The organism is Streptomyces rhizosphaerihabitans (assembly GCF_025399795.1).
Classification (GTDB): Bacteria; Actinomycetota; Actinomycetes; order Streptomycetales; family Streptomycetaceae; genus Streptomyces; species Streptomyces rhizosphaerihabitans.
The window spans coordinates 57672-106386 of sequence record NZ_JAODTZ010000035.1; the positions used below are offsets into that span (position 1 = coordinate 57672).

At 71.4% G+C, this 48715-nt stretch carries 38 protein-coding genes (1 of these 38 running past the window's edge); 13 read left to right on the top strand and 25 right to left on the bottom strand.

From position 1 onward, the window contains the following. From N4G66_RS29425 to N4G66_RS29435, 3 genes are all read left to right on the top strand, one after another. Positions 1 to 95, top strand: the 3' portion of a protein-coding gene (locus N4G66_RS29425) for a ferredoxin (protein ID WP_261707318.1). The gene continues 100 nt to the left of window position 1, outside the view; 95 of the gene's 195 nt are visible here — the last part of the coding sequence; its start codon lies off the left edge, out of view; the stop codon is at positions 93 to 95. Positions 96 to 358: 263 nt separating this feature from the next. After that, positions 359 to 817 carry a nuclear transport factor 2 family protein gene (locus N4G66_RS29430; protein ID WP_261707281.1) on the top strand — a complete coding sequence of 153 codons (459 nt, stop codon included), beginning with the start codon at positions 359 to 361 and terminating at the stop codon, positions 815 to 817. A gap of 52 nt (positions 818 to 869) precedes the next feature. Continuing rightward, on the top strand, positions 870 to 1403 hold the full coding sequence (locus tag N4G66_RS29435) for a flavoprotein (protein WP_261707282.1): 534 nt from the start codon (positions 870 to 872) through the stop codon (positions 1401 to 1403). A gap of 53 nt (positions 1404 to 1456) precedes the next feature. On the opposite strand, the gene N4G66_RS29440 is transcribed toward N4G66_RS29435, so the two are convergent. The 4 genes from N4G66_RS29440 to N4G66_RS29455 all read right to left on the bottom strand — a co-directional run bounded on the left by N4G66_RS29440 (position 1457) and on the right by N4G66_RS29455 (position 6144). Further along, positions 1457 to 3163 carry an ArnT family glycosyltransferase gene (locus N4G66_RS29440; RefSeq protein ID WP_261707283.1) on the bottom strand — a complete coding sequence of 569 codons (1707 nt, stop codon included), beginning with the start codon at positions 3161 to 3163 and terminating at the stop codon, positions 1457 to 1459. A gap of 218 nt (positions 3164 to 3381) precedes the next feature. After that, a complete protein-coding gene (locus N4G66_RS29445) occupies positions 3382 to 4044 on the bottom strand; it encodes an HdeD family acid-resistance protein (protein ID WP_261707284.1) in 663 nt (220 codons plus the stop codon). Positions 4045 to 4187: 143 nt separating this feature from the next. Next, the gene (locus N4G66_RS29450; protein ID WP_261707285.1) at positions 4188 to 4391 is read right to left on the bottom strand and encodes a hypothetical protein; all 204 of its coding nucleotides are present in this window, start codon (positions 4389 to 4391) and stop codon (positions 4188 to 4190) included. Between the two features lie 127 nt (positions 4392 to 4518). After that, positions 4519 to 6144 carry an MFS transporter gene (locus tag N4G66_RS29455; RefSeq protein ID WP_261707286.1) on the bottom strand — a complete coding sequence of 542 codons (1626 nt, stop codon included), beginning with the start codon at positions 6142 to 6144 and terminating at the stop codon, positions 4519 to 4521. A gap of 257 nt (positions 6145 to 6401) precedes the next feature. On the opposite strand from N4G66_RS29455, the gene N4G66_RS29460 reads away from it, so the two are divergent. Continuing rightward, positions 6402 to 9053 carry a LuxR C-terminal-related transcriptional regulator gene (locus tag N4G66_RS29460; protein WP_261707287.1) on the top strand — a complete coding sequence of 884 codons (2652 nt, stop codon included), beginning with the start codon at positions 6402 to 6404 and terminating at the stop codon, positions 9051 to 9053. Between the two features lie 69 nt (positions 9054 to 9122). Here N4G66_RS29460 and N4G66_RS29465 read toward each other — a convergent pair whose 3' ends face one another. The 10 genes from N4G66_RS29465 to N4G66_RS29510 all read right to left on the bottom strand — a co-directional run bounded on the left by N4G66_RS29465 (position 9123) and on the right by N4G66_RS29510 (position 21269). Next, positions 9123 to 9542, bottom strand: a complete 420-nt coding sequence (locus N4G66_RS29465; RefSeq protein WP_261707288.1) for a DUF7144 family membrane protein — start codon at positions 9540 to 9542, stop codon at positions 9123 to 9125. Positions 9543 to 10102: 560 nt separating this feature from the next. Beyond that, positions 10103 to 11422 (bottom strand): alpha-glucosidase/alpha-galactosidase, encoded by a 1320-nt coding sequence (gene melA / locus N4G66_RS29470; protein ID WP_261707289.1) that lies wholly within the window; start codon positions 11420 to 11422, stop codon positions 10103 to 10105. Continuing rightward, positions 11419 to 12450: a carbohydrate kinase family protein gene (locus tag N4G66_RS29475; RefSeq protein ID WP_261707290.1), complete on the bottom strand. Its 1032-nt coding sequence runs from the start codon at positions 12448 to 12450 to the stop codon at positions 11419 to 11421. The genes melA and N4G66_RS29475 overlap by 4 nt, the downstream gene beginning before the upstream one ends. Positions 12451 to 12456: 6 nt before the next feature. Next, entirely contained in the window at positions 12457 to 13287 is an 831-nt protein-coding gene (locus tag N4G66_RS29480) for a carbohydrate ABC transporter permease (protein ID WP_261707291.1), read from the bottom strand. Then, the gene (locus N4G66_RS29485; RefSeq protein ID WP_261707292.1) at positions 13284 to 14246 is read right to left on the bottom strand and encodes a carbohydrate ABC transporter permease; all 963 of its coding nucleotides are present in this window, start codon (positions 14244 to 14246) and stop codon (positions 13284 to 13286) included. The genes N4G66_RS29480 and N4G66_RS29485 overlap by 4 nt, the downstream gene beginning before the upstream one ends. A gap of 48 nt (positions 14247 to 14294) precedes the next feature. Further along, the gene (locus N4G66_RS29490; protein ID WP_261707293.1) at positions 14295 to 15587 is read right to left on the bottom strand and encodes an ABC transporter substrate-binding protein; all 1293 of its coding nucleotides are present in this window, start codon (positions 15585 to 15587) and stop codon (positions 14295 to 14297) included. A gap of 11 nt (positions 15588 to 15598) precedes the next feature. Continuing rightward, positions 15599 to 16558 (bottom strand): endo alpha-1,4 polygalactosaminidase, encoded by a 960-nt coding sequence (locus N4G66_RS29495; RefSeq protein ID WP_261707294.1) that lies wholly within the window; start codon positions 16556 to 16558, stop codon positions 15599 to 15601. Positions 16559 to 16933: 375 nt separating this feature from the next. Then, positions 16934 to 17440: a universal stress protein gene (locus N4G66_RS29500; protein WP_261707295.1), complete on the bottom strand. Its 507-nt coding sequence runs from the start codon at positions 17438 to 17440 to the stop codon at positions 16934 to 16936. 5 nt (positions 17441 to 17445) lie between these two features. After that, positions 17446 to 18720 (bottom strand): arsenic transporter, encoded by a 1275-nt coding sequence (locus tag N4G66_RS29505; protein WP_261707296.1) that lies wholly within the window; start codon positions 18718 to 18720, stop codon positions 17446 to 17448. A gap of 173 nt (positions 18721 to 18893) precedes the next feature. Beyond that, positions 18894 to 21269, bottom strand: coding sequence for a SpoIIE family protein phosphatase (locus N4G66_RS29510; RefSeq protein ID WP_261707297.1), 2376 nt, complete (start codon positions 21267 to 21269; stop codon positions 18894 to 18896). Between the two features lie 256 nt (positions 21270 to 21525). On the opposite strand from N4G66_RS29510, the gene N4G66_RS29515 reads away from it, so the two are divergent. Further along, positions 21526 to 24621 (top strand): glycoside hydrolase family 2 TIM barrel-domain containing protein, encoded by a 3096-nt coding sequence (locus N4G66_RS29515; protein WP_261707298.1) that lies wholly within the window; start codon positions 21526 to 21528, stop codon positions 24619 to 24621. Here the strand turns inward: N4G66_RS29515 and qcrB are convergent. Both qcrB and N4G66_RS29525 read right to left on the bottom strand, forming a co-directional pair. Further along, positions 24532 to 26124 (bottom strand): cytochrome bc1 complex cytochrome b subunit, encoded by a 1593-nt coding sequence (qcrB, locus tag N4G66_RS29520; RefSeq protein ID WP_261707299.1) that lies wholly within the window; start codon positions 26122 to 26124, stop codon positions 24532 to 24534. The two genes, N4G66_RS29515 and qcrB, sit on opposite strands and share 90 nt — an antisense overlap. Further along, a complete protein-coding gene (locus tag N4G66_RS29525; protein ID WP_261707300.1) occupies positions 26121 to 27092 on the bottom strand; it encodes a sigma-70 family RNA polymerase sigma factor in 972 nt (323 codons plus the stop codon). Before N4G66_RS29525 ends, qcrB begins: the two co-directional genes overlap by 4 nt. 231 nt (positions 27093 to 27323) lie before the next feature. On the opposite strand from N4G66_RS29525, the gene N4G66_RS29530 reads away from it, so the two are divergent. Together N4G66_RS29530 and N4G66_RS29535 are read left to right on the top strand one after the other, a co-directional pair. Then, a complete protein-coding gene (locus N4G66_RS29530) occupies positions 27324 to 27896 on the top strand; it encodes a TIGR03086 family metal-binding protein (RefSeq protein ID WP_261707301.1) in 573 nt (190 codons plus the stop codon). Between the two features lie 543 nt (positions 27897 to 28439). Beyond that, positions 28440 to 30368, top strand: coding sequence for an RICIN domain-containing protein (locus N4G66_RS29535; RefSeq protein ID WP_261707302.1), 1929 nt, complete (start codon positions 28440 to 28442; stop codon positions 30366 to 30368). A 48-nt stretch (positions 30369 to 30416) separates the two neighbouring features. Here the strand turns inward: N4G66_RS29535 and N4G66_RS29540 are convergent, their stop codons facing one another. After that, positions 30417 to 31391: a 2-hydroxyacid dehydrogenase gene (locus tag N4G66_RS29540; RefSeq protein ID WP_261707303.1), complete on the bottom strand. Its 975-nt coding sequence runs from the start codon at positions 31389 to 31391 to the stop codon at positions 30417 to 30419. Beyond that, the gene (locus N4G66_RS29545) at positions 31388 to 32557 is read right to left on the bottom strand and encodes a lactate 2-monooxygenase (protein ID WP_261707304.1); all 1170 of its coding nucleotides are present in this window, start codon (positions 32555 to 32557) and stop codon (positions 31388 to 31390) included. The genes N4G66_RS29540 and N4G66_RS29545 overlap by 4 nt, the downstream gene beginning before the upstream one ends. A 113-nt stretch (positions 32558 to 32670) precedes the next feature. On the opposite strand from N4G66_RS29545, the gene N4G66_RS29550 reads away from it, so the two are divergent. Continuing rightward, the gene (locus N4G66_RS29550) at positions 32671 to 33849 is read left to right on the top strand and encodes a PucR family transcriptional regulator (protein ID WP_261707305.1); all 1179 of its coding nucleotides are present in this window, start codon (positions 32671 to 32673) and stop codon (positions 33847 to 33849) included. 147 nt (positions 33850 to 33996) lie between these two features. On the opposite strand, the gene N4G66_RS29555 is transcribed toward N4G66_RS29550, so the two are convergent. Both N4G66_RS29555 and N4G66_RS29560 read right to left on the bottom strand, forming a co-directional pair. After that, positions 33997 to 34452 carry a TIGR03668 family PPOX class F420-dependent oxidoreductase gene (locus N4G66_RS29555; RefSeq protein ID WP_261707306.1) on the bottom strand — a complete coding sequence of 152 codons (456 nt, stop codon included), beginning with the start codon at positions 34450 to 34452 and terminating at the stop codon, positions 33997 to 33999. Positions 34453 to 34608: 156 nt separating this feature from the next. After that, positions 34609 to 35160, bottom strand: a complete 552-nt coding sequence (locus N4G66_RS29560; protein ID WP_261707307.1) for a hypothetical protein — start codon at positions 35158 to 35160, stop codon at positions 34609 to 34611. Between the two features lie 342 nt (positions 35161 to 35502). Here N4G66_RS29560 and N4G66_RS29565 point away from each other — a divergent pair, with 342 nt between their 5' ends. Both N4G66_RS29565 and N4G66_RS29570 read left to right on the top strand, forming a co-directional pair. Next, the gene (locus N4G66_RS29565) at positions 35503 to 35937 is read left to right on the top strand and encodes a protease inhibitor (protein WP_261707308.1); all 435 of its coding nucleotides are present in this window, start codon (positions 35503 to 35505) and stop codon (positions 35935 to 35937) included. A 487-nt stretch (positions 35938 to 36424) separates the two neighbouring features. Next, the gene (locus N4G66_RS29570; RefSeq protein WP_261707309.1) at positions 36425 to 38032 is read left to right on the top strand and encodes a bifunctional phosphatase PAP2/diacylglycerol kinase family protein; all 1608 of its coding nucleotides are present in this window, start codon (positions 36425 to 36427) and stop codon (positions 38030 to 38032) included. 23 nt (positions 38033 to 38055) lie between these two features. On the opposite strand, the gene N4G66_RS29575 is transcribed toward N4G66_RS29570, so the two are convergent. Further along, positions 38056 to 39558 carry an MFS transporter gene (locus N4G66_RS29575; RefSeq protein WP_261707310.1) on the bottom strand — a complete coding sequence of 501 codons (1503 nt, stop codon included), beginning with the start codon at positions 39556 to 39558 and terminating at the stop codon, positions 38056 to 38058. Between the two features lie 182 nt (positions 39559 to 39740). On the opposite strand from N4G66_RS29575, the gene N4G66_RS29580 reads away from it, so the two are divergent. Both N4G66_RS29580 and N4G66_RS29585 read left to right on the top strand, forming a co-directional pair. Continuing rightward, positions 39741 to 40178 carry an ArsR/SmtB family transcription factor gene (locus N4G66_RS29580; RefSeq protein WP_261707311.1) on the top strand — a complete coding sequence of 146 codons (438 nt, stop codon included), beginning with the start codon at positions 39741 to 39743 and terminating at the stop codon, positions 40176 to 40178. Between the two features lie 6 nt (positions 40179 to 40184). Beyond that, positions 40185 to 40721 carry an SRPBCC family protein gene (locus tag N4G66_RS29585; protein ID WP_261707312.1) on the top strand — a complete coding sequence of 179 codons (537 nt, stop codon included), beginning with the start codon at positions 40185 to 40187 and terminating at the stop codon, positions 40719 to 40721. 4 nt (positions 40722 to 40725) lie between these two features. On the opposite strand, the gene N4G66_RS29590 is transcribed toward N4G66_RS29585, so the two are convergent. The 4 genes from N4G66_RS29590 to N4G66_RS29605 form a co-directional block, all read right to left on the bottom strand. Beyond that, the gene (locus N4G66_RS29590; RefSeq protein ID WP_261707313.1) at positions 40726 to 43554 is read right to left on the bottom strand and encodes an NHLP bacteriocin export ABC transporter permease/ATPase subunit; all 2829 of its coding nucleotides are present in this window, start codon (positions 43552 to 43554) and stop codon (positions 40726 to 40728) included. 1 nt (position 43555) lies between these two features. Next, the gene (locus tag N4G66_RS29595) at positions 43556 to 45778 is read right to left on the bottom strand and encodes an NHLP family bacteriocin export ABC transporter peptidase/permease/ATPase subunit (RefSeq protein WP_261707314.1); all 2223 of its coding nucleotides are present in this window, start codon (positions 45776 to 45778) and stop codon (positions 43556 to 43558) included. Continuing rightward, positions 45775 to 46584, bottom strand: a complete 810-nt coding sequence (locus tag N4G66_RS29600; protein WP_261707315.1) for an HlyD family efflux transporter periplasmic adaptor subunit — start codon at positions 46582 to 46584, stop codon at positions 45775 to 45777. Before N4G66_RS29600 ends, N4G66_RS29595 begins: the two co-directional genes overlap by 4 nt. A 91-nt stretch (positions 46585 to 46675) precedes the next feature. Further along, positions 46676 to 46891: a type A2 lantipeptide gene (locus tag N4G66_RS29605; RefSeq protein ID WP_261707316.1), complete on the bottom strand. Its 216-nt coding sequence runs from the start codon at positions 46889 to 46891 to the stop codon at positions 46676 to 46678. A gap of 692 nt (positions 46892 to 47583) precedes the next feature. On the opposite strand from N4G66_RS29605, the gene N4G66_RS29610 reads away from it, so the two are divergent. Continuing rightward, positions 47584 to 48715 (top strand): S1 family peptidase (locus N4G66_RS29610; protein ID WP_261707317.1); only part of this gene is annotated, 1132 nt, incomplete at its 3' end.

Sequence of the window (48715 nt, forward strand, 5' to 3'; positions counted from 1 at the left end):
TGCTGCCGGGCCGCGCGGACGGCGACGGCGACCCGATGCTGGGGGAGGCGGTACGGGCGTGCCCGGTCGGCGCCATCACGGTGACGCAGGCCTGAGGCACTTCTTCGGCCTCGGTGCGCATGGCGGGCGGCCGGCTCGCCGCACGCCATGCGCGCGGGCGTGCGGCGTGCGGCCCGACGGCAGCCAGGGCGTCCTCTCCGAAGCCACCGAACTCGGTGCCCGCCCCGTTCGTTGGCTGTCAGAGACGGAGAACGCCCGTCCTCCCGTGTCAGTGTCCGCAACCGCATCCAGAACCGCATCCAGATCCGTGTCCGAGTCGCATCAGTGTCCGTTTCCATCCGTGTGCCGAGGAGTCCCCATGAGCGACCGTCCGCCCCTGCCGCCCTTCACCCGCGAGACCGCCCTCCAGAAGGTCCAGGCCGCCGAGGACGCCTGGAACACCCGCGACCCGCACAAGGTCTCGCTCGCCTACTCGGAGGACTCGGTCTGGCGCAACCGGGACACCTTTGTCACGGGCCGCGCCCGGATCGTCGAGCTGCTCACGGCCAAGTGGGCCCGCGAGCACGAATACGCCCTGCGCAAGAACCTCTGGGCCTTCGACGGCAACCGCATCGCCGTCCGTTTCCAGTACGAGTCGCGGGACGCCGACGGCCAGTGGTGGCGCTCCTACGGCAACGAACTGTGGGAGTTCGACGAGCACGGTCTGATGACCCGGCGCGAAGCCTCCATCAACGACGTTCCGATCGAGGAGAAGGAACGACGGATCCTCGGCCCGCGCCCGGAGTCGGAATGCGGGGAGACCTTCCCTCTCGAGTAGGGGAGCCCTGCCCCCTTCGGTGGCGAGGCCGGATCTTCCATAGGGTTCCCCTGTGAGCGAACCCACCGAGAAGCCCTTCCTCTACGTCGTCGTGTGCGCGGCGGGCATCGCCGAGGACATCGGCACGTTGATCACCGCGGCGCAGGAGCGGGGCTGGGAGGTCGGCGTCATCGCCACGCCCCAGGGACTCGGCTTCTTCGACGCGGCGGCGGTCGAGGAGCGGACCGGCCGCCCGATCCGCTCCGCCTGGCGGGCCCCGGGGGATCCGCGCCCCTTCCCCGCACCGGACGCGGTGGCCCTCGCACCGGCCACCTTCAACACCGTCAACAAGTGGGCGTCGGGCATATCCGACACCCTCGCCCTCGGAACGCTGTGCGAGGCATACGGACTCGGCGTCCCCATCGCCGTACTGCCCTGTGTGAACGAGGCGTTGGCGGCTCACCCCGCCTACCGCGCCAGTGTCGAGAGGCTGAACGGGATGGGCGTCCGCTTCGGTGACCCGTACGCCGGGGAGGTCCAACAGGACGGCGGGCGAAAGGATTTCCAGTGGGAGCGGGTGCTGGACCTGCTCACGCCCGACGAGTGATGGCGGGTCGCGTCACACCCGACCGGTGACGGTGACGGTGACGTCGGGTCGGCTCACGGTCTGCGGAAGATGGTGATCGAGTGGCCGACCTCCTCGACCCGTCGGCTCGTGGCGATCAGAGCCTTCAGCGGGGCGTCGGCCTTGTCGATCGAGGTGTCGGACACGACGAGCAGCCCGTGCACCCGGTCCGCGGGCACCGTGCGCGGATCGGCCGCGTCGATGCCGTAGGCGGCCGGCACACCGGCGCCCTTGTACACGAACCACACCTTCTCGTGCGGGTAGTGCCCCTTCAGCCGGTCGGCCAGGCGGCCGAGATCCTGGCCCCAGTCGACGTTCGAGTCGTGCAGGCGCAGATAGGTCTTCTCCGGGCCGCCGAACGCCTCGTTCGAGTACGGCAGGTAGTACGGGTATGTCAGCAGCGAACTGACGGCGACGAACAGGACCAGCGCCGCCGTGACGATCACCGCCCGGCGCCGGCGCACGACGACGGCACAGCCCGCCGCGACCGCGAGGAACACCGGCATGAACACGGCGTAGCGCACGCCGAGATCGCGGGAGCCGGTCATCGCCGAAGCCAGCAGCAGCGCCGGAGGGACCAGGAGGTACGGGGCGGCGGGCCGCAGCCGGCGCACGGCGAGCAGCGCGACCGCGCCGGCCGTCCACAGTGCCGCCATGCCGAGCGGGGTCTTTATCAGCAGCGCGGCCGGCAGGTAGTACCAGAGGGAACCCTGGTAGAGACGGCCGAGGAGGAAGCCCTGCCAGGTCGCGTTCTCGTAGCCGAACTGGACCCGCATCCCGTCGCGGTACGGCTGGGGCACGGGCAGGTGGCCGATGAGCAGTGCGCGCAGTCCGTGCACGGCGGGCATGTCCGCGGGCGCCGTCCAGCGCAGCCGGGGATCGACGGCGAGATACGTCGCCCACACCACCGCGAGGGCCACCACGGCCATGCCCGCGGCGGCCGCCGCACCCCGTCCGAGCAGCCGGGCCTTCGCCCGCGTGTCGCTCCACGGCGCCGCGCCGGGTGCGGGGCGGCCCGCGTGCCACACGGACGCGACCGCGAGGAGCAGCAGCACCGGAACGGCCGGCAGCATGCTCATCTTCGTCGCCACCGCCGCGCCGAGCGCCACGGCGGCGAGCGGCAGGTACCGGAGCGGCCGCCGCCTGGCCCGCCACACCAGCCACACCGAAGTCAGCAGGAAACCCGAGGCCGGCACGTCGAGCGTGGCCAGCGAGCCGTACGCGATCACGTCGGGCGAGAACGCGTAGAGCGCGAGCGCCACCAGCGCGCCCACGCGGCCCGCGAGTTCACGGGCGAACGCGAGGACGACCAGACCGAACAGCAGGGTCAGGACGATCACCGGCAACCGTGCCCACAACATCAGCCGCCAGGGATCGTTGCCGGACTCGTACAGCACACGCCGCCCGAGCTCCGTCTGGTCGCCCTTGAACGCGGGGTCGAGGTGCGGGTGCGCGAACAGCAGCCCGCTGCCGATGATCAGTTTGCCCAGCGGCGGATGCTCGGGGTTGTACCGAAGGTCGTGCTGCTGGACGTAGACCGTCGCCGCGCCCACGTACACGGGTTCGTCGATCGTCGGCGTCTGCTCCACGGCCGTACTGACCATGGCGAAGGCCATCTGGACCAGCAGCAGGACCACGGCGACGACGAAAGCGGCCCGCTTGTGCCGCCGCAGCCGCTCGAAGAACCTCGGCGGCGCCACGGCGCTGTCCACCAGCACGCGGTCGTCGACCCTGCTGGCCATGAATGTCGGCATGCCCTTTGTTACGTCCGCTCCGTACGAGCCTGCTCATCGGCCGGCCCACGGATTCGGGTGCGCGTCGAGGCGCCGGCCGGATGATCCGGCCGGCGCCCAGGCAGGGGAGTCACGAGTATGCCCGGCCTTCCGCACAACTCGAGGAATCGCGGGCGGCTGTGTGCGTACGGCAGGGCGTGCCCGGCCTCCTCCGTCTCGGCCTCGCCTCAGTAAGGGGAGGCCGGGTCACGTGGCCCGGCCGAGACCGCCCTGCGCAGGGCGGCCCGCCAGGCGAAGGCCACGGCCAGTTCGACCAGTCCGATCAGCACCATCCACAGGCCGAGCAGCCGGGTCAGGGCACGGGCGGACTCGGTCGGCAACGCCAGCACGACGATGCCCGCGATGATGCCGATCGCCGCCCCGCACAGGACGAAGCCGCGGTGCGGCAGGTCCTTGCTCGCAAGGGCCGTGTACGCGGTCAGCACGCCGGACACGAGCCAGACGACGCCGACGATCAGGGACAGCGCGGCGATGGTCTGCATCGGGTTGCGCAGACACAGGACGCCGGCCAGTACATAGAGCACCGAGATCAGCAGTGCGGCGAACCGGTTGCCCTGCTCCCGGTGGCCGAAGACCGACACGAACCGGAACAGGCCGATCACGAGCAGATAGAGACCGAGGAGAACCGCCAGGATGTGCAGGGTCTCCTCGGGCCAGACCAGGACCAGGATGCCCGGGACCAGCGTCGCGACGGCCGAGCCGAGGAGCCAGGTCCAGGAGGCGCCGACTCGGTCCAGCAGCACCGTGGGGTCACCCGGGGGCCCGTAAACCGGGCCGCCGGGCCCGGGTTCCGATCCGGCGGGCGGTGCCGAACCATGCGATTCGGTCATGGTTCCTCCTCACGCGGTCGAGCGGGCCACTGCCGGACCGCCGACGGGACGGTGGGTGGATTCCCGGCCTCCAGAGTCCCGTGCGCCGGCGTCCGGCGGGTCACCCCCGACGGGTGATCCTCATGGCTGCGCCGGCCGCGTCCTCATGGCTGCTCCGGCAGTTGGCGCATCTCCACGACACGCAGCCCCAGCGACCGGCAGCGGGCCAGCAGCCCGTACAGATGTGCCTCGTCGACGACCGGGCCGAACAGGATGGTCTGGCCGGAAATCAGCACGTGATCCATCTCCGGGAACGCCTCGGAAAGCGTCTCCGACAGATGTCCCTCGACGCGGATCTCGTACTGCATGTGGGGCTCCCCCCGGCGAGCGGCCTGGGGCAGGCGGACGGCCCTTCCCTACGATCATCCGGCGCGCCGTGTCTCCCGCCCTCACCCGCAGAAGGTGAACCTGGGTCCGAGGCGCCGCCTCGCGCGTTCACGCCTGCCCGAGGGAGTCGGCCGGCGCGCCGCTGTCAGGGGACTTCTTCCGGCCCGCCCGCCCGGTCGGCAGGTGCGTCGTGACCAGGAAACTGGCCAGCGTGATGCCGCCGGCCGCGAGGATCGCCGCCTTCAGGCCGTTCAGCTGCGCCGTTGCGTAGGAGTCCGTGACAGCGGCTACTTCGGCCGGCGGCAGGCCGGCTTGTTCGGCCGCCGTATGCACCTGGTCGGTGGAGACGAAGCTGATGCCCGCCTCCAGAGCGACGCCCGTCTTTTGGCGTGCCTCCTCCGACAGGTCCGGATTGTTCGCCACCTGGGTGGTGAAGGCCTGGGCCAGGGCGCCGATGAGGATCGATCCGATGAGCGCCGTACCGAGCGCGGAGCCCAGATTCTGGGCCGTGAACTGGAGGCCGCCGACCTCGCTGCGCTCCTCCTCGCCGACGGTGGACTGCACCACGTTGCCCAGCTGCGAGGCGAGCAGACCCATGCCGACGCCCAGCAGAGCCATGGCTCCGGCGAACTGGGCGTCGTCGATGACCGGGTCGATGGTGGACAGCAGCCATGCGATCGCGCCGAGGAGGGTCAGAAGGGCCAGCCTGACCACACGGCGGGGCCCCATCACCCGTCCCAGCCGGGAGGCCAGTACGGAGGCCACCAGCATGGTGACGGACACCGGGAGCAGCCGCAGTCCCGTCTGGAACGCGTCGAAGCCCTGCACCACCTGGAGATACAGCGGGATGGCGAAGAACAGCCCCAGCAGGATGAGGTTCTGGCTGACCAGTGTCAGCAGACCGGAGCGCAGGGGCAGTTTGTGCAGCAGCGAGAGATGGATCAGGGGGTCGGTGCCGTGCTCCTCCCTGCGGCGCTCCCACTTGGCGAAGGCGGCCAGGACGAGCACGCCTGCGGCGACGACGAACAGCGTCGGAGCGAACCCGAAGATCGTGAAAGGAGGGTTGCGGGGCTGTACCCATCCCCAGGAACTGCTCTGGAGCACACCGAGCACACCCAGCCCCAGTCCGGCCGCGGACAGGGCGGCGCCCACGCCGTCCAGCTTCGGGTGGGGCTCGGTCCGGGGCGATTCGGCGATCGCCCCGCGGAAGACGAGCATCGCGATGACGACCACGACCTCACCCGCGAAGACCAGACGCCAGGTGAGGTACGTCGTCACCCAGCCGCCCAGTAGTGGTCCGACCGCGATGCCCGCGCCGGCGAGCCCGCCGATGACACCGTAGGCGACGGCCCGGTCCTTTCCGGTGTAGGCCTCCGCCACGAGGGCCGCCATGGCCGGCAGAACCATGGCGGCGCCGAGCCCTTCGATCACCGACCAGCCGAGCGTGAGTACCCACAGCGTGGGAGCCACGGCGGTCAGGGCCGACCCGACGCCGTAGACCATCAGTCCGATGATGAACATGCGCCGGCGTCCGAGGATGTCACCGAGCCGCCCGCCGGTGGCCATGAAGGCCGCCATGACCAGGGCGTAGAGCGTGATGACGGCCTGGATGGCGGTGACCTCGGTGTCGAAGTCCTCGACCAGCTGGCTGATGGACACGTTCATCACGGAGGTGTCCAGGACCATCAGGAACTGGGCCGTGCCGAGCACCATCAGAGCGCGCCAGTGCTTCACCGGTAACCACCTCATCGAGTCGGCCCGTGACGCTGGTGCGTCGAACAGTGGCGTCCGGCCCCTGCTCCGCTCCCATGAGACCCGAAGACGGCGGATCCCGCCTCACCCACCGCGGGCGACCGGAGCCTGCCTTGCGACTTTCGGCACAGCGGGTGACGATCAGTGTGCGGGGGTTACGCCGGGGAGGGAGCTGTGGACCCGGACCACATCGGATCGAACACGTCGCCGCAGCCGATGGAACGCGGAGGCAGAACCCCATGGCCGGGCTGCTGACCCCAGGTGGTGACCCCCTGCTCGCCGTCCGGTTCACCGTCCCGGACCTGACGGAGACCTTCGTGCGCAGGCCTCGTCTGGTCGGACGTCTGACCGAGGGCGTTCAGGGCCCGCTGACCCTGGTGAACGGGCCCGCGGGCGCGGGAAAGACGCTCCTGGTCGCCCACTGGATCTCCACGATGGACCGTCCGGGTGACGTGGCCTGGCTGACCGTGGAGCACGAGGACACCGGCCCCGGCATCTTCTGGACGTACGTACTGGAATCCCTGCGGCGGCACGGAGCGGCGGTTCCGGACGACATCGGCAGCCCCTCCAGCCCCGGCGACGTGGACCACTCACTGCTGACCCGGCTCGCGGCCTGGCTGAGCGAGCGCGCGGATCCGGTGATCCTGGTGCTCGACGAGTTCGACCGGGTGGGAGCCTCGGCAGAGGTCGCGGACGAGCTCCAGTTCGTCCTGCGGCACGCGGGCGGCGGTCTGCGCCTGGTGATCGTCAGCCGTACGGAGCCGCAACTGCCGCTGCACCGCTATCGTGCCGCCGGAGCGGTCGCCGAGGTCCGGGGCGCCGACCTGGCGTTCGTTCCGGGCGAGACGGCGACCCTGCTGAGCCGCCACGACATCCGGCTGTCGGACGACGGCGCGCGGTCGCTGACGGAGTGGACCGGAGGCTGGGCGGCCGGGCTGCGGCTGTGCATCCTCGCGGCGCAGCACGTGGACGATCCGGACACGTTCATCAAGAACTTCGAGGCGGGCCAGAGCACGCTCGCGGACTTCCTGCTGGCCGAGGTGCTGGAGGCGCAGTCGGACGAGACACAGGACCTGCTGCTCCGGTCGAGCATCCTCGAACAGATTCACCCGGATCTGGCCAACGCCCTGACCGGCCGGGACGACGCGGAACCCATCCTGGCCGGGCTTCAGCACGCCAACGCGTTCGTCGAGGCCATCGGCCACTCGTGGTACCGGCTGCACCCCTTGTTCGCCGAGATCCTGCGCGTCCATCTGCGCGTACGCCATCCGGGTATGGAGCCCGAGCTGCGCCGGCGGGCCGCTCGCTGGCTGAGCGACGCGGGACTGCTGGCGGAGGCTCTGCCGCATGCGGCCGGGGCCGGCGAATGGGAGCTCGCGGCGGACCGGTTCGTCGACGAACTGGCCATCGGGCAGCTGCTGACCGGGCTCGACGCCGAGCGCCTCGACGGACTCTTCGCCGCCATGCCTCCGGATGCCGCCGGTCCGGCCGCGTGCCTGGTGCGCGCCGCCCGTGAGCTCGTCCGCCACGACGTCGACCGGGGGCTCGACTTTCTGCGCCGGGCCGGGGAGAACCTGACCGACGAGGGTGCCGGAACGGCGGCTCTGCGGCTGAGCCACGCGCTGCTGAGGGTGTTCGCCGCCCGGCTGACCGGCTCGGCCGAGCGGGCGGAGGCGGCAGCCGAGGACATGAAGGCGGCGGAGCTGTTCCTCCCGGCCGAGCGACTGGAACAGCACCCGGAACTGTGGGCCCTGATGCTCACGGACCTGGGCTCGGCACAGCTGTGGGCGGGGCGGTTCGACGCCGCCCGGACCTCGCTGTCCGGCGTCGCGCAGCTGGATGACGGACCGTCCACCGCGTACCCTCGGCACGAATCGCTCAGCCGGCTCGCCCTGATCGACTTCGTGTGCGGCCGGCCGGGCCGCGCCGAGACGCACGCGCGGGCGGCGGTCGCCGAGGCGGAGCGCTCCGGTCTGCCGCCCGCCGCCCGGACGGGGGTCGCCCAGCTCGTGCTGGCGGCGGTCGCCATCGACCGTGACGATCTGGCCGCGGCGCAGACACACCTGGACCAGGCGACCGCCTCCACCACGGCCTCGCACGATCCCGTCGCGACGGCGGGCCTCGGTCTCCTGCGCTCCCGGATGCTGCTGGCCAAGGGGCATCCGAAGGAGGCGCTGCGCGTCCTGCAGGAGCTGAAGCGCCCCCCGCACGGCGTCGAGCCCTCGCCGTGGTTCAGCGACCGGGCCGCGCTGGCCATGTCCACCGCGCACCTGGCCCTCGGTGATCCGCTCGCCGCGTTGGACGTGCTCGCGGAGGAACGGGCCACCGGTCCCGAGGCCACGGCGGCCGCCGCCCGTGCCCGGCTCGCGACCGGTGACGAGCAGGCGGCACGCGCCCTGCTCGACGGACTTCCCACCGAGCTGGACGACGGGCCCGGCATCGCCGTCCGGGTGCTGCTGGCACGGGCGCAGACCGCGGACGCGCTGGGCGACGACTCCACAGCACAGCGGCTGGTGGCGCGGGCCCTGCGGCTGGCCCGGCCGGAGCATCTGAGACGGCCGTTCGTGGAGGCCGGTCCCTGGCTGCGGTCGTTCGTGCGACGCCGGCCCGTGCTGGCCCAGGGCCACGAATGGCTCCCGGTGATGGCCGCGGTGCGGGGCACCGAGCCCGCCCCGCGGCCGGATCAAGCGCCGGTGATCGAAGCCCTCAGCGATCGCGAGAAGGAGGTGCTGGAACGCCTCGCGCAGATGATGTCGAGGGACGAGATCGCCGCCGACCTGCATCTGTCGGTCAACACGGTCAAGACCCACCTCAAGAGCGTCTACCGCAAGCTCGCCGCGACCCGCCGGGGCGAGGCCGTACGGCGGGCCCGCGACCTGCACCTCCTGTGAGCCGCGGACCCGTGCCGTCCCGAGTCTCCGCCCGGTGCTACCGCGCGGTGTCATGTGGTGCCGTGCGGGCTATTCGGTGTCCGCGTCCGGCCTCGCCACACAGAGCGCCCAGATGACGAAGCCGTACAGGGCTATCAGCGTCAGGGACCAGACGGGGTAGTACGGGATGTCGAGGAAGTTGGCGATGATCAGCAGCGCCGCGATGCCCACGCCGATCACGCGTGCCCAGGTGGCCGCCGTGAACAGGCCGAGGCTCACGACCACGGCGACCGCGCCGAGCGTCAGGTGGATCCAGCCCCAGCTCGTCAGGTCGAACTTGAAGACGTAGTTCTGGCTGGTGACGAAGACGTCGTCCTGGGCGATCGCCATGACGCCCCGCAGGATGTCCAGGACGCCGGAGACGAACAGCATCACCGAGGCGAAGATCATCAAGCCGCCGGCCGCCGTCAGGGCGGTCTTGGAGTGGGTGTGATGCTGGGTGGTTGCCATGGCTGAACCTCCGTTGCGTGGGCCGCTGTCGCAGCCACTCACCACCGAGCCTGCGACAGCCGGCCCCCTCCGGCCTCACCCCCTAAGGGTGACGATGAAGGGCCCCGAGCCCTGGGTCCCGAGTCCGGAGCCCTGGGTCCCGAGTCCCGAGTCCCGGGACCCGGAGCCCCGGAGCCTGAGACCCGGGGCCTGGGTAAGAGGGGAGAGGCCGAGGGAGGGGGACGGTCGGCCCGGCACCGGCCGCTTCCGCCGTTGCCGGGATTCGCGGCTTGGCCGGACGGTGGCCCTTGCCCGTGCCGGGGTTCGTTGCCTGGCCGGAGGGCTGGCGTTGCCCGTGCCGGGGTTCGTTGTCTGGCCGGAGGGCCGCCGTTGCCGGGGTTCTGGGCTTGGCCGGACGGCCGTCGCCGCTCCTGTGACGGGGGTTCGCCGCTCGGCCGGACGGCCACCGTTCCCCATGCCGGGGGTTCGCCGCTCCGCACCCGTCGCCCCTGCCGGGCCGGGGGATCGCGGGCCCGCCGGACCGGCGCCCCGGCCGCTCCCCCGGGCCGGGAGTCGCGGGCTCAGTGGCCCAGCAGCACCCTCAGCTCGGGCTGGAGCAGATCTCCGTGGGCCCGTACGAGGTCGTCGCACAGGTCCCAGATGCGCTCGACGGGGAGCGCGGCGGCCGTCGCGGGGTCGGCCATCGCGGCGTGCCGGATGTGGCGCGGCTCGTGATCGGTGGCCGCGCGGACCACCAGGTCGTTGACGGCGACGTACGCGCTGTTCAGTGCCGCGCACTGCGGCGGCAACGCGCCGACGCGGGTCGGCTGCACCCCCAACGCGTCGGTCAGGCAAGGGACTTCGACGACACAGTCCGCCGGGAGGTTGTCGATCAGGCCGCGGTTGGGCACATTGCCGTAGATCGTGCGCGGGGTACCCGTGAGCGTGCTGTGGATGATCTGCGGGGCGTACTCCAAAGTCCCCTCGACGGGGAGGGGCGCCCCGGCGGCCAGGGCCTCGCGGGTGCGCCGGTAACTCGCCGCGTTCTCCTCGATGATCTCCAGATAGGCCCCCACCGGCAGCCTGAGCCGCTCGATCTCGCTGTCGTGGTGGAGGTACCACGGCACGTACTCCGAGGAGTGCTCGCTCGTCTCGGTGGGGTAGTGGCCGAGGCGGCGGTACATGTCCACGCGGACCCGGCGCAGCAGTCCCGGGTCCTTGGCGATGGCCTCGTCCAGGAGTGGGTAGAGGTCCTGGCCCGCGCGCTCGAAACGCAGTACCCACGCCTGGTGGTTGACCCCGGCGGCCAGATGGGTGACCTCCTCGAAGGGGACGCCGACGAGCTGGGCGAGGTCGTGCATCGTCCAGTACACCGAGTGGCACAGGCCGGTGACGCGCAGCTTCGGCGCGATCCGGCTCAGGTAGAGGACGTTCATCGCCATGGGGTTGGTGTAGTTCAACAGCAGGGCGTCCGGGCAGAGTTCGGCCATGTCGGAGGCGAGCGCGCGGAGCACCGGGAAGGTGCGCAGCGCGCGGAAGATGCCGCCGATGCCGAGCGTGTCGCCGATGGTCTGGCGCAGTCCGTAGCGGGCGGGGATGTCGAAGTCGGTGCGGGTCGCCCCGTCCATGCCGACCTGGATGATGTTGATGACGAAGTCGGCGTCCGCCAGGGCCGAGCGGCGGTCGAGATGCGCGGTGATCGTGGGCTTGGCGCCGCGTACGCCGGCGATGTACCGGGCGGCGCCCTCCGCGGTGGCGAGCCGTTCCGGGTCGATGTCGTGCAACGCGATGCGGGCGTGGGCGAGTTCGGGGAACGTGAACAGGTCGGCCAGCAGTCCCTGGGTGAAGACCACACTCCCGGCTCCGATGAAGGCGATCTTCGCGGGGGTGACGTCGTTCATGTACGGCTCCTGGTGTCGCTGGTGCGAGGGGTTTCCGAAGTGCCCGGGTATTCGGTGGTGTTCGGGGCGTTCGCGCCGGGAGGGATGCCCGGGCTGTCCGCGCGGATCGCGGCGCGGGCCTCGTCCCAGGTGGGCTGCGCCGCCGTACCGCCGTGCGCCCGCGTCGACAGCGAACCGCAGGCGGCGGCCACCGTGAGCGCGGAGCGCAGGTCCAGTCCCCGCAGGGTCGCGGCGACGAATCCGGCGTCGAAGCTGTCGCCCGCGCCGACCGTGTCCACGGGGTCGACGGACACGGCCGGGGCGCGTGACAGTTCGGCCCCCGCGCAGGCGAGGGCGCCGTTCGCGCCGTCCTTGACGACGACCGTCGGTCCCCGCCCGGCCAGGAGGGCGGCGGCAGCGGCCGGTTCGGGCTCCCCGGACAGCGCGTGCGCCTCCGCCGCGTTGGGCAGCAGGAAGTCGGTGAACTTCAGTACCGGGTCCAGGAGTTCGTGGTCCCAGCAACCCGCGGGGTCGTCATTGGTGTCGAGTGAGGTCGTCGCGCCCGTCTCCCGTGCCAGGCCGAACACCGAGGCCAGCGACCGCGCCAGACGGGGCATCAGGAAGAACGAAGCCGCGTGCACATGCCGGGAGGCCGCGATCAACTCCCGCGGCACGTCCTCGGGGCCCGTCGCCGTGAGACAGCCGGGCGCCGTGAGGATGGCCCGGTCCCCGTCCCCGGCCGTGACGACCGTCGTGAGCGGCGTGGGCAGGACCGGGTCCGTGACCAGGAAGCCGACGTCGACGCCGCGCCCGGCGAGCGCCTCGCGCACGAAGACGCCCGCGGGATCGTCCCCGACCCGGCCCGCGAAAGCGACCCGCAGCCCGAGCCGCGCGGCCCCGCACGCCATGATCGCCGCGGAGCCGCCCAGCACCAACCCGGCGTGCTCGACGAGCTGTTCGCGCTGCCCGAACTCCAGGGGGCCGCGCAGCGGGCCGACCACGACATCCGGATTGGCGTCGCCGACGACCAGGAGATCGAAGGATTTCATGGTGGCCTAACCCTTCAGGCCGCTCGAAGTGAGCGACTGGACAAAGGTCTTCTGCGCCAGCAGGAACGCGACCAGAACGGGCAGCACGGTGATCACATTGCCCGCCATCACCGCCGACCACCGCGTGTGGTGCAGTCCCTGGAACGTCGTCAGACCGAGTTGCAGCGTGTACTGGGTGTCGTGGTTGATCGCGATGAGCGGCCAGGACAGGTCGTTCCAGGTGCTCAGGAACGTCAGCACCGCGACCGTGGCCAGCGCCGGCCGGGCCAGCGGCAGCACGATCGAGAACAGCACCCGCAGCCGCGAACACCCGTCGATCCAGGCCGCCTCCTCCATCTCCCGGGGCAGCGCGAGGAAGAACTGCCGGAACAGGAAGACCGCGAACGGGGTGACGAGTGACGGCACGATCAGCGCGCCGAGCGTGTCGATGAGACCCAGTTCCTTCATCACCAGGAAGGTCGGGATCATCGTGAGCTGGAACGGGATCACCATCGTCGCCAGCATCAGTCCGAGCAGCGCCCGCGATCCGGCGAACCGCATCCGCGCGAAGGCATAGCCGCCGAGCGCCCCCAGCAGCAGATTCGACAGGACGGCCGCGGCCGCGACGATCAGTGAATTGGCGAACCAGCGGGGGAACATCGCGTTCCCGAGCACATACCGGTAGCCGCCCAGGTCGATCCCCTTGGGCCACAGCGCGGGCGGGAACCGGTTGATCTCCGCGTTGGACATCACCGAGCTGAGCGCCAGCCACACCAGCGGCAGCGCGAAGCACAGGGTCAGCGGCGCCAGCAGCAGATGCCAGCCGCTCGGCCTGCGGGAGGTCGTGGGTGAACTCATCGGACCGCTCCTTCGCTACGTTCCCGCCGGCGCCGTACGAGGTGCAGCGCCCCGCCCGCCACCAGCAGGGCGAGGGCGAGGACGTACGCCGCCGCGGCCCCGTAGCCCGCGGTGAACATCTGGAACGCCTGCTGCCAGACGAAGTAGACGACCACGCCGGTCGATCCGAGCGGTCCGCCCTTCGTCGTCACATAGATGAGGTCGAACACCTGGAGCGCCGTGATCAGTTGCCACAGCAGCAGGAACACGGTGACCGGAGTGAGGGTGGGCAGGATGATGTGGCGCAGTACCCGCCAGCGGCCCGCCCCGTCGATGCGCGCGGCCTCCACGAGTTCGGGCGGGACGTCCTGGAGCGCGGCCAGATAGACGACGACACAGAAGCCGACGCCGCTCCACAGCGAGATCAGCACCAGCAGATAGATCGCCTGGTCCGGGTCGGTGAGAAAGCCCTGCGGGGAGAGCCCGAGCTTGTGCAGCAGGGAGTTCGCGACACCGAACTCCGGGTCGAGGATGAACGAGAACAGCACGCCCTGCGCGGTCGCCGACACCACGAACGGAACGAAGACGAGCGTGCGGTAGAGGCCGATGAACCGGATACGGCGGTTCAGCGCCAGCGCGAGCGCCAGCCCGCCGAGCAGGCTGAGCGGCACGTACAGGGCGGTGTACAGCAGCGTATTGCCCACGGCCGTACGGAAGTTGGGGTCCTGGAACAGAGCCCGGTAGTTGTCGAGGCCGACCCAGCGGCCCGGGGTGACCAGATCGTCGGCACGGAACGAGAGCAGCAGCGACCAGACGACGGGCACGATGCTCAGACCGAGGATCACGACGACCGCGGGGCTGATGAACGCCCAGGCGGTGGCCGTCTCGCGACGGGTACGGCGGCGGGCGGCGCGTCGCGCGGCGGCCGGGGCCGGCGCGGCGCCGGGTGCGAGCGTGAGGGCGCGGGGAAGGGTGGACATGACGGCCTCCTTCAGCCGGAAGTCGGCTGGGAACGTCTGAAGTCGGGGTCACCGGGGGATGAGCAGGGCCGCGTCGGCCGTGTCGGCGCACCGGCGGATGGCGTGGGCGGGGGAGTCCTTGCCGAGCAGGACCGAGACGATCGCCTCGCCGAGAGCCTGGGAGATCTGAGGGTAGGCCGCGTGCACGGGCCGGACCCGGGCGGAGGTCAGTGTTTCGGTGAACACGTCGAGTCCCGTGGTCGTCGCGGAGTGCTTCCGCCACTCCGGCCGCCGGGCGGTGGCCGAACTGAGCGGGAGGCTGCCGGCCGAGATGCCCCAGCGCGCGTCCTGGGCCGGCCGGCTCATCCAGCTCACGAACTCGACGGCGGCCCGGGAACGGGCCGAACCGTTGTCGAACACGGTCCAGGTGTCCGGCCCTGAGATGGTGATCGGCCTGCCGTTGTACGTCGGCAGCGGTACGACGTCGTAGTCGATCTTCGCGGTGATGATGTCCGGCAGCTCCCAGGGCCCGGTCGCCACCATCGCCATCCGGCCGCCCAGGAAGACCTGGTACATCTGCTCGCTGCCGGGTTTCGGGTCGACGTACACGCTCCTGTCGTGGGTCAGCCGGGCGAGGGTCCCCAGGGCCTTCGTGCCCTGCTCGGCGAAGCCGATGCCCTTGCCGTCGGCGGCGACGACCTCGCCGCCGAGGTCCCAGATCATGGGCCACAGCCGCCAGACGGTGTCCTCGTCGCCCGTGCCCGGCCAGCCCGTGCCGAACACCCCGCGCCCGGAGTCGGTGAGCCTGCGCGCGGTGTCGACGAACTCGTCCCAGCTCCAGCCCGGCTTCGGGTAGGGGACCCCGGCCTGCCGGAACAGCTTCTTGTTGTAGACGACGGCCAGCGAGTCGAGCACCGCCGGGGCGGCGCGCACCTTGCCGTTGACGGTGACCGCGTCCCGTACCGGCGCCCAGAAGGAGTTCCACGGCGGGGTGCCGTGGTGCAGCGCGGTCGTCAGGTCGACGACCCGGGGGCTGCGCGCGACGCTCGCCAGGTCCGAGCCGAAGATGTAGGCGATGTCGGGGTACGAGCCGGCGGCGAGCGCGGCCGTCACCTTCTGGAGCATCGCGTCGGCCAGCACCCCGCCGCCCGAACTGTCCACGCGGATGCGCGGATGTGTGCGGTTGAACTCGTCCACCAGCGCCTCCACGGCCTTCCTGGCCGTGTCGTTCTGGCCGTGCCACAGCTCGACGGTCACTCTGCCGTCGGCACCGACGCCGTCCGAGGGGCCGCCGCAGCCGGCGAGAGCCCCCGCGGCCGCCGCGCCCAGGAGCAGCCGGCGCCGCGCGATCGCGCGTGTCATCCCGGCCCCCGTCAGCGGGTCTTGCGGACGTAGTCCGCGCTGCCGGGTGTCGAGACCATGACGTCCCGGCGCACGATGCTCAGCCGGTTGCCGAAGGCCGAACGGGCCTTGCGCAGACCGCTGTCGGTGTACTCGATGACCACCACCCGGTCGTGGAACGCCTTCGCGTACTCGCCGCACTCGTCGTACTCGCCGCACTCCTCCGCCACCGCGAAGTCGAGCCCGGTCCGCGATCTGAGCCCCGCCAGTTCGACGGTGTTCTTCTGCCCGATGGCCAGATGCCGGGCGTGCGCGTGCCGCGACAGCAGGGTGATGAACGCGGTGGCGTCGGCCGGGGTCAGCAGCTTCCGGGAGCGGGTGTAGCTGTCGTAGTTGTCCGGCTCGATCGCGTCGAATCCCTTGGTGGCGCAGTCGTCGATCCACCGGTCGACGCGCGCGGCCACCCGCTTGCGCTTGGCCGGCGTGCGGATGTCGAGCAGTGCCTCGTTCCAGTCCTGGTCGACGACGACCTTGCCGTGCGCGTCCCGCAGCAGCAGGTCGGCCGGCCATTGTCCGCGTTCCTCCGGCTGTGCCTGGAAGGCGTTGACGTAGCAGATGTTGTACAGGCCGGGCGCCGGGGACGACGAGCGGTCGCGACTGACGACGCGCACACCGGCGGCCGGAGGATAGGCACCGCCGATCTGGTAGTCGAACCCCGCGTGCAGCGGAGGGAGTTTCACGGCAGTTGTCGTCGGGCCGGGCCGGGGCGTCGGTTTCGGCGATGTGGTCGCCGTTTCGACCGGCGCCGAGGGATCGGCCGTGGTTCCGGAGGCCGTCGGCGCGGCGGCCGGGGCCTTGGACGGTGTGCTCGGGCGCTTCGGCGAGGCGCTCGTGTCCTTGCCCGAGTCGCAGCCCGCGAGTGTCAGAAGACCGGCCAGGGCCGTGGCTGTGCCCAGAACTCCGGCGCGGAGAACACGTTTGACGGGGGGCATGTCCGCTCCATCAATCGCGAGTACGTCCCCGCCTCGGACGCTGCGAGCGATCCTGGCGACTTTGGCCGGACTTGAACCTGGTCCGTTACCGGCTGGGCGTACCTCTGCGTGCCGGGTCGCACCACGGCACGCCAGGATCAAATCGTGCGTGCCCGACTTCGTCAAGGGCCTGCCTCCGCCACGGGCACCCGCCGGCCCGCGGTCCCGCACGTCGGGGACGCGGGCCGGTCACTTGACGGATGTCCTCGCCGGGGAAGTGCCCCGATGGCGGAACGGACGGCGGCGGCACGCGGCTTCACCGGCACCCGGCACTTCGACCGGGTTCTCCCCGCTGGCGGCGCGGGACGCCGCCGGGTGTCTTTCGGCCATGTCCCCTTAAGGGTGGGGGTGATGCGGCGGATGCGGGGGTGGGGGCGGGATCGTCGTGACGTCCGGTGCCGGTTCGGGCCAGACGAGCAGTACCGGGCAGGGCGCGTGGTCGACGACGAAACGACCGGCCGGTCCCAGACTGTGCGGGCCGAGCCGGCTGCGGTCGCCGTCGCGGGCCAGCACGAGCAGACCGGCGCCCTCGGCGGCGGCGACCACCTCCCGCTCGACCCGGCCGGTGCGCTCCAGCCGCGTCGCCGGGCCCTCGAGCCGCTCGGCCGCCGCGTCGAGGAGCTCGGCGGCGGAGGCCGTACCGAGGGTCTCCAACAGGTCGCCCGGATCGGGCTCGGAGCGCCCGCGGCCGAGGAGCCCCGCGAAGGCACCGTGCGCGAGACCGGGCACCCCGGGGTCCGCGACATGCAGCAGCACCACGTCCGTCGCGCCGGGAGCGTGCGTACGTACGGCGTCCACGCACGCGGGCCAAGTTCCCTCGACCAGCCAGACGACCACCCGCATGTCCATCAGCCTCCGATGAAGTGGAGCGAGACCCACAGCGCCAGTACGGCGGGGACCAGCGCCGCAGGTACGGCGATCAGGCCCAGCCGGGTGAACTCCTTGAGATCGACGCCGTGTTCGTGCTGATGCACGATACGTCGCCACAGCAGTGTCGCCAGCGAACCGGCGTACGTCAGATTGGGCCCGATGTTGACGCCCAGCAGCACGGCCAGCACCGCGCCCGCGCCCGAGTCGGCGGCCAGCGGCAGCAGGACGAGGACCGCGGGCAGGTTGTTGATCAGATTGGCCAGTACGGCGGCGATCGCGGCGATGCCGAGCAGCGCCGCCGGCGAGCCGCCCTCCGGGAGGAGGCTGTCGAGCGCGTCGGCCAGACCGTTGTCGACCACCGCACGGACGACGATGCCGAGCGCGAGGACGAAGGCGAGGAAGGACGGCGCGGCGGCGCGCACCACGGTGAGCGCGGTGGTGCGGCGGCGGACGAGGGCGCGGGTGGCAAGGACGAGCGCTCCCGCCGCGGCGGACCAGGCCGGGTCGATGCCGACCGCCGACGCGAGGACGAAACCGGCCAGGGTGCAGCCCACGGTGATCAGCGCGAACAGCGGCAGGTCCGGCGGCTCCTCGGCCCGTTGGGGGAGTGCGCCCGCCGCGAGGTCACGGGCGAAGAAGCGCCGGAAGACCACGTACTCGGCGCCGATCGCGACCAGCCAGGGCAGCACCATCAGCGCGGCGAACCGGGTGAAGCTCAGACCGCTGGCGGTGAACGCGAGCAGGTTCGTGAGGTTGGAGACCGGCAGGAGCAGCGAGGCGGTGTTCGACAGGTGGGTGCACGCGTACACATGCGGCTTCGGGCGGGTTCCCATCCGCGCCGCCGTCGCGAACACGACGGGGGTGAGCAGCACGATGGTGGCGTCCAGACTGAGCACCGCCGTGATCGCCGAAGCGAGCGCGAAGACCGCGGTCAGCAGGCGGCCGGGCTGCCCCGCGGCCCAGCGGGCCATCCACGCGCCGCAGGCCTGGAAGAGCCCTTCGTCGTCGCAGAACTTGGCCAGGACGAGGACCGCCGCGAGGAAGCCGATCACCGGACCCAGATGTGCGGCCTCCGCGCGGACGTGGTCCCAGGAGATCGCCCCCGTCGCCAGGACAAGACCGGCGGCGGGCACGGCCACCACCGCCTCGGGCCAGTCGAACGGCCGCACCACCGCGCAGACGAGGACGGCCGCGAGCAGCACGACGGACAGCGTCTCGGCGAACGGACTGCCGAGGGCCGCGGCGAGCGGCACGGCGCCGTACGCGCCGGAGATTCCGGGGGCGAGTGGGCTGTTCAGGATCGGGTCCTCCGGGCGGTGATGGCGGCACCCCCATCACATCAGATGGGACACTGCGCGCCCGCGCGCGCCCGCGCGCGCCCACTCCGCGTCGGCGCCCTGCCCCGCTCCCCACCCCCGGACGGCTCTCACTCCTCGCCGAGAAGCGACAGCTCCGCCCAGATGGTCTTGCCCTCAGGGGTGTGCCGGCTGCCCCAGCGCTGGGTGAGCTGGGCGACGAGGAGCAGCCCGCGTCCGCCCTCGTCGAAGGTTTTCGCCCGGCGCAGATGCGGCGCGGTGTGGCTGCTGTCCGAGACCTCGCAGATCAGGGTCTCGGCGTCGTGGATGAGCCGCAGCCGGATGGGCGGCTCGCCGTAGCGGATGGCGTTGGTGACCAGTTCGCTCACCACGAGCTCGGCCGTGAACGTGGCCAAGGTCAGCTCCCAGAGCTCCAGTTGATCGGCGACCTGCTTGCGGATCGGCGCGACGAGAGCGGGGTCGGCAGGGATGTCCCAGGTCGTCACGTCGGAAGGGGCGAGGCCATGGGTACGGGCGAGGAGCAGCGCCACGTCGTCCGGCGCGCCGCCCGCGGGAAGCAGCGCCTGGAGGATCGCGTGGGCCGCCCCCTCCAGGGACTGCGACGACTCCTCCAGCGCCCGGCAGAACAGCCGCAGACCGGTGTCGACGTCCCGCTCGCGGCTTTCGAGCAGGCCGTCGGTGTACAGCGCGAGCACCGTGCCCTCGGGCAGGTCGAGCTCGACGGACTCGAACGGCAGTCCGCCCAGGCCGAGTGCCGGACCGGGCGGCACGTCGATCTGCCGGGGCGGGCCGCCCGGCGGCAGGACGAGGGGCGGCGGATGGCCCGCGCTGGCGAGGGTGCAACGCCGGGAGACCGGGTCGTACACCGCGTAGACGCACGTGGCGCCGACCTCGCCGGTGGTGCCCTCGGATCCGGCCTCGGTGGACAGCCGTACGACGAGGTCGTCGAGGTGGGTGAGCAGCTCGTCCGGGGCCAGGTCGATGTCGGCGAGGGTGCGGACGGCGGTGCGCAGCCGGCCCATCGTCGCCGAGGCCTGGATGCCGTTGCCGATGACATCGCCGACGACCATGGCCACCCGCATCCCGGACAGCGGGATCACGTCGAACCAGTCGCCGCCCACCCCGGCACGCGCCGCGGGCAGATAGCGCGACGCCGCCTCCAGGGCCGCCGTCCGGGGGAGGGACTGGGGGAGCAGGCTGCGCTGGAGGGCCAGCGCGGTCTGGCGCTCGCGGGAGAAGCGGCGGGCGTTGTCGATACAGACGGCGGCCCTGGCCGTGACCTCCTCGGCGAGCAGTACGTCGTCGTCGGTGAAGGGTTCGGGTCTCCGGAACCGGCTGAGGACGGCGACCCCGAGGGTCCGGCCGCGGGCCCGGACGGGTACCGACATGGTGGCGTGGATGCCGTACTCCCTGACGTGCTTGCCGCGCAGTCCGTCCCAGCTCAGCCATTCCGCCAGCGTGCCGGTCGCGTTCGGTGCGACGAGCGGCCGGCCGGCGATCAGGGAGTCGGCCTGCGGGGAGGACGCGGGATAGACGTCGACGTCGCCGGGCCGGACGATCGCTTCCGGATCGCCCGCGTGCACGGACCGGTGGGCGGCGCGGCGGAGCATGATCGGTGCGGTCGGCGGTTCGACGCGGTACTCGCCGCCGTTCTCCGGGGGGTCCAGCAGATCGACGCTGACGAAGTCGGCGAGGGCGGGTACGCAGACGTCGGCCAGTTCCTGGGCCGTACGGGTGACGTCGAGGGTGGTGCCGATGCGCACGCTCGCCTCGTTGACCAGCTGCAGCCGCTTGCGGGCCCGGTACTGCTCGGTGAAGTCGTGCGCGGCCACACAGACGCCGAGCACCCGCCCATGGGTGTCGGTCAGCGGGGCGATCCGCGCCAGCCAGTGGTGCGCCCGCTCCTCGCCGCCGCTGCGGGCGTACGTCTCCACGTCACGCCCCCGGCCGGAGGCGAGGACCGCGGCCATCTCGCGCTCGATCTGTTCGCCGGCCCGCCGGTCGCCGATCTCGGACACCCGCAGGCCCCGGATGCGGTCCTCCGGGAGGCCGATCACCTCGGACATCGCGTCGTTGATGCCGTACAGCCGCAGCCGTTCGTCGTAGACGGCCATGGCGCAGGGTGCCTGGGCGAGGGCCGCGCGGATCAGCGGGTCGTCCGTGCCGCGGGGCTCCCGGCCGCCCAGCGGGGTGAGCACGAGCCAGTCGCCGCTCCGCTCGAGGCGGTGGGCGAGCAGCCACACGGACAGGACCCGGCCGTCGCGGTGGCGCAGGGCGAGCACCCCGTTCCAGTGATCCCCGGTGGACCCCAGGGGTGGGGCTGTGTCCGCCGGGGCCAGGAGATCCACCGCCGGGCGGCCCTCGACCTCCTCGGGTGCGTAGCCCAGGAGCCGGTGGGCGCCCTCGCTCCAGCGGATCAGGGTGCCGTTCCCGTCGATGACCGCCCGTGCGGTGGCGGCCTCGTCGAGAGGGTGGACCGGGCTCATCGTCGCCACTTTCCCTTGTGCACACTCACCGTGAACAAGCGCGTCGTCCGGGTTCCAGCCTAGTGGCTCGGCGTCTCGCACACCCCCGAACAGGGGCGGCCCGGACAGCCATTCGTGCGGTGCGTTTTCGGCCGATGCGGCTCGCGGTACGGAAGTGATGACCCGACCCTTGACGGCGCCGTGTGTCTCTCCGTCAGAATCTGTTTGTTCACGATCAGTTGTGATGACTTATGGGCCCTGATGAGAGAGAGTCGCCGTGACGGTCACTCGAAGAGCGGTATTGATCGCGGGAACGGCCGTTCCCGCCGTCGGCGCACTCACCGGCGCCGCCGACGCCGGGCCGACGGCCTCCGAGCCCGTTCGGGGGCGCCGCACGCTCGCGCTGCGCGACGGCTGGCGCTTCGCGCTGGCCGACCCGGGCGGCATCACCGACCCGACCGGTGCCTACGAGGGGGCCGAGCGGCCCGACTACGACGACTCGGCGTGGCGCGCGGTGGCGGTGCCGCACGACTGGAGCATCGAGCAGGCCCCGACCACGGAGCACGGCACCACCAGTGGCACCGGGTTCTTCCCCGGCGGCCTGGGCTGGTACCGCACCGCCTTCACCCTGCCGTCCGGCTTCACAGGCAAACGGATCTCCGTGGAATTCGACGGGGTGTACATGGACGCCTCCGTCTACTGCAACGGCGAGGAGGTCGGCCGTCACCCCTACGGGTACACCGGCTTCGCGTTCGACCTGACCGGCCTGCTGCACACGGACGGCAGCACCGCGAACGTCATCGCGGTCCAGGTGCGCAACCAACTCCCCAGCAGCCGCTGGTACTCGGGCAGTGGCATCTACCGCGACGCCCGCCTGGTCGTGACCGAGGCGATCCATGTCGCGCGCTGGGGGACCCGCGTCACGACCCCCGAGGTCGAAGGGGAGCGGGCGGTCGTCCGGGCCCGGACCACCGTCGTCAACGAGACCGGCACCCCGGCCGACGTCCGGGTGACCTCACGGATCGTCGGCCCCGACGGCCGGACCGCCGCCCGCACCGCCACCACGGTCACCGTCGGCGAACGGACCGACGAGACCCACGAACTCACCGTCGAAAAACCGAAGTTGTGGGACTTCGCCAGTCCGGAACACCGCTACGCCCTGGAGACCGAACTGCGCGTCGGCGACACCGTCGTCGACACCTTCCGTACACCGTTCGGCATCCGCACCTTCCACTTCGACCCGGACGACGGATTCCACCTCAACGGCACGTACGCCAAGATCAAGGGCGTCGACCTGCACCACGACCAGGGCGCGCTCGGCGCGGCGATCAGCATCGACGCCGTACGCCGCCAGATGACCATCATGAAGTCGATGGGCGTCAACGCCTTCCGCACCTCCCACAACCCGCCCTCGCCGCAGATCGTCCAGGTCTGCGAGGAACTGGGCATCGTGATGATGGTGGAGGCCTTCGACTGCTGGCGGACCGGCAAGACGGCCCACGACTACGGCCGCTTCTTCGACGAGTGGTGCGAGAAGGATGCCACCGAGATGGTCCTTGCGGCCCGCAACTCGCCCGCCGTGGTGCTCTGGTCCATCGGCAACGAGATCCCCGACTCCACCTCCACCGCCGGGCTCGCCATGGCCGACCGGATCATCGGCGCCATCAGGGCCGCCGACGACACCCGCCCGCTGGTCATCGGCTCCGACAAGTACCGCCGCCTGCCCACGAAGGGTTCCGCGGCCGACCTCATGCTCGCCAAGCTCGACGGTCTCGGCCTCAACTACAACACGGCCAAGTCGGTGGACGCCCTGCACGCGGCCTACCCCCACCTGTTCCTCTTCGAGTCCGAGTCGTCGTCCGAGACCTCCACCCGCTCCGCGTACCAGGAGCCGGAACACCTCAACACCGGGGAGAACCACACCCCGGGCAGGCGTGCGGTCTCCTCCTACGACAACAACCTCGCCTCCTGGACGATGAGCGGCGAGTACGGTCACAAGAAGGACCGGGACCGCAAATGGTTCGCGGGCCAGTTTCTGTGGTCGGGCATCGACTACATGGGCGAGCCCACGCCGTACGACGTCTTCCCGGTGAAGGCCTCCTTCTTCGGCGCGGTCGACACGGCAGGCTTCCCGAAGGACATGTACCACCTGTTCAGGAGCCAGTGGACGAGCGAGCCCATGGTCCATCTGCTGCCGATGAGCTGGAACCACACGGAGGGGGAGACCGTCGAGGTCTGGGCCTACGCGAACGTCGACACCGTCGAGCTGTTCCTCAACGGGAAGTCCCTCGGCACGCGGACGTTCGACACCAAGAAGACCACCGACGGGCGCACGTACCTGGAGACCACGGAAGCGACCGGTGACGACAAGACCTTCACCGACGGTGCTTATCCCGGGAGTTACACGAGTCCGAACGGCAGCGCGGGCAAACTGCATCTCATCTGGAAAGTCCCGTACGCGCCAGGGGAGTTGAAGGCGGTGGCCCGGCGCGACGGCAGGGCGGTCGCGACGGACGTCCTGCGCACGGCCGGGACCCCGCACACGATCCGGCTGACGCCGGACCGCACCTCGCTCGCGGCGGACGGCCGTTCGCTGGTGTTCGTGACCGCCGAAGTGGTCGACGCCCATGGTGTCGTCGTGCCCGACGCGGAGGACCTGATCGCGTTCGACGTCGACGGCGGATCGCTGGCCGGCCTGGACAACGGCCGCCAGGAGAGCGCCGAGCGCTATCAGGCGAGCACCCGAACCGCCTTCCACGGCAAGGCACTCGCCATCGTCCGCTCCGGGACGCGGGCAGGTGCTGTGAAGGTGACCGCGCGGGCTCCGGGACTGCGGACGGGCTCCACGGCCGTACGCGCCACACCCGCCGGATCCCGGGCGACCACTCCCGCGACGCCGTTCCCGCCCGACCACCCTGCAGCCCCCGACTACCCTTACGCAGACGCCAGTTACTCGGGCCGCCCGGACTCGCTGCCGGCCGCGATGCTCGACGGCGACGCGGCCACCGGCTGGTCCAACGCCTTCTACAAGTCCGCGACGGCGCTGCTGCCCGCCTTCAGCGGGGCCCGCCCGGAGGACTGGGTCTCGGTCACCTGGGTGCGCCCCCGCCGTGTGGACCGCGTCGAGGTCTCCTTCACCGTCGACGCGACCCACACCCGCCCGGCCTCCGTCGAGGTGTCGGTGTGGGACGGGGAGCGCTGGGCGCCGGTGCGGGGGACGGCCGTCGACTGGGCCACGACGTCCGACGCGCCGACCGTGATCACCTTCGACGCGGTACGCGGCTCACGGCTGCGTCTCGTCATGGCGAGCGGGCACCCGGGCGCCGCCGACGGCGGACTGCGGATCAGCAGACTGGAGGTCCCGGTCGTCTGACGGGCCGGGGTCGAGGGCCCGCCGCCCGTGCTCGGTGAGCGTGTGGAGTTCGGCCGGGCCGAGCGGACGGTGCACCTCGACGTACTCGCCGTGCGGCAGGCGCCTGACGACGCCGGTCGCACGGCCGTGCGCCACCAGTTCACGGTCCCGCAGTTGCAGACCCAGGCAGATCCGGCGCGTCACGACGAACACGACGACGGGTACGAGCAGCACGGAGACCCGCACTGTCCAGGTCACCGTGTTGATCGACAGATGGAAGCGGGTCGCGACGATGTCGTTGCCACCGCCAGCGAGCAGGATCAGATACAGGCTGATCCAGGCCGCTCCGAGGGCGGTGCGCACCGGCCGGTTGCGGGGCCGGTCCAGCAGATGGTGCTCGCGCCGGTCGCCCGTGATCCAGGCCTCGACGAACGGGTACACGCCGATGGCGATCAGGAGCAGCGGGAACACGACGACCGGGATGAGCACGCCGAGCACCAGGGTGTGGCCCCACAGGGTGATCTCCCAGCCCGGCATCACCCGCACCAGCCCCTCGGCGAACCCCAGGTACCAGTCCGGCTGGGCACCGGTCGACACCTGGTCGGCGCGGTAAGGGCCGTACGCCCAGACCGGGTTGACGGTCGCGACCGCCGCGACCATCGCGAGGACACCGAACACCAGGAAGAAGAAGCCGCCCGCCTTCGCGAGGTAGACCGGCATGAACGGCGTTCCCACGACGTTGCGTTCGGTCCTTCCTGGCCCCGCGAACTGGGTGTGCTTGTGGTACACGACCAGGATCAGATGGGCCACGACGAGCGCCGCCATGATGCCCGGGATCAGCAGGACGTGCAGCGCGTAGAAGCGGGCGACGATGTCATGACCCGGGAACTCCCCGCCGAACAGGAAGAAGGACAGGTACGTGCCGACGACCGGCGTCGCGAGGAGCGCCCCGTTCACGAACCTGAGCCCCGTCCCGGACAGCAGATCGTCCGGCAGCGAGTAGCCGAACAGGCCCTCGAACATGCCGAGGAGCAGCAGCGTCCAGCCGAAGACCCAGTTCACCTCGCGGGGCTTGCGGAACGAGCCCGTGAAGAAGTGCCGCATCATGTGCGTGAGCATCGCGGCGAGGAAGACGAGCGCGGCCCAGTGGTGGATCTGCCGGATGAGCAGCCCGCCGCGCACGTCGAAACTGATGTCCAGCGTGGAGGCGTACGCCTCGGACATCCGGATGCCGTTCAGCGGGACGTAACTGCCGTGGTAGGTCACCTCGTTCATCGACGGATGGAAGAAGAGGGTGAGCCAGACGCCGGTGAGGACGAGGACGACGAAGCTGTAGAGGCATATCTCGCCGAGCAGGAAGGACCAGTGGTCCGGGAAGACCTTGCGCAGGTACCGCCTGCCGAGGGAGTGCAGACCGAGACGCCCGTCGAGCCAGTCGGCGACCCGCTCCCCGGAGGATGCCCGCTGACCTGGTCGTCCGGTGGCCTCCCGCTCGCCGGAGGACGGTCGTCCGGCGGCCGTCATGCGCGCCTCCCCTGCGCCGCCTCACCGAACCCGCCCGCGTCGGCTTCCTCGTCGCGCCGGACGTGCGAGAGCTTCTCGGGATTGGTGACGATGTAGACGCCGGACACCTGCTCGCCGTCCGGAGTGAGGTCCATGACCATGACCGCGTAGGGCGACGCGCCGTCGAAGACCACCGCGGAGTCGTCGCCGTTGACCCGCCGGTAGCGGACGTCGAGACCGGCACCACGGCGGGTGGCGTACCCGGCCAGCAGACGTGCCGCCTTGTCCCGTCCGCGCACCGGCCGCAGACCGGCCGAGCGGGCCTTGCCGCCGCCGTCCGTCCACACCGTGACGTCCGGGGCGAGGATCTCCATCAGCGCGGTGATGTCACCGCCGAGCGCCGCGTCCACGAAACGCTCGGTCGCCTGTCGGCGAACCCGGGGGTGGGCCCGGTAGAGCGGACGGCGGGCGTGCACGTGTTCCCGGGCGCGGTGCGCGAGCTGGCGGACCGCCGCCGGACTGCGGTCGATGACCTGCGCGATCTCGGTGTGCGGGTAGCCGAACACCTCGTTGAGGACGAAGACCGCGCGCTCCAGCGGGGTCAGCGACTCCAGGACGACCAGCATCGCGAGCGAGACGGACTCGGAGCGCAGGGCGTGGTCGTCGGCGCGCTCGGCCGCGGCCGGTCCGTCGAGCAGGGGTTCCGGCAGCCAGGGGCCCACATAGGTCTCCCGGCGGCGGGTGATGGCGGCGCGCCGGGCGAGCGCGTGGTTGACCGCGATGCGCACGAGGTAGGCGCGCGGGTTGCCGATGTCCTCTACGGGAGAGCGGCGGGCGCGGCCTGTCCATGACAGCCAGGTCTCCTGGAGCACGTCCTCGGTGTCGGCGACGGTTCCGAGGATGTTGTAGACGATCGCGAACAGCAGCTCGCGGTGCTCGACGAAGACCCGTGTCGGGCCGTCGTCGACGGCCTCGGGACTTTCGGACATGGCTCGCCTCCCTTGATGCGCTCACCACTGCGAGGGGAGGAGGGGGTCCGAATGTGACATCCGGCGGCCGAAATGTGATGCACGTCTCAGGTCGGATCGGGCGCGGTCCCGTGGGGGGCGAGAGGAGACGCGGCTGGTGGGACCGTTTCCTTTTCCGGCCGAGCCCGGTCTGTACATGGTGACCCGTCCGCCGCGTCGACGGGTCACGCCCTTCGGACAGGAGAAACCGCCATGTACGCCGATTCCGTGGAACTCGCCGGCCAGGTCGCCCGCGCGGCACACAACCTGCGGGACCACACACAGTCGTCCGCCCTCACCGGTAAACGTGAACTCCCCACCCCCTGCGTCGACTTCGATGTCCACCGGCTCAGTGAACACCTGCTCGGCGTGCTGGTCACCGGTGCTCGCGCGGCAGCGAAGGAGCCGCTGGCGGCGGACGCCCCGACGGCCCTGACCGAAGCCCCCTGGGTGGTCTTCCCGCCGCTCGTCGACAAGCTCGCCGCCGCCTGGTCCGAGCCGGGCGCCTGGGAGGGGGAGACGTCCTTCGCCGGAAGCGTCCGCCCCGCGCCGGTCGCCGGGATGATCACCATCATGGAGCTGACCGTGCACGGCTGGGACCTGGCCACCGCCACCGGCCAGTCGTTCACGGCGGACGACGACGTGATCGCCACCGCCGCGGCTGTCGCCGGTCAGATCGCCGAGAGTGCCCGCGCCAACGGGGCCTTCGGTCCCGAAGTCGTGCCCGCCCCCGACGCCACGCCCCTGGAGCGGCTGCTCGCGCTGACCGGCCGGAAGGCCGTCTGAGCGCGGGCCCGGGCCCGTTGCCGAGCGGGCCCCCTCGGGGCCGCCGACCGAGGGCGGGAAGAACGGGGTCGGCGGCCGGTTTCGCGCGGGAGAGCCGCCGTCCCGCGCGGGGCCTTCGAGGAGGGCCGGTCCCAGTGGACTACGGAGTTCTGTGCGCCGGGAGCGTGCGAGAGAGCCCGCCGTGTGCGCGCGGTTCACACGGGGCGCATAGAATATCGAATGCCGTTACGGCCTCGGCGAGTTGCCGAACTCTTTTTGACATTCTTTCAATAAGGTCGATCTCGCTCGTTCGCCTTGTTGGTCACGAGTGTGTTGTGCGAGGGTGAGCCTCCCGCGCTTGGTCAAGGGCCGGGTCTGAATCGCTGTTCGCCATTCCCGGCTGTCGACGAGCTCAAGAGGCTCCTGACCGACGGTCGCCGCACGGCCTTCGTCCCCGGCCGTTTTCCCGGCGTTCCGTCAAAAAGGTCTATGCCAATCGGGACTCCTTTTCGACGGGCAAGCACTTCTCTGTGCCACCTTGCACCTCGGAAGGAACCCGCTCCCGTGCGCACCCCCCACCCACCGCTTCCCGCCCATCCGCCCGGCGGATATTTCGGCGAATCCGACGAGGAGCTCGCCGCTGTGCTGAGAGGCGGGTCGGAGGCTGACGCCACCCGTCCCGTCGCTCTGCTGACAGCCCGGCACTGGCGGCCGGCGTACGACTACGCGGTGATCTGCCTCGCCACTTCGTCGCAGGTCGCCTCCATGGTCACCGAGGCATCCTTCCATCACGTGCTCGACCGCCTCGCCGAGGGCGAGCAGGCTCTCGCGCTGCGGCCCCGACTCCTCGTGACGGTACGGGACACGGTCCGGAACTGGGCGGCGGACGACCGGATATCAGAAGCCCTGCCGGCCTTGAGGAAACCCGCGGGGGGCCGCGGTATGCGCCTGGCGAAGTCCATGACGGCCGAAAACCGCAAGCTCGCCGAACGCGCTTTCCTCGCTCTTCCGGGCGCCGCCCGATGCCTGTTGTGGCACACCGAGGTGGAGGACGAGTCGCTGTCCGTGCCGGCCGGCCTTTTGGGCATGGACGCCGACACCGCGTTCGCCGCCTGGGAACAGGCCCGCGAGCAATTTCGCCAGGCCTGCCTGCGCGCCCATCTGGAACTCGCCCCGACCAGGGAATGCGGTTTCCACAACCGGCTCCTCGACGTGCCGATCCGGCGCGGTGGAGCCTTGCTGCCGGATGTCCAGCAGCATCTGGCGGAGTGCTCCTACTGCCGCTACGCGGCGGCACAACTCGGCCATTTTGAGGGAGAGTTGGGGGTCCTGATAGTCGAGTCCGTGCTCGGCTGGGGCGCCCGTCGCTACTTCGACTCCCGCCGGAGCCGCGGGCGGCAGGCACTACGGCACCGGAGCGTGTCCCCGTTCGGCGGCCGACGACAGCGAGGCGGTGAGCGCCCCGGCAAGGGCGGACGTCCCGTGGACGACGGACGCCTGGGACGTCGTGGGCGATCCGGCGGGGGTGGGCGCTCCGGGGACGAGGTGCGCCCGGAGAGTGGTGAGGTGCTGGTGGGTGGTGGGCATCCGGGGGTGGGCGAACGCTTCGGGGACGACGTGGGCTTGGAGAGTGGTGAGACCCTGGCGGGCCGTGGGCGACCCGGCGGGGATGGGCGCTTCGGAGACGAGGTGCGCCCGGAGAGTGGTGAGGTGCTGGCGGGTGGTGGGCGTCCGGGGGTGGGCGAACGCTTCGGGGACGACGTGCGCCCGGAAAGCGGTGGGCGCCCGGCGGGCGGTGGGCGCCCCGGGGCGGGCGGCCGCCGTCGTCTGGTGTCCCCGTTCGCCCCGACGGGGCGCCGCGCCGCCGGGCCGGCGGAAGTACCGCAGCAGGCACTGGTCACCGGGGCCGGTCTGTCGGCCGCCCTGCTGGCGACCGTCCTGGCGGTCAGCCTGTGGCCGAACGAGGAGGGCGGCGCCGACTCCGCGGCCGCCATCGGCGCGAGCAGCAGCCGGACACTTTCACCCACCCAGGGTTCTCAGGTCCCGCCCGTGACGTCCACCCCGTCCACCGCGGCCGGAGTCTTCGTCAAGGGGGACCGGGCCCGGCTGCGCAACGTGGACGCCGACCTGTGTCTCGACGTCCGGGACTCCAGGGCCGTGGAAGGCGCCGAGGCCACGCTGGACGTGTGCTCGTCCGCCTGGACCCAGCAGTGGGTGTACGAGCGGGACGGACTGCTGCGCAGCGTCGCCGGTCCCGGGCTCTGCCTCGACGCGCGTGCCGACGACGGTGTCCTCCTGCTCGACCGCTGCGCCGGCGAGGACGCGAAGCAGCGCGAGGACATGCGCTACGACCTCACCGAGGAGGGCGAGCTGCTGTCCCGCGGGCGTGACGGACTGGCCGTCGCACCCGCGTCCACGGACCCCGGCGCCGACATCGTGGTCAAGGTCCGCGACTACTCCGACATACAGCGCTGGCGGACCGAGGCCGGCTAGAGGCACCCCGATCCGCTGCCGCCCGTCGCGGACGCAGGGCCAACGTGGCTAGGAGACGACGTCCTGGGGCGGCTTGCCCGCCACGAAGTCCGCGGCGTTCTGGACGGCGGCCAGCGCGATCCGTACCAGGGTCTCGCGGGTGACACCGGCGACGTGCGGCGAGAGTACGACGTTCGGCGCCTTGAGCAACCGCAGGGCCGGGGTGGGCGGTTCGGGGTCGAAGACATCGAGGCCCGCCCCGGCGAGGGCGCCGGCGTGCAGCGCGTCCGCGAGGGCGTCCTGGTCGATCAGGGCGCCCCGCGAGGTGTTGACGACGAACGCGGTCGGCTTCAGCAACGCGAGCCGCTCGGCGTTCAGCAGATGCCGGGTCGCCTCGGTGAGCGGCGCGTGCAGGCTGACGTAGTCCGATATGCGCAGCAGTTCGTCGAGTTCGACATGGCGGGCGCCGAGCCGGGCCTCCGTCTCGGCGGACGCGCGCGTGGGCCCGGCGTACACGACGCTCATGTCGAACGCGACCGCGCGTCGGGCGACCTCCTCGCCGATATGGCCGAGTCCCACGATGCCGAGCGTCTTGCCGGACAGCTCGGTGATCGACTGCTGGAGCCGGGGCAACGCCCAGTCCGCCTCGGTCAACGCGGTGTGGGCGGGCACCAGTTGCTTGGCCAGGGCGAGCATGAGGGCGAAGGTCTGCTCGGCCACGTTCTGCTTCTCGGCGCCGCTGGATCCGATGTTGCACACGGGTACGCCCCGGTCGCGCGCGGCGTCCAGGTCGACGTAGTCGAAGCCGTGACTCGCGCACTGGATCAGCTCCAGGTCCGGTGCGGCGGCGATGTGTGCGGCGGTCACCGGGCCGAGGCCCGTGACGACGACATGGGCCTCGCGCAGCGCGGCGGGGTCCTCGTCCGTCGCCTCCACGACGGTGACCCGGACCTGCCCGGGAAAGAGCGTGGCGAGCGCTGCTCCCGCCGTACGGCCGCCGACATGCGGAGAGACGACGGCGAGCACGTTCTTCGTGACGGTCATGCGGTTTCCTCGATGAGGTCGTCGGGGCCCAGGGAGTCCGGGCGGGCGTGTCCGGACAGGGCGAGGGTGAGATCGAACTCGGCGAGCAGACAGCGGACGACGTGTTCGACGCCCGCCTGCCCGTCGAGGCCGAGCCCATAGGCGTACGGACGTCCGACGAGCACCGCCCGTGCCCCGAGGGCGAGCGCCTTGAAGATGTCGTCGCCGGTGCGGATGCCGCTGTCGAAGAGCACGCCGAGCCGGTCGCCCACCGCCTCCACCACGCGGGGCAGCGCGTCGGCGGCCGCGACCGACCCCGCCACCTGCCGGCCGCCGTGGTTGGAGACCACCACGCCGTCCATCCCGGCCTCGGCGGCGCGCCGGGCGTCGTTCGGGTGCAGGATGCCCTTGAGGACGATCGGCCCGTCCCAGTAATCCCGCAGGAAGGCCAGATCCGGCCAGGTCTTGCCGGGGTCCGCGAACATGTTCACGAAGTGCATCACGGCCGCGTTCGGGTCCTCGTGCACCGGCTTGGCCAGACCGGCCCGGAACGCCGGATCCGAGAAGTAGTTGGCGGTGCCCACACCGTGCAGGAACGGCAGGTACGCCTGGTCGAGATCGCGTGGTCGCCAGGCCAGCAACGGCGTGTCGAGCGTGACGAACAGCGCGGTGAACCCGGCCGCCTTCGCCCGGTCCAGGAAGCTGCGGGTGACCTCGCGGTCCTTCGCCCAGTACAGCTGGAACCAGCGCTCGGCGTCCCCCATGGCCTCGGCGACCTGCTCCATGGGGGTGCTGGAGGCGGACGACAGGATGTAGGGCACGCCCTGCGCGGCGGCGGCCCGTGCCGCCGCGCACTCCGCGTCCGGATGCATGATCGACAGCACGCCGATCGGCGCGAGCGCGAGCGGCGCGGGCAGCGGGCGCCCCAGCACCTCGACGGACAGGTCGCGTTCGTGGACGTCACGCAGCATGCGGGGCACGATCCGGCGCCGGTCGAGGGCGTCCCGGTTGGCGCGCGCCGTGCTGCCGTTGCCCGCGCTTCCCGCCACATAACCGACCGGTCCGGGGCCGAGCCGTTGCTCGGTGAGCTCCTCCAGCCGTGTCAGATCGGTGGGCAGCCGCGGTACGGCGCCCGTCATTCCGTTCAGATAGATCTCGTACTGGAAGTCGGCCCAGTGCTTCGCCATCCGTACGTCCCGCCTCTCGTCCCTGAGACCGCGCTGTACGAGGTCGATCCTGGCGACTGTGACAAGTCCCGTCCACCGTGGTGCGCACAACGTGCGGCTGGAATCATCACCCTGTGACAAACAAGCCGTCCGAGGACCGGGAACGCGTCCGGCAGGAAATGGTCGCCGACCCGCGCGTCGTGGAGGCGATCGTCGCAGCCGTCCACGAACAGGTCCCGGTGTACGCGGCGCTCGACGACAGCAGGCTGCCCGAGGTACGAGCCATCGCGGCCTGGGGACTCGAGCGGCTGCTGGGCCTGTGGGCCACCGACGGCACGCTGGGGCCGGCCGATCTGCGGCGCTTCCGGGGTATCGCGTCGGCCCGCGCGGCGGACGGGCGCCCGGTGCAGGCGGTGCTGCGCGCCTACCGGGTCGCGGGCACCGTCCTCACGGACGAGATCGCCGCCCGCGCGCCCCGGCTCGCCGCCGCCGACGCCTTCGCGCTCGCCCGCATGCTGCTCGCCACGCTCGACACCCTCTCCGAGGAGATGGCCACCGCGTACGCCGCCACCAGCGAGGACCTGGCCGGCGACCGGACCCGGGCGCTGCGGCTGCTGCTCGACGACCTGATCGCCGGGCGGCACGCCTCGGTGGGCGCGCTGACCGACCGTTCCGCCCGGCTGGGCATCCAGCTCCCGGATCCCTGCTGCCTGCTGGTGGCGGAGCCGGTCGCCGCGAACCGGCCCGACCTCGCGCACGAGACGGCGACCGGGCTGCTCGACGCGCTGGCCGGTTCCGGGGGTGAGATGACGCCTCTCGCGACGGTACGAGGCTCCCGGGCCGTCCTGTTGCTGCCGCTCGCGGCGTCGGCGCACGTGGGGGCGGTCCTGGGCGAACGGTCCTGGCGCGGGTGCGTCATCACCGGCGAGGGCCTGGACCGGGTCGCCCTCGCACACCGGCTCGCCGCCGACGCCCTCGACACCGCGCCGGCCCACGCCCATCGGTCCGGGCACGTTCTCACGGACGCCGACGCGCACGTCCTCGTGCTGCTCGCCGGGCGCCCGGCCGCCGCGCCGGACCACATCGCCGGGGTGGTGCTGGGACCGCTCACCGACGTCGCCCAGCGGCATCTGCTGGAGGCGCTCACGGCGTACATCGACTCGGGCTCGGCGAACGCCGCCGCGCGGGCCCTGCACCTTCATCCGCAGTCCCTGCGCTACCGCCTGCGCCGCGTCCACGAACTGACCGGGCGCGACCCGCGCGACCCCTGGCAGCGGCTCACCCTGGACATCGCCCGAACGATCCGCGACTGAGCCGAGGCCAGGCTGTCTTCGCCCCCGCCGCCCCTACGGGAAGTGCAGCCCCTCCGGCGTTCGAGGAGTGGGGTCCGGGGCGGAGCCCCAGGTACGGGACGGGAAGGGGTACCGAGGGCGAACTTCCCTCGGTACCCCGGGCGCCGCTCATGGCTCCGGGGCGGCCTGCCAGCCCCGCCAGCGGTGGACGGTGATCACTGTCACCGGGCCGTCCGGTGGCCGGTTCCGGTACTGGGGGTACTTGTCCCGCAGCGCGTCGACCGCAGCGGCGTAGGCGTGCGCGACCTCACCGCGCTCCCGCCCGTCCGGCGGCGGGACGATGCGCGCCTCGCCGTCCGCCCGTACCCACCACAGCCGTTCCCAGTCCTCGTCGTAGGCGTCCACGAGCAGACAGACGGCCGGCCGGGCGGCGATGTTGCGCAGCCGCCGCAGCAGCGGCGACCGCTTGGGTTTGTGGTCGACGGCGGTGACGAGTTCGTCGCCGCAGCGCGCGAACACGAGGGGCACCAGATGCGGGCGGCCCTCGGCGTCCACGGTCGCGAGAGTCGCCACCCGCGCCGCCAGGAAACGGCGGCGCGCCTGGTTCTCGTCCATGTCGGGCACGAGCGGCTCCCGTTCCTCCGCGGGCCGTGCCGCCGTCCGCGGTGGACGGGCGGGAACGCGGCGGCGCCGACCTCCGCGACACCTCGTCCCGTCGGCACCTGCCGCCAGTGTGGCGCCGTACCCCGGAGCGGTGCGGTGGTGGCACCGCCGGCCGGGTCACTCCTCGTCGTCGGGAGCGTCCTGCGGTTCGGCGTCCGGTCCCTGCGAGCGGACCCGCTGCACATGCTCCAGGGAGTCGCGCAGCTCGCCGAGCCAGTCGTCGGTGTGCCGCTGGACGAGACGGACGCACCAGGCCAGGGCGTCACTGCGGCTGCGGGCGACCCCGGCCGCGATGAGCGTGTCGAGGACCTCGCGTTCGGGCTGGCGCAGCCGGGTCATGACCGGCGCGGCGACATGTGTGAACAGGGCGCGCTCGGTGCCGCACTCCACACCCCAGGAGACCTTCTTGCGGAAGCGGTGCTCCGCCTCGCGGGCCACCTCGACACGGTCGTCCCGGGTGCGCTCGCGGAATTCCTGGATACGGGCCTGGAGCGCCGCCTCCTTCTCGGCGTCCGAGGCGCCATCGGCGAGCCTCGGCTCGGGGATGCGGCCGACGACGGTGATCTCCTCGCGGTCGACCGTCACCTCCGCCAGGCTCTCGAAGAGATCGTCGGGCAGGCGGCCGGCGAACCAGCCGCGCAGCTTCTCGCGTTGCTCCGTTGTAATCATGTAATGACGATTACTCCGTTACGGACGAAGTGCAAGAGGTCCCGGAGAAGTCCGCCGAGAGCGGAAGTCGAGGCGGCATGCCGGTTGAAGCGGAATGTTTCAGGCCTATTGCTGAGCCATGTCAATCCGGCCAGGTGGCCGTCGGCGGCGATCAACAACCGCTCAGTTCCGGGCCTCAGGCGTTCGAATTCTGTAACTTCGCGCCACTGATTCAATACTCAAAGTTACCGAAACGCGTGGGGTCGATGTGTGTTTCCTGTGCGGACTCGGCAGACTCGCGCTCGCCGAACCGGCACTCGACCGAGCCGGTATCGCATTCGATCGAGCGGAAGGATGCACACAATGCCGAACACCGCGCGTTGGGCAGCGACTCTCACCCTGACGGCCACCGCCGTCTGCGGCCCCCTGATGGGGTCCGCCCACGCAGCCCCCGCCCTCGGCCCGTCCGGGCTCTACGCCCCCTCCGCCCTGGTGCTCACCACGGGCCACGGCCAGAGCGCGGCCGTCACCACTCCTGAACGCGCCGTCACCCTCAACTGCGCCCCGACGGCCTCCGGGACCCACCCGGCAGCGGCCGACGCCTGTGCCGAACTCCGGGGTGTCAAGGGCGATTTCGACGGACTGACACCTAGAAACGACGTCTTCTGTACGAGGCAGTACGACCCCGTGGTCGTCACAGTGGCCGGCGTCTGGCAGGGCAAGCGTGTCTCGTACGAGCACACTTTCGCCAACGAGTGCGTGAAGAACTCCTACGGGATGACCGTCTTCGCGTTCTGAGAGACCGGGATCGCGTGGTCCTTGTGGACATGGACCGGGGTCCGTAGCTGGGGAGTGCGGGTTCCGTCGCGAGGTGCCATGTGATTTCGCACCGAGGGTCGGCCAGACGGAGTGGGGCCGTCGGCCGGCCCTCGGCATTTCTGCGTGCACGACCGGAACGACCGCGGCACAGGCGTCACCCCCCGAGGGAGCCGCACCGACGCCCGGTGTCTCCGGAAACGCGACGCTTCCCGAGGCCATCCCTCCCGGAGGGTGTCGCCTCCCACGACCGCTCGCGACCGGAACGCCGTACCTCCCGGCGGCTGCCCCTCCGGAGGGCTCGCAGCCCGTGGCCTGTCCTCACGGCGGGCGCCGCGTTCCGCGAGGCGTCCCTCACGGGGGCGCCGCGTTCCGCGACGGACCGATTCCTCCGCCGCACGGCCCACGCGCGTCACCGTTGCGAGTCACCCGGGATGCCGACGCGGCCGAGGCGGCGTAGCGGTGGAGCATGGGTGTACTCGTCGAATGGGACCAGCGGCTGTTCACACGGGTGGCCGCGGCGCGGGTGCCCGGAGCCGATCCGGCACTGCGGCGGCTCAGCCACGCGGCCAACCACGGGTGCCTGTGGATCGGCACGGCGGCGGGACTCGGCCTGGTCGGCGGGTCCACGGGACGACGGGCGGCGCTGCGCGGCCTCGGCTCACTGGCGCTGGCCTCGTTCACTGTCAACACGCTGGTGAAGTGGAGCGCCCGGCGCCCCCGCCCGCTGCTGGAAGGCGTCCCCTCCATCCGGCACCTGTCCCGTCAGCCGCACACCACATCCTTCCCGTCCGGGCACTCCGCCTCCGCCGCGGCCTTCGCCACCGCGGTCGCCCTGGAGTCCACGCGCTATGGCGCCCTGGTCACGCCCGTGGCCGCCGCCGTCGCCTTCTCGCGTGTCTACGTAGGGGTCCACTACCCGGGAGACGTGCTCGCCGGCGTGGCCATCGGCGTGGGCGCGGCGGCCCTCACCTGCCGCTGGTGGCCGCCGCGCCCCGCCGTACCGGAGCGGGAGCGGCCCGCCGCGCGGGCGCCCGCACTGCCACTCGGCAAGGGGCTGGTCGTCTTCGTCAACGACCGAGCCGCTGCCAGTGCCCGTGCGGGCGGCGGTTCCGGTGCCGGCGCGTCCGCGGCACCGCTGTCGCCCGCCGGGCGGCTGCGCGCCCTGCTGCCCGAGGCCGAACTGATCGAGCGCGGTCCCGGTGACGACTTCGCGGAGCTGCTCGCCGCGGCGGCCGACCGGGCCGCGGAGACCGGTGGCGCGCTCGGGGTCTGCGGCGGCGACGGCAGTGTCAACGCCGCTGCCCGCGCGGCGGCCGAACGGGGGCTGGCGCTGGCCGTGTTCCCCGGCGGCACCCTCAACCACTTCGCGCTGGACGTGGGCACCTGCGACTTCGAGGACACCTCCGTCGCCGTCGCCGGGGGCGAGGCGGTGTCGGTGGACATCGGCGTCGCCCGCCCGGTGACGGGACAGGACATGCCGTTCCTCAACACGTTCAGCATCGGTCCGTACCCCGAACTCGTGCGGCTCCGGGACCAGTTGGCGCGGCGCTGGGGCGGCGGGCCGGCGGCGGCCGTCGCCCTGGTCCGGGTGCTGAGCACCGCGCGTCCCATCGAGCTGAACGTCAACGGCCGGCCCCGCCGCCTGTGGCTGCTCCTCGCGGGCAACGGCCGTTACGCCCCCGAAGGCCTCGCCCCCGCCTTCCGGCCGCGTCTGGACGACGGGCTGCTCGATGTACGCCTGGTCGACGCCGACCACCGCCTCGCCCGGACCCGTGTCGTCGCCTCCGCGGTCCTCGGGACCCTGAGTCACTCACGGGTCTACGGCGCGGAGCAGGTTCCCTGGGTGGAGCTGGACGGGATCATCGGCGCCGGCGCCCTCGCGTACGACGGCGAAGTCCACCCCGGCGCGGCCGGGTTGCGGCTGGAGAAGGAGCGGCGGGCGCTGGTCGTGTACCGGCCCGTCCGGCCGGGAGGCGAACTGCGCCAGGAGGCGCGCCGGGTCGCCGCGACGGCCCGCTACCGGCGACGGGTGAGGGGCCGCCGTCTCCCTGCGGACGGCGGCCCCTCGGCCTGATGGGTGACCGGGTCAGGACCTGGTCACATGTGTACGACCGGTGCGGCGTCCGGGTCCTGGGCCGGCGTGCCGCGGCGGTAGAGCACGAGCGCGAGGAGCGCTCCGGCGGCGAAGAAGCCGGCCGACCACCAGAAGGCGGTGGTGTAGCTCTCGATCGTCGACTGGGCCTGGACCAGCTTGTCCGTCGCGTCCTTGCCTGCGAGATAGCTGGTCGAGGCACTCGCGGCGAGTGTGCTCAGCAGGGCCGTACCGATCGAACCGCCCACCTGCTGCATGGTGTTGACGGTCGCGGAGGCCACACCCGCGTCTTCGGGAGCGATCCCGCTGGTGGCCAGTGACATGGCGGGCGGCATCACCATGCCGAGGCCGGCACCGATCAGCAGCAGCGGCGGCAGCACGTCGGTCGAGAAGGACGAGTCGATGCCGATGCCGGTCAGCCAGGCCATGCCGAGCGCGGCGACCGCGAAGCCCGCGGGGATGACCGCCTTCGGCCCGATCCGGGGCACCAGGACCGTGGTGGAGACCTGGGCCATGACCATCAGGGCCGCCATCATCGGCAGGAACGCCACACCCGTCTTGGTGGGGCTGAAGCCGAGGTTCAGCTGAAGGTAGTAGGTGAGGAAGAGGAAGACGCCGAACATGCCCGCGCCGGTGATGAGCACCGCGAGGAACGAGGCGGCCCGGTTGCGGTCGAGCAGGACGCGCATCGGCAGCAGCGGGTGCTTCGCCCGCGTCTGCCACCGGGCGAACGCGGCCAGCAGGATGCCGCCCACGGTCAGGAAGCCCCAGGTGGCGGGCGAACTCCAGTGGTGCGTCTCGGCGTTGGAGAAACCGTAGACCACGGCGAAGAGGCCGGTGGAGACCAGCAGGGTGCCCGGCAGGTCGAGCTTGGAGTTCGCCGCGTCACGGTGACCGCTCAGCAGGACCCAGCCGCCGGCGAAGGCGACGACCGCGAAGACGAGGTTGACGAACAGCGTCCAGCGCCAGTCGAGCGCGTCGGTCAGGAGGCCGCCGAGCAGCAGGCCCACCGCGCCACCGGCACCGGCGATCGCGCCGTACACGCTGAACGCCTTGGCGCGCTCCTTGGCGTCGGTGAACGTCGTGTTCAGCAGGGAGAGGGCGGCCGGCGCGAGGAGGGCGCCGAACACACCTTGCAGTGCGCGGGCGGTGACCAGCATCCCGAAGCTGTTGGAGACGCCGCCCAGGACGGAGGCCCCGGCGAACCCGGCGACACCGACCAGGAAGGCGGGCTTGCGTCCGAAGAGGTCCGCGATGCGCCCGCCGAGCAGCAGCAGGGAGGCGAAGGCCAGCGAGTACGCGGTGACGATCCACTGCCGGTTGCCGTCGGAGAAGCCGAGGTCCGCCTGGGCGGAGGGCAGGGCGATGTTCACGATGGTGGCGTCGAGGACCACCATCAGCTGGGCGATGCCGATGATGGAGAGGATCCACCATCGCCGCTTCGACGCGGGTGCGGACGCCGGGTCCGCGGCACCCGCGCCGGTGCCTTTGGTCAGGGTCTGGGACATGGGAGAAGCACTCCAGGGAAGTCGCTCATTGCATGTACGTAAACGAAACGGTTTCGTACACATCGACGGTTCGACCTTAAACCCCGTCGAACGAAACGGCAACGTTTCGCTAGGTGGCCCGGTGTGACGTCGGTCCCATGTATTCCTTGACGGTCATATAACTGGAGAGGCATATTGGTTTCATGTCCGACGACGCCTCCCTCTGGGCCGCCCTCGCAGACCCCCACCGGCGGGCCATCGTCGCGCTCCTGCTGGAGCGCCCCCGGTCCGTCGGTGAGATCGTCGAGGCGTGCGGGCTCAGCCAGCCGGGCACCTCGAAGCATCTGCGGGTGCTGCGCGACGCGGGGCTCGTCCGGGTACGGCAGGACGCGCAACGCCGGGTCTACGCCCTCGACCCGGCCCCGATCGCCGCACTCGACGCCTGGCTCACCCCGTACCGCACGCTGTGGAACGAGAGCCTGGACGCCCTCGGCCGCCGCCTGGACGGGGATCGAGGCCGAGTGACGGGCGAGCCGTCGGACCACGCCGAAGAGCCGTTCCCGCATGATCGAAAGCAGCCGAACGGCGAAGCACCCGCATCGAAGGCACTCCCACCGAAGGCACCCTCACCGAAGGGCTGAGTCACCATGTCCGCCGAAGCCACCGCCCGCACCGGGACGTACCTCACCTTGGACGACGGCCGCCCCGCCGTCCGCTTCAGCCGCACCTATGACCACCCCGTCGACCGCGTCTGGCGGTTCGTGACCGACCCCGACGAACTGGCAGCGTGGTTCCCCTCCCGTGCAGAGATGGAGCTGCGCCCCGGCGGCACGATCACGTTCAGCGGCGATCCGAACATGCCGGAGTCGACGGGCCGTGTCCTCGCCGTCGACCCGCCCCGTCATCTCTCCTTCGAGTGGGGCGGCGACGAACTGCGCTTCGACCTCGAAGCCCTCGACGGCCGGCGCACCCGCTTCACGCTCACCAATGTGCTCGCCGAGCCGGACACGGCCGCCCGCAACGGCGCCGGCTGGGAGGTGTGCCTCACCGCCCTCGACACGACGGCCCGCGGCGAACGGCCCGACGGCCCGCGCGCCGGGGGGAACACGGTCTGGAAGGAGATCTACGAGGCCTACGTCGAGGCGGGTGTCCCTTCCGGCGCGCCGGTCCCGGGGACGGACTGACCGCTCAGGCCAGCTGCCGTCGCACCAGTTCGTGCAGCCGCCCGCCCGTGTCCGCCAACAACTGTGCGGGCGGGCCCTGCTGGGCCACCCGGCCGTTCTCCATCACGATGACACGGTCCGCGTCGAGCACCGTCGACAGCCGGTGCGCGATCACCACCCGGGTGGCGTTGAGCGCCTTGGTGCTCTCGATCACCGTGCGCTGTGTCGCGTTGTCGAGGGCGCTGGTCGCCTCGTCGAAGAAGAGGATGCGTGGCCGTCGTATCAACGCCTGGGCGATCATCAGACGCTGGCGCTGGCCGCCCGAGATCGCGCCGCTGCCCGCGACGAGGGTGTGCAGGCCCATGGGCATCCGCCTGATGTCCTCGGCCAGGCCCGCCATCTCGGCCGCCTCCATCGCCTCCTCCGGCGTGTACGGCTCAGTGCCGCAGATGCAGTCGAGGATCGACCCGGTGAACGGCTGCGCGTGCTGGAGCACCACACCGCACTGACGGCGTACGGCGGACTGGTCGAGCGCCCCCAGATCCTGGCCGTCGTAGAGCACGCTGCCCGACACGGGCCTGTCGAAGCCGATCAGCAGCCGCAGCAGGGTGGACTTGCCGCAGCCGCTCGGCCCGACGATCGCCACGAACTCGCCCGGCCGGATCGCGAACGACACGTCGTCGAGGACGAGCGGACCGTCGTCGGCGTACCGGAACGACAGCCGCCGCGCCTCGATCCCGCCGGACAGGACACCGGGACGGGTGCTCGCCACCCGCACCTCGGGCGTCGCGTCGAGCACCGGCCTGATCTCCTCGAACATCGGCAGCGCGGCCGCCGCGGAGACGAACGCGCCGGTTATCTGGGTGACCGAGGTCAGCAGCATCGTCATCGACGTGTTGAAGGTGAGGAAGTCAGCGGCCGACAGCGAGCCGTGCGCCGGGCCCGCCAGCAGCATGAACATCAGCAGGGAGCACAGCGGCAGATACACCGCGCCCATCACCGTCGTCAGGTTCTTGACGCGGCCGACCTGCTGCTGGAGCTCACGGCTGCGGGCGAACTCGCCCGCCCAGGCCGCGTACGCGTAGTTCTCGGCCGCCGCGACCCGCAGTTTGGGCAGACCGCGCAGGGTCTGGAAGGCCTGGTTGTTGAGTTTGTTGCTCAGCACCACCAGACGGCGCTGCCCGCGCACCTGCCACAGACCGAGACCGAGGAACACGGCCGCGATCACCACCAGCATGCCGATCGCGGCCAGCGCCATCGGCACACTGAACCAGAGCAGCAGACCCAGGTTCATCGCGCCGACCGTGCCCGCCTGCGCGAGTGTCGGGCCGACCCCCGCGAGAAGCCGGCGGATCGCGCTGATGCCCATCGCGGCACTGGCCAGCTCACCGGTCGAGCGGGACGCGAAGAACGCCGTCGGCAACCGCAGCAACCGGTCCCACACGGCCGGTTGGAGACTCGCCTCGATCCGGCCCTCCATCCGCAGCAGCGTGAGGTTCTGCAACAGCATGAAGGCCGCCGACACGACGCTGGTGATCATGAGCGCGAGACAGACCTGCACGATCAGGCCGTGCTCGGCCTTCGGCACGTACTCGCCGAGCACCTTGCCCGTGGCGATCGGCACCAGCGCGCCGATCGCCACGGTCACCAGAGAGCTGATCGCGAGGTTCCGCAGATCTCCGCCTGTACCCGTGAGACAGAACCGCAGCAGCCGCAGCGGACTCGACTTCCGCTCGGGCAGCGGACGGTAGAACATCACGGCCCGCGGCTCGAACTCCGCCGCGTTGGCCTTCTCGACCGGTGTCTCGCGCCCGGACGACGGCTGCACGGCCACATATCCGCCGCGCCGCCACAGCAGCGCGACCGGCGCACCGGACACCGCCCGGTGGCCGACCAGCGGGCCGATGTCGTCGCGCCACCACCGCCCGTCGAGACGCACCGCGCGGGCCCGGATCCGTGAGGCGAGCGCGATCCGCTCGACGGGGTCGAGCCGGTCGCTCTCGGTGCCACTGCGCGCTCGCTCGGCGAGGGTGATCCCGGCCGCGCGCGCGACCAGTTCGCAAGCCGCGTACGTGGCGTCCGTCTCGGCCGCGGTCGGGCGCTTCCCCGACGCTCTGCCGATCGACGCGAGCAGGGTGCGGTCGGCCTGGGCGCGGACGGCCTCACCGGCCTTGATGCCCGCCGCCGTACGGTCCTCGTGACCGGCCTCCAGTTCTTCGATCCAGCGGTCGAGCGTGGACAGCAGCCGGTACTGCTGGTCGACCATGCCCTGCCAGACCCCGGAGTCCATCAGCAGATCGGCCGCCGCCTCGGCCCCGTACAGGGAGCCGTACCGCACGCTTCCCGGCGGCACCCGCATCCAGAAGACATCGTCGTCGGTGGGCGCCGCCGCGTTCTCCGCCGCCGTCGGAGCCTGGATGAGGATGGACAGACTGCGTCCGACGCCGAGGGCGAGCGCGTACTCCAGCGGGCTCTCCGTCGGCGGCACGTACTGCGGGTTGCCGTAGGCGTCGTACGACCAGGTCGCCGTGTCGGCCTGCTGGTACAGCTCCCGCAATCCGATCCGACGTACTTCGCAGTCCCGCAACGGCCGTCCCACCAGGGTGTGCTGAGGACCCGTCACCGGACCGAGCAGCAAAGAGCCCGCTTCGAGCCGGCCGAGGTGATGCCAGTGCCCCTGCTGCACGGCGTCGACCGCGAAGAGGTCCATGGCGCCCGCGGCCACCAGCCACAGGACCTGCGGACCCTCCAGATCGAGGCGGCTCAGCCCCACGCAGCCGACCGGCGTGCCCATACCGCCGAGCGCGCCGAGCACCACGTCCTGCTCATGGACGCCCTCGTGAACCGTGGTCATCTCAACGCTCCCTGACCAGACCGGCGTACGGACCGCCGGCCGCCACCAGTGCCTCGTGCCGCCCGCGTTCCACGATCGAACCGTGATCGAGTACGACGATCTCGTCGCTGTCCCGCACGGTGCTGAGCCGGTGGGCGATCACCACACAGGCGCAGCCGCGCCGGCGCAGGTTGTCCATGACGCTCTGCTCCGTCTCCGCGTCCAGGGCGCTGGTCACCTCGTCGAGCACCAGAATGCTGGGCCTGCGCACCAACGCCCGCGCGATCTCCAGGCGTTGCCGCTGACCGCCGGAGAAGTTCCGCCCGTCCTGCTCGACCCGGCTGTGGATCCCGCCGGGACGGCGCGTCACGACGTCGTACAGCGCCGCGTCCTGAAGGGCGGCGACCACCGCGTCCTCCGGGATCGACGGATCCCACAGCGCCACGTTGTCGCGGACGGTTCCCTCGAAGAGGAAGACGTCCTGGTCGACGAAGGAGACGGAGGCCGCGAGCGCGCCGCGCGGGATGTCCTCCAGCCGTCGGCCGTCGATCCGGATCGTGCCCTCCCACGGCGCGTACAGGCCCGAGATCAGCCGGGAGACCGTCGACTTGCCGCTGCCCGAGCCGCCGACCAGCGCGACCTGCTGCCCCGGGCCGACCGTCAGCGAGAACCCGGTGAGCAGCGGCTTGTCGAGCGGGCTGTAGCCGAACGTGATGTTCTCCAGCTCCACATGACCCTGCAGTCGCCGGGTGGACTCACCGGTGCCCGCGCGGGCGTAGAGCGGGTCGGCCCGGAAGTTCTCGACGTCCTTCAGACGTGCCACGTCGGCGGCGAAGTCCTGGATGCGGCCCGCGACACCGTTGAGCCGTGTGATCGGCGCGGTGAAGCGGGTGACCAGCGCCTGGAAGGCGACCAGAAGGCCCACGGAGACATGGCCCTCGACGGCCCGCAGACCGCCGATCCACAGGATCAGCGCGCTGTTGAGCGTCGCGAGGGTCGGGGCGACCACCCCCAGCCAGGCGCTCGGCACCCCGAGGCGCTGCTGTTCCTCCAGCGTGGTGGCGTGCTGTCCGGCCCACTTGCGGAAGTAGCCGTCCTCACCGCCGGTGGCCTTCATCGTCTCGATCAACTGGAGTCCGCTGTAAGCGGTGTTGGTCAGCCGGGCCATGTCGGCGCGGAGCTTGGCGGTGCGGGTCGCGCGCAGCCGGATCACCACCCGCATCGCCACCACGTTGAGCAGCGCGACACCGATGCCGACGGCCGTCAGCTGCGGGTCGTACGTGTACAGGAGCACGGCGTAGAGGACGACGACGACCGCGTCCACACCCGCGGCGGCCAGATCGCGGGCCAGGGTCTCGGCCACCGCGTCGTTCGACTGGAGCCGCTGCACCAGGTCGGCCGGGCTGCGCTGGGAGAAGAAGGTGACCGGCAGCCGCAGCAGATGGCGCAGGAAACGGGCGCTGGAGAGCGTCGAGGAGATGATGCGGCCGCGCAGCAGATTCGCCTGCTGCAACCAGGTCAGCACCACCGTGAGCAGCACCGAGGCACCCATCGACGCGAACAGCACTCCGAGCAGCGAACTCTGACCGCCGATCAGATACTGGTCGATGAACGTCCGGCTGAGCGCGGGCACCGCCGCGCCGACCGCCACCAGGAGCAGACTCGCCAGCACGGCGGCGGGCATCGTGCCCGAAGTGCCGCGCAGCCGGGCCGGCATGGCGCCCAGCACCCCTGGTCTGCGACCACCGCGGCGGAACTCGGGCCCCGGCTCCATGACGAGGACGACTCCGGTGAAGCCGGTGTCGAAGTCCTCCATCGGCACGAAACGGCGGCCCTTGCCGGGGTCGTTGATGTGTACACCCCGGCGCCCGAAGCGGCGCCCCATGCCGTCGTACACGACATAGTGGTTGAACTCCCAGAACAGGATCGCGGGCCCCCGCACCTCGGCGAGCGCGGCCGTGTCCATCTGCATGCCTTTGGCGGTCAGGCCGTAACTGCGCGCCGCCTTCAGCAGGTTGCTCGCGCGCGAGCCGTCCCGCGAGACACCGCACGCGATGCGCAGCTCTTCGAGCGGGATGTGCCGGCCGTAGTGGCCGAGCACCATGGCGAGGGACGCCGCACCGCACTCCACGGCCTCCATCTGGAGAACGGTGGGGGTGCGGACGCTCTTGACCCGGCCCTTGGGAACGCTGCGCCGGGGCGGGGCCGCGCGCCGTCTGTTGCGGGTGTCCGGTGCGGTGGTCACGGCAGGAGCCAATCGACGGGGCGCTGACCGGCCAGCCGGATCGAAGCCGTGGCGAGGGTCATGGAGGTGAGTGCGTACGGTGGTCCGTCTGCGGACGACCACTTCAGGCCGCTCCGGGTGGCGGACGAACGGTCGAGCCGGACCAGGACGGCCACCGGCCTGCCCTTCGCGGTGAACTGCTCGCCCAACTGGTCGTCGCCCAGGTAGGCGGCGATCTGCTGCCGGGTCTGCACGCTCCGGCCCACCGTCCTCACATGTCCGCGCAGCACCCCGTACCGCTGGGTCGGCACCGACTGGACAGTGAGGTCGACGGCCGCGCCGGCGGGAATCGTGGCGGCGCTCCCGGCGGAGACGTACACCGTCGCGTACAGCGGGTCGTCGGCGCGGGCGACCTTCTCCACGGCGGCCACGTTCGCGCCGGTCGAGATGATCGCGCCGATGGTGGCGGCGAGCGCGGTGACACGGCCCGCGGCGACCGTGCGGACGACGGCCGACCGGCCTTGCGCCGTACGGACCTTCAGCACGGGGGCGTTCGCGGGAAGCCGTTCGCCCTCCTTCGCGAGGACCGCGGTGACCTGTCCCGCGACAGGGCTCTGCAGGATGTAACTGCCCTCCGCGTGCGTCAGGACGGCGGGCGCGCCGACCGCGGAGGCGACGGTGCCGGTCACGGCCCAGACGGACGCGGCGGCCATGGCGACGACCGTCACGGACAGGACGAGCCAGCCCTGCGGGCGGGCGAAGCGCACCGGAAGGTCGAGCTCTTCGGGCGACCGCAGCTTGGCGAGGGCCTGTTGGCGGAACTGCACGGGACTTCCCTCACCTGTTCGAGAGGCCTACGGCACCCGAGAGTCCCGGAACCGGTGGGGCGGCTCCGGGACTCGGCGGCGTGAAACGCGATCAGAGACCGGCGACCAGGCCGGTGACCGGGGCGGTGTTCAGGCCGGTCACACCCTCGACGGTGCCGACGGCCGTACCCAGGACGCCGGAGACCGGGGCAACGCTGTCCACCAGGCCGGTGACGGTGCCGACGGCGTTCAGGGCGAGGCCGCCGGAGACGTTGTCGAGGTCGGCGTCGGAGATCTCGGCGGTCTCGACACGGGGGGTGGAGTTCATGATGGAACTTCCCTTCATATGGATATTCACAAGGGGGGAGAGCGGCCCCCTCTGGGGGACAGATGACGGCCGCCACCGCAGGGGTGCGGCTCCCGTTCCCGGGAGCGGTGCCGCGACCTCTGCGGTGCACCGGATCAAAGCACGGGCCCGGGGCGCGCTTCCAATCAACCAGGGCTCTCACCTGCGAACTTGTGCTCCACGGGCGGTGAACCGTGCAGGCGCCCACACGCCTCTGCGGCCACTTCTTCACATGCTGCGCGGCATCGATGCACGCGAACCCTTGCCGCTTGCGCACCGAATGGGACAGTCCCGGCCCAATGGCACGCAGGGGGGCGCACGCCTGTGCAGATCCCCCGTACGAGGTGACTTGGTTGAGCATGGGCTGTGCAGATTCCCTGAACCCGGGATTCCGTTCTTGATCGTCGACGGAGCGTCGTCGCCCGGTCGCACACCGTAGCCCTCGGCCTCCGGCCCCGTTCGGCGCTTCGCGTTTCCCGTTCGCTCCGAATTCCCGGTTCCGTGCGGCGGAATGGCCCGATTGTCCCCGCAATCCATGCCTTTGTGTCGACCAACTCCCGCTATTTGCAATGGCAGTTGAACGCCCCGTGTGACGCACGCGTATCAACAGGCAACCAGGCGCCCCCAGTCAGCTGCCGGACGCGGCATCGACCCCGTCCCCAGGAGGTCAAGAGTTGAGTCACAAACGGATACCCAAGCGCAAGGCCGCCATCGCGGTAGGCAGCGTCGCGGCGCTCGGAGCAGCGGCTCTTCTGCTGCCCCACGCCAACGCGTCGCAGTCGCACGGGGACGACGCCTCTCCCAGAACGTTCAAGGCGACCGATGTCTCGAGCGTCGCCTCCATGCTCGCCACCCAACTGGGCGACGCCTTCGCGGGGTCGTACTACGACCCGGCGAAGAAGCAGCTGGTCATCAACATCGTCGGTAACAACAGCAACGTCGTCAATCAGATCGAGCAGGCAGGCGCCGTGGCGCACCAGGTGCAGAACAGCACCTCGGCGCTGCAGGCCGCCGCCAAGACGCTGAAGGCGGACGCGACGATCCCGGGCACGGCATGGGCCGTCGACCCGAAGACCAACGAGATCCAGGTGACCGCGGACTCCACCGTCACGGGCACCAAGTGGGACACCGTGGAGTCGACCGTCAAGAACCTCGGTTCGGGCGTGGCGACCCTCAAGAAGTCCGCGGGAACCTTCAAGACGTTCGTCGACGGCGGCGACGCCATCTTCGGCGGCAACGCGCGCTGTTCGCTCGGCTTCAACGTCACCGCGGGCGACGGCACCCCCGCCTTCCTCACCGCGGGCCACTGCGGTGTCGCCGCCGCCAAGTGGTCGGACTCGCAGACCGGCGCGTCCATCGCCACCGTCGACCAGGCCACGTTCCCCGGCAACGGTGACTTCGCCCTCGTCAAGTACGACGACCCGGCCACGCAGACGAACAGCGCGGTCAATGTCGGCAACGGGCAGAGCGTCCAGATCAACCAGGCCGTCGAGGCCGCCGTGGGCCAGCAGGTCTTCCGGATGGGCAGCACCACCGGTCTCCACAACGGCAACGTGACCGGTCTGGACGCCACCGTGAACTATCCGGAGGGCACGGTCACCGGCCTCATCCAGACCGATGTGTGCGCCGAGGCGGGCGACAGTGGCGGCTCCCTGTTCACCCAGGACGGCGGCGCGGTCGGCCTGACCTCGGGCGGCAGCGGTGACTGCACCGCCGGCGGCGAGACCTTCTTCCAGCCGGTCACCACCGCGCTGGCGGCGGTCGGCGCGACGCTGGGCGCGGGAGACGCGGGTGCGGGCGCCGGTG

Coding starts and splice junctions, on each gene's coding strand:
- N4G66_RS29430 (WP_261707281.1), top strand. CDS start 359: ATGAGCGACCGTCCGCCCCTGCCGCCCTTCACCCGCGAGACCGCCCTC.
- N4G66_RS29440 (WP_261707283.1), bottom strand. CDS start 3,163: ATGGCCAGCAGGGTCGACGACCGCGTGCTGGTGGACAGCGCCGTGGCG.
- N4G66_RS29445 (WP_261707284.1), bottom strand. CDS start 4,044: ATGACCGAATCGCATGGTTCGGCACCGCCCGCCGGATCGGAACCCGGG.
- N4G66_RS29450 (WP_261707285.1), bottom strand. CDS start 4,391: ATGCAGTACGAGATCCGCGTCGAGGGACATCTGTCGGAGACGCTTTCC.
- N4G66_RS29460 (WP_261707287.1), top strand. CDS start 6,402: ATGGCCGGGCTGCTGACCCCAGGTGGTGACCCCCTGCTCGCCGTCCGG.
- N4G66_RS29465 (WP_261707288.1), bottom strand. CDS start 9,542: ATGGCAACCACCCAGCATCACACCCACTCCAAGACCGCCCTGACGGCG.
- melA (WP_261707289.1), bottom strand. CDS start 11,422: ATGAACGACGTCACCCCCGCGAAGATCGCCTTCATCGGAGCCGGGAGT.
- N4G66_RS29475 (WP_261707290.1), bottom strand. CDS start 12,450: ATGAAATCCTTCGATCTCCTGGTCGTCGGCGACGCCAATCCGGATGTC.
- N4G66_RS29480 (WP_261707291.1), bottom strand. CDS start 13,287: ATGAGTTCACCCACGACCTCCCGCAGGCCGAGCGGCTGGCATCTGCTG.
- N4G66_RS29485 (WP_261707292.1), bottom strand. CDS start 14,246: ATGTCCACCCTTCCCCGCGCCCTCACGCTCGCACCCGGCGCCGCGCCG.
- N4G66_RS29490 (WP_261707293.1), bottom strand. CDS start 15,587: ATGACACGCGCGATCGCGCGGCGCCGGCTGCTCCTGGGCGCGGCGGCC.
- N4G66_RS29495 (WP_261707294.1), bottom strand. CDS start 16,558: ATGCCCCCCGTCAAACGTGTTCTCCGCGCCGGAGTTCTGGGCACAGCC.
- N4G66_RS29500 (WP_261707295.1), bottom strand. CDS start 17,440: ATGCGGGTGGTCGTCTGGCTGGTCGAGGGAACTTGGCCCGCGTGCGTG.
- N4G66_RS29510 (WP_261707297.1), bottom strand. CDS start 21,269: ATGAGCCCGGTCCACCCTCTCGACGAGGCCGCCACCGCACGGGCGGTC.
- qcrB (WP_261707299.1), bottom strand. CDS start 26,124: ATGACGGCCGCCGGACGACCGTCCTCCGGCGAGCGGGAGGCCACCGGA.
- N4G66_RS29525 (WP_261707300.1), bottom strand. CDS start 27,092: ATGTCCGAAAGTCCCGAGGCCGTCGACGACGGCCCGACACGGGTCTTC.
- N4G66_RS29530 (WP_261707301.1), top strand. CDS start 27,324: ATGTACGCCGATTCCGTGGAACTCGCCGGCCAGGTCGCCCGCGCGGCA.
- N4G66_RS29540 (WP_261707303.1), bottom strand. CDS start 31,391: ATGACCGTCACGAAGAACGTGCTCGCCGTCGTCTCTCCGCATGTCGGC.
- N4G66_RS29545 (WP_261707304.1), bottom strand. CDS start 32,557: ATGGCGAAGCACTGGGCCGACTTCCAGTACGAGATCTATCTGAACGGA.
- N4G66_RS29560 (WP_261707307.1), bottom strand. CDS start 35,160: ATGATTACAACGGAGCAACGCGAGAAGCTGCGCGGCTGGTTCGCCGGC.
- N4G66_RS29565 (WP_261707308.1), top strand. CDS start 35,503: ATGCCGAACACCGCGCGTTGGGCAGCGACTCTCACCCTGACGGCCACC.
- N4G66_RS29570 (WP_261707309.1), top strand. CDS start 36,425: ATGGGTGTACTCGTCGAATGGGACCAGCGGCTGTTCACACGGGTGGCC.
- N4G66_RS29575 (WP_261707310.1), bottom strand. CDS start 39,558: ATGTCCCAGACCCTGACCAAAGGCACCGGCGCGGGTGCCGCGGACCCG.
- N4G66_RS29580 (WP_261707311.1), top strand. CDS start 39,741: ATGTCCGACGACGCCTCCCTCTGGGCCGCCCTCGCAGACCCCCACCGG.
- N4G66_RS29585 (WP_261707312.1), top strand. CDS start 40,185: ATGTCCGCCGAAGCCACCGCCCGCACCGGGACGTACCTCACCTTGGAC.
- N4G66_RS29590 (WP_261707313.1), bottom strand. CDS start 43,554: ATGACCACGGTTCACGAGGGCGTCCATGAGCAGGACGTGGTGCTCGGC.
- N4G66_RS29605 (WP_261707316.1), bottom strand. CDS start 46,891: ATGAACTCCACCCCCCGTGTCGAGACCGCCGAGATCTCCGACGCCGAC.